The sequence below is a fragment of the Mycobacterium sp. genome, from assembly GCF_965229105.1.
Lineage (GTDB): Bacteria > Actinomycetota > Actinomycetes > Mycobacteriales > Mycobacteriaceae > Mycobacterium.
Map to the genome: position 1 here is coordinate 5,999,292 of NZ_OZ245858.1, position 54,977 is coordinate 6,054,268.

General features: G+C 64.8%; 64 protein-coding genes and 1 tRNA gene (2 of these 65 cut by a window edge). 33 read left to right on the top strand and 32 right to left on the bottom strand.

The window, feature by feature from the left end:
• Window positions 1–381, top strand: partial view of a MarR family winged helix-turn-helix transcriptional regulator gene (locus ADBZ9O_RS28240; RefSeq protein WP_526526549.1) — the 3' portion only. It extends 51 nt beyond the left edge of the window; 381 of the gene's 432 nt are visible here — the last part of the coding sequence; the start codon falls outside the window, past its left edge; the stop codon is at window positions 379–381.
• On the opposite strand, the gene ADBZ9O_RS28245 is transcribed toward ADBZ9O_RS28240, so the two are convergent.
• The 7 genes from ADBZ9O_RS28245 to ADBZ9O_RS28275 all read right to left on the bottom strand — a co-directional run bounded on the left by ADBZ9O_RS28245 (window position 374) and on the right by ADBZ9O_RS28275 (window position 3,511).
• A complete protein-coding gene (locus ADBZ9O_RS28245) occupies window positions 374–604 on the bottom strand; it encodes a hypothetical protein (protein ID WP_526526550.1) in 231 nt (76 codons plus the stop codon). The genes ADBZ9O_RS28240 and ADBZ9O_RS28245 overlap by 8 nt on opposite strands.
• Window positions 605–761: 157 nt before the next feature.
• Entirely contained in the window at window positions 762–1,613 is an 852-nt protein-coding gene (locus tag ADBZ9O_RS28250; RefSeq protein WP_526526552.1) for a glycoside hydrolase family 16 protein, read from the bottom strand.
• A 55-nt stretch (window positions 1,614–1,668) separates the two neighbouring features.
• Window positions 1,669–1,881, bottom strand: coding sequence for a hypothetical protein (locus tag ADBZ9O_RS28255; protein WP_526526553.1), 213 nt, complete (start codon window positions 1,879–1,881; stop codon window positions 1,669–1,671).
• 154 nt (window positions 1,882–2,035) lie between these two features.
• Window positions 2,036–2,260, bottom strand: a complete 225-nt coding sequence (locus ADBZ9O_RS28260; RefSeq protein ID WP_526526555.1) for a hypothetical protein — start codon at window positions 2,258–2,260, stop codon at window positions 2,036–2,038.
• 87 nt (window positions 2,261–2,347) lie between these two features.
• On the bottom strand, window positions 2,348–2,803 hold the full coding sequence (locus ADBZ9O_RS28265; protein WP_526526557.1) for a carboxymuconolactone decarboxylase family protein: 456 nt from the start codon (window positions 2,801–2,803) through the stop codon (window positions 2,348–2,350).
• 50 nt (window positions 2,804–2,853) lie between these two features.
• Window positions 2,854–3,165, bottom strand: a complete 312-nt coding sequence (gene usfY, locus ADBZ9O_RS28270) for a protein UsfY (protein WP_526526558.1) — start codon at window positions 3,163–3,165, stop codon at window positions 2,854–2,856.
• Between the two features lie 139 nt (window positions 3,166–3,304).
• On the bottom strand, window positions 3,305–3,511 hold the full coding sequence (locus ADBZ9O_RS28275; protein ID WP_526526559.1) for a hypothetical protein: 207 nt from the start codon (window positions 3,509–3,511) through the stop codon (window positions 3,305–3,307).
• 192 nt (window positions 3,512–3,703) lie between these two features.
• Between ADBZ9O_RS28275 and ADBZ9O_RS28280 the strand changes: the two genes are divergently transcribed.
• Window positions 3,704–4,216, top strand: coding sequence for a protein-tyrosine phosphatase family protein (locus ADBZ9O_RS28280; protein ID WP_526526561.1), 513 nt, complete (start codon window positions 3,704–3,706; stop codon window positions 4,214–4,216).
• 31 nt (window positions 4,217–4,247) lie between these two features.
• Window positions 4,248–4,919, top strand: a complete 672-nt coding sequence (locus ADBZ9O_RS28285; RefSeq protein ID WP_526526563.1) for an SIMPL domain-containing protein — start codon at window positions 4,248–4,250, stop codon at window positions 4,917–4,919.
• A gap of 76 nt (window positions 4,920–4,995) precedes the next feature.
• Here ADBZ9O_RS28285 and ADBZ9O_RS28290 read toward each other — a convergent pair whose 3' ends face one another.
• The gene (locus ADBZ9O_RS28290; protein WP_526526564.1) at window positions 4,996–5,202 is read right to left on the bottom strand and encodes a hypothetical protein; all 207 of its coding nucleotides are present in this window, start codon (window positions 5,200–5,202) and stop codon (window positions 4,996–4,998) included.
• Window positions 5,203–5,398: 196 nt separating this feature from the next.
• On the opposite strand from ADBZ9O_RS28290, the gene ADBZ9O_RS28295 reads away from it, so the two are divergent.
• Window positions 5,399–6,037, top strand: coding sequence for a response regulator transcription factor (locus ADBZ9O_RS28295; protein WP_526526566.1), 639 nt, complete (start codon window positions 5,399–5,401; stop codon window positions 6,035–6,037).
• Window positions 6,038–6,041: 4 nt separating this feature from the next.
• The gene (locus ADBZ9O_RS28300; protein ID WP_526526568.1) at window positions 6,042–7,226 is read left to right on the top strand and encodes a sensor histidine kinase; all 1,185 of its coding nucleotides are present in this window, start codon (window positions 6,042–6,044) and stop codon (window positions 7,224–7,226) included.
• A 2-nt stretch (window positions 7,227–7,228) separates the two neighbouring features.
• On the opposite strand, the gene ADBZ9O_RS28305 is transcribed toward ADBZ9O_RS28300, so the two are convergent.
• Window positions 7,229–7,549 carry a hypothetical protein gene (locus tag ADBZ9O_RS28305; protein ID WP_526526569.1) on the bottom strand — a complete coding sequence of 107 codons (321 nt, stop codon included), beginning with the start codon at window positions 7,547–7,549 and terminating at the stop codon, window positions 7,229–7,231.
• Between ADBZ9O_RS28305 and ADBZ9O_RS28310 the strand changes: the two genes are divergently transcribed.
• From ADBZ9O_RS28310 to ADBZ9O_RS28335, 6 genes are all read left to right on the top strand, one after another.
• Window positions 7,539–7,760, top strand: a complete 222-nt coding sequence (locus tag ADBZ9O_RS28310; protein ID WP_526526570.1) for a hypothetical protein — start codon at window positions 7,539–7,541, stop codon at window positions 7,758–7,760. The genes ADBZ9O_RS28305 and ADBZ9O_RS28310 overlap by 11 nt on opposite strands.
• A gap of 373 nt (window positions 7,761–8,133) precedes the next feature.
• On the top strand, window positions 8,134–9,474 hold the full coding sequence (locus ADBZ9O_RS28315; RefSeq protein WP_526533592.1) for a sensor histidine kinase: 1,341 nt from the start codon (window positions 8,134–8,136) through the stop codon (window positions 9,472–9,474).
• 113 nt (window positions 9,475–9,587) lie between these two features.
• Window positions 9,588–9,830 (top strand): hypothetical protein, encoded by a 243-nt coding sequence (locus ADBZ9O_RS28320; RefSeq protein WP_526526571.1) that lies wholly within the window; start codon window positions 9,588–9,590, stop codon window positions 9,828–9,830.
• A complete protein-coding gene (locus tag ADBZ9O_RS28325) occupies window positions 9,824–10,360 on the top strand; it encodes a hypothetical protein (RefSeq protein WP_526526572.1) in 537 nt (178 codons plus the stop codon). Before ADBZ9O_RS28320 ends, ADBZ9O_RS28325 begins: the two co-directional genes overlap by 7 nt.
• Window positions 10,361–10,580: 220 nt before the next feature.
• The gene (locus ADBZ9O_RS28330; protein WP_526526573.1) at window positions 10,581–13,076 is read left to right on the top strand and encodes a CocE/NonD family hydrolase; all 2,496 of its coding nucleotides are present in this window, start codon (window positions 10,581–10,583) and stop codon (window positions 13,074–13,076) included.
• 223 nt (window positions 13,077–13,299) lie between these two features.
• Window positions 13,300–13,491, top strand: a complete 192-nt coding sequence (locus ADBZ9O_RS28335; RefSeq protein ID WP_526526575.1) for a hypothetical protein — start codon at window positions 13,300–13,302, stop codon at window positions 13,489–13,491.
• Window positions 13,492–13,501: 10 nt separating this feature from the next.
• Here the strand turns inward: ADBZ9O_RS28335 and ADBZ9O_RS28340 are convergent, their stop codons facing one another.
• Window positions 13,502–14,083, bottom strand: a complete 582-nt coding sequence (locus ADBZ9O_RS28340) for a TetR/AcrR family transcriptional regulator (protein WP_526526577.1) — start codon at window positions 14,081–14,083, stop codon at window positions 13,502–13,504.
• Window positions 14,084–14,283: 200 nt separating this feature from the next.
• Between ADBZ9O_RS28340 and ADBZ9O_RS28345 the strand changes: the two genes are divergently transcribed.
• The 8 genes from ADBZ9O_RS28345 to ADBZ9O_RS28380 all read left to right on the top strand — a co-directional run bounded on the left by ADBZ9O_RS28345 (window position 14,284) and on the right by ADBZ9O_RS28380 (window position 24,007).
• Entirely contained in the window at window positions 14,284–14,709 is a 426-nt protein-coding gene (locus ADBZ9O_RS28345) for an MmpS family transport accessory protein (RefSeq protein WP_526526579.1), read from the top strand.
• Window positions 14,706–17,621, top strand: a complete 2,916-nt coding sequence (locus tag ADBZ9O_RS28350) for an MMPL/RND family transporter (protein WP_526526581.1) — start codon at window positions 14,706–14,708, stop codon at window positions 17,619–17,621. The genes ADBZ9O_RS28345 and ADBZ9O_RS28350 overlap by 4 nt, the downstream gene beginning before the upstream one ends.
• A complete protein-coding gene (locus ADBZ9O_RS28355; protein WP_526526583.1) occupies window positions 17,618–17,965 on the top strand; it encodes a DUF732 domain-containing protein in 348 nt (115 codons plus the stop codon). The genes ADBZ9O_RS28350 and ADBZ9O_RS28355 overlap by 4 nt, the downstream gene beginning before the upstream one ends.
• A 71-nt stretch (window positions 17,966–18,036) precedes the next feature.
• Window positions 18,037–18,444 (top strand): DUF5078 domain-containing protein, encoded by a 408-nt coding sequence (locus tag ADBZ9O_RS28360; protein WP_526533274.1) that lies wholly within the window; start codon window positions 18,037–18,039, stop codon window positions 18,442–18,444.
• A 418-nt stretch (window positions 18,445–18,862) separates the two neighbouring features.
• Window positions 18,863–20,044, top strand: coding sequence for a hypothetical protein (locus tag ADBZ9O_RS28365; protein WP_526526585.1), 1,182 nt, complete (start codon window positions 18,863–18,865; stop codon window positions 20,042–20,044).
• Window positions 20,045–20,344: 300 nt separating this feature from the next.
• Window positions 20,345–21,478, top strand: a complete 1,134-nt coding sequence (locus ADBZ9O_RS28370; RefSeq protein WP_526526587.1) for a glycosyltransferase — start codon at window positions 20,345–20,347, stop codon at window positions 21,476–21,478.
• Window positions 21,479–21,483: 5 nt separating this feature from the next.
• The gene (locus tag ADBZ9O_RS28375) at window positions 21,484–22,506 is read left to right on the top strand and encodes a glycosyltransferase (protein WP_526533594.1); all 1,023 of its coding nucleotides are present in this window, start codon (window positions 21,484–21,486) and stop codon (window positions 22,504–22,506) included.
• Between the two features lie 10 nt (window positions 22,507–22,516).
• Entirely contained in the window at window positions 22,517–24,007 is a 1,491-nt protein-coding gene (locus tag ADBZ9O_RS28380; protein ID WP_526526589.1) for a glycoside hydrolase family 130 protein, read from the top strand.
• 54 nt (window positions 24,008–24,061) lie between these two features.
• Here ADBZ9O_RS28380 and ADBZ9O_RS28385 read toward each other — a convergent pair.
• Window positions 24,062–24,144 (bottom strand) — tRNA-Tyr (locus tag ADBZ9O_RS28385).
• A 100-nt stretch (window positions 24,145–24,244) separates the two neighbouring features.
• On the opposite strand from ADBZ9O_RS28385, the gene ADBZ9O_RS28390 reads away from it, so the two are divergent.
• Window positions 24,245–24,736: a YajQ family cyclic di-GMP-binding protein gene (locus ADBZ9O_RS28390; protein WP_163796843.1), complete on the top strand. Its 492-nt coding sequence runs from the start codon at window positions 24,245–24,247 to the stop codon at window positions 24,734–24,736.
• A gap of 75 nt (window positions 24,737–24,811) precedes the next feature.
• Entirely contained in the window at window positions 24,812–26,353 is a 1,542-nt protein-coding gene (locus ADBZ9O_RS28395) for a flavin-containing monooxygenase (protein ID WP_526526591.1), read from the top strand.
• Window positions 26,354–26,702: 349 nt separating this feature from the next.
• On the opposite strand, the gene ADBZ9O_RS28400 is transcribed toward ADBZ9O_RS28395, so the two are convergent.
• Genes ADBZ9O_RS28400 through ADBZ9O_RS28415 form a run of 4 tightly spaced genes read right to left on the bottom strand, consistent with a single transcriptional unit; the run spans window position 26,703 to window position 28,897 of the window.
• The gene (locus ADBZ9O_RS28400; RefSeq protein WP_526526592.1) at window positions 26,703–27,038 is read right to left on the bottom strand and encodes a hypothetical protein; all 336 of its coding nucleotides are present in this window, start codon (window positions 27,036–27,038) and stop codon (window positions 26,703–26,705) included.
• 22 nt (window positions 27,039–27,060) lie between these two features.
• Window positions 27,061–27,282, bottom strand: coding sequence for a hypothetical protein (locus tag ADBZ9O_RS28405; RefSeq protein WP_526526594.1), 222 nt, complete (start codon window positions 27,280–27,282; stop codon window positions 27,061–27,063).
• The gene (locus ADBZ9O_RS28410; RefSeq protein WP_526526596.1) at window positions 27,279–27,554 is read right to left on the bottom strand and encodes a hypothetical protein; all 276 of its coding nucleotides are present in this window, start codon (window positions 27,552–27,554) and stop codon (window positions 27,279–27,281) included. The genes ADBZ9O_RS28405 and ADBZ9O_RS28410 overlap by 4 nt, the downstream gene beginning before the upstream one ends.
• Entirely contained in the window at window positions 27,551–28,897 is a 1,347-nt protein-coding gene (locus ADBZ9O_RS28415) for an Rv0964c family protein (RefSeq protein ID WP_526526598.1), read from the bottom strand. Before ADBZ9O_RS28415 ends, ADBZ9O_RS28410 begins: the two co-directional genes overlap by 4 nt.
• Window positions 28,898–29,063: 166 nt before the next feature.
• Here ADBZ9O_RS28415 and ADBZ9O_RS28420 point away from each other — a divergent pair, with 166 nt between their 5' ends.
• Window positions 29,064–29,369, top strand: coding sequence for a hypothetical protein (locus ADBZ9O_RS28420; RefSeq protein WP_526526600.1), 306 nt, complete (start codon window positions 29,064–29,066; stop codon window positions 29,367–29,369).
• 99 nt (window positions 29,370–29,468) lie between these two features.
• Here the strand turns inward: ADBZ9O_RS28420 and ADBZ9O_RS28425 are convergent, their stop codons facing one another.
• Window positions 29,469–29,801: an ArsR/SmtB family transcription factor gene (locus tag ADBZ9O_RS28425; RefSeq protein WP_526526601.1), complete on the bottom strand. Its 333-nt coding sequence runs from the start codon at window positions 29,799–29,801 to the stop codon at window positions 29,469–29,471.
• A 103-nt stretch (window positions 29,802–29,904) separates the two neighbouring features.
• On the opposite strand from ADBZ9O_RS28425, the gene ADBZ9O_RS28430 reads away from it, so the two are divergent.
• Complete coding sequence (locus ADBZ9O_RS28430; protein ID WP_526526603.1) at window positions 29,905–31,119, top strand: MFS transporter; 1,215 nt, start codon at window positions 29,905–29,907, stop codon at window positions 31,117–31,119.
• 68 nt (window positions 31,120–31,187) lie between these two features.
• Window positions 31,188–32,213: an NAD(P)H-dependent glycerol-3-phosphate dehydrogenase gene (locus tag ADBZ9O_RS28435; protein WP_526526604.1), complete on the top strand. Its 1,026-nt coding sequence runs from the start codon at window positions 31,188–31,190 to the stop codon at window positions 32,211–32,213.
• A 105-nt stretch (window positions 32,214–32,318) separates the two neighbouring features.
• Here ADBZ9O_RS28435 and ADBZ9O_RS28440 read toward each other — a convergent pair whose 3' ends face one another.
• The 3 genes from ADBZ9O_RS28440 to grcC1 all read right to left on the bottom strand — a co-directional run bounded on the left by ADBZ9O_RS28440 (window position 32,319) and on the right by grcC1 (window position 34,915).
• Window positions 32,319–32,861, bottom strand: coding sequence for a hypothetical protein (locus ADBZ9O_RS28440; RefSeq protein ID WP_526526606.1), 543 nt, complete (start codon window positions 32,859–32,861; stop codon window positions 32,319–32,321).
• Window positions 32,862–32,910: 49 nt separating this feature from the next.
• Entirely contained in the window at window positions 32,911–33,810 is a 900-nt protein-coding gene (gene htpX, locus ADBZ9O_RS28445; RefSeq protein ID WP_526526607.1) for a zinc metalloprotease HtpX, read from the bottom strand.
• Window positions 33,811–33,907: 97 nt separating this feature from the next.
• Window positions 33,908–34,915 (bottom strand): nonaprenyl/(2E,6E)-farnesyl/geranylgeranyl diphosphat synthase, encoded by a 1,008-nt coding sequence (gene grcC1, locus ADBZ9O_RS28450; RefSeq protein WP_526526608.1) that lies wholly within the window; start codon window positions 34,913–34,915, stop codon window positions 33,908–33,910.
• Window positions 34,916–34,978: 63 nt separating this feature from the next.
• On the opposite strand from grcC1, the gene menJ reads away from it, so the two are divergent.
• Together menJ and ADBZ9O_RS28460 are read left to right on the top strand one after the other, a co-directional pair.
• On the top strand, window positions 34,979–36,205 hold the full coding sequence (gene menJ, locus ADBZ9O_RS28455) for a menaquinone reductase MenJ (protein WP_526533596.1): 1,227 nt from the start codon (window positions 34,979–34,981) through the stop codon (window positions 36,203–36,205).
• Window positions 36,206–36,281: 76 nt separating this feature from the next.
• Window positions 36,282–36,887, top strand: a complete 606-nt coding sequence (locus tag ADBZ9O_RS28460) for a hypothetical protein (RefSeq protein ID WP_526526609.1) — start codon at window positions 36,282–36,284, stop codon at window positions 36,885–36,887.
• 86 nt (window positions 36,888–36,973) lie between these two features.
• Here ADBZ9O_RS28460 and ADBZ9O_RS28465 read toward each other — a convergent pair whose 3' ends face one another.
• Entirely contained in the window at window positions 36,974–37,666 is a 693-nt protein-coding gene (locus ADBZ9O_RS28465) for a demethylmenaquinone methyltransferase (protein ID WP_526526610.1), read from the bottom strand.
• Window positions 37,667–37,735: 69 nt separating this feature from the next.
• On the opposite strand from ADBZ9O_RS28465, the gene ADBZ9O_RS28470 reads away from it, so the two are divergent.
• Both ADBZ9O_RS28470 and ADBZ9O_RS28475 read left to right on the top strand, forming a co-directional pair.
• Window positions 37,736–38,560: an SDR family oxidoreductase gene (locus tag ADBZ9O_RS28470; RefSeq protein WP_526526612.1), complete on the top strand. Its 825-nt coding sequence runs from the start codon at window positions 37,736–37,738 to the stop codon at window positions 38,558–38,560.
• 170 nt (window positions 38,561–38,730) lie between these two features.
• On the top strand, window positions 38,731–39,543 hold the full coding sequence (locus tag ADBZ9O_RS28475; protein WP_526533598.1) for an endonuclease domain-containing protein: 813 nt from the start codon (window positions 38,731–38,733) through the stop codon (window positions 39,541–39,543).
• 76 nt (window positions 39,544–39,619) lie between these two features.
• Here the strand turns inward: ADBZ9O_RS28475 and ADBZ9O_RS28480 are convergent, their stop codons facing one another.
• A complete protein-coding gene (locus ADBZ9O_RS28480) occupies window positions 39,620–40,750 on the bottom strand; it encodes a glycosyltransferase family 4 protein (protein WP_526526614.1) in 1,131 nt (376 codons plus the stop codon).
• A 130-nt stretch (window positions 40,751–40,880) separates the two neighbouring features.
• Here ADBZ9O_RS28480 and ADBZ9O_RS28485 point away from each other — a divergent pair, with 130 nt between their 5' ends.
• Window positions 40,881–41,555: a DsbA family protein gene (locus ADBZ9O_RS28485; protein ID WP_526526616.1), complete on the top strand. Its 675-nt coding sequence runs from the start codon at window positions 40,881–40,883 to the stop codon at window positions 41,553–41,555.
• Here ADBZ9O_RS28485 and ADBZ9O_RS28490 read toward each other — a convergent pair whose 3' ends face one another.
• The 6 genes from ADBZ9O_RS28490 to ADBZ9O_RS28515 are packed head-to-tail and all read right to left on the bottom strand — an operon-like array spanning window position 41,556 to window position 47,286.
• A complete protein-coding gene (locus ADBZ9O_RS28490; protein WP_526526617.1) occupies window positions 41,556–42,080 on the bottom strand; it encodes a DUF3592 domain-containing protein in 525 nt (174 codons plus the stop codon). It lies immediately after the preceding gene.
• Between the two features lie 5 nt (window positions 42,081–42,085).
• The gene (gene menD, locus ADBZ9O_RS28495; RefSeq protein WP_526526618.1) at window positions 42,086–43,726 is read right to left on the bottom strand and encodes a 2-succinyl-5-enolpyruvyl-6-hydroxy-3-cyclohexene-1-carboxylic-acid synthase; all 1,641 of its coding nucleotides are present in this window, start codon (window positions 43,724–43,726) and stop codon (window positions 42,086–42,088) included.
• A 12-nt stretch (window positions 43,727–43,738) separates the two neighbouring features.
• Window positions 43,739–44,527: an alpha/beta fold hydrolase gene (locus ADBZ9O_RS28500; RefSeq protein WP_526526619.1), complete on the bottom strand. Its 789-nt coding sequence runs from the start codon at window positions 44,525–44,527 to the stop codon at window positions 43,739–43,741.
• Between the two features lie 34 nt (window positions 44,528–44,561).
• Window positions 44,562–45,287 (bottom strand): DJ-1/PfpI family protein, encoded by a 726-nt coding sequence (locus ADBZ9O_RS28505; RefSeq protein WP_526526621.1) that lies wholly within the window; start codon window positions 45,285–45,287, stop codon window positions 44,562–44,564.
• 13 nt (window positions 45,288–45,300) lie between these two features.
• Window positions 45,301–46,269: a GlxA family transcriptional regulator gene (locus tag ADBZ9O_RS28510; protein WP_526526623.1), complete on the bottom strand. Its 969-nt coding sequence runs from the start codon at window positions 46,267–46,269 to the stop codon at window positions 45,301–45,303.
• 54 nt (window positions 46,270–46,323) lie between these two features.
• Window positions 46,324–47,286, bottom strand: a complete 963-nt coding sequence (locus tag ADBZ9O_RS28515) for an o-succinylbenzoate synthase (protein WP_526526624.1) — start codon at window positions 47,284–47,286, stop codon at window positions 46,324–46,326.
• A gap of 81 nt (window positions 47,287–47,367) precedes the next feature.
• On the opposite strand from ADBZ9O_RS28515, the gene ADBZ9O_RS28520 reads away from it, so the two are divergent.
• Together ADBZ9O_RS28520 and fadD8 are read left to right on the top strand one after the other, a co-directional pair.
• Window positions 47,368–47,793, top strand: coding sequence for a YciI family protein (locus tag ADBZ9O_RS28520; RefSeq protein WP_526526626.1), 426 nt, complete (start codon window positions 47,368–47,370; stop codon window positions 47,791–47,793).
• A gap of 65 nt (window positions 47,794–47,858) precedes the next feature.
• Window positions 47,859–49,481, top strand: coding sequence for a fatty-acid--CoA ligase FadD8 (gene fadD8, locus ADBZ9O_RS28525; protein WP_526526627.1), 1,623 nt, complete (start codon window positions 47,859–47,861; stop codon window positions 49,479–49,481).
• Here fadD8 and ADBZ9O_RS28530 read toward each other — a convergent pair.
• The 5 genes from ADBZ9O_RS28530 to ADBZ9O_RS28550 all read right to left on the bottom strand — a co-directional run bounded on the left by ADBZ9O_RS28530 (window position 49,471) and on the right by ADBZ9O_RS28550 (window position 54,135).
• Complete coding sequence (locus ADBZ9O_RS28530) at window positions 49,471–50,880, bottom strand: FAD-dependent oxidoreductase (RefSeq protein ID WP_526526629.1); 1,410 nt, start codon at window positions 50,878–50,880, stop codon at window positions 49,471–49,473. The genes fadD8 and ADBZ9O_RS28530 overlap by 11 nt on opposite strands.
• 198 nt (window positions 50,881–51,078) lie before the next feature.
• Entirely contained in the window at window positions 51,079–51,699 is a 621-nt protein-coding gene (locus ADBZ9O_RS28535) for an SAM-dependent methyltransferase (RefSeq protein WP_526526631.1), read from the bottom strand.
• Complete coding sequence (locus tag ADBZ9O_RS28540; protein ID WP_526526633.1) at window positions 51,696–52,457, bottom strand: PIG-L deacetylase family protein; 762 nt, start codon at window positions 52,455–52,457, stop codon at window positions 51,696–51,698. The genes ADBZ9O_RS28535 and ADBZ9O_RS28540 overlap by 4 nt, the downstream gene beginning before the upstream one ends.
• Window positions 52,454–53,395, bottom strand: a complete 942-nt coding sequence (locus ADBZ9O_RS28545) for an acyl-CoA dehydrogenase family protein (RefSeq protein WP_526526635.1) — start codon at window positions 53,393–53,395, stop codon at window positions 52,454–52,456. The genes ADBZ9O_RS28540 and ADBZ9O_RS28545 overlap by 4 nt, the downstream gene beginning before the upstream one ends.
• Entirely contained in the window at window positions 53,392–54,135 is a 744-nt protein-coding gene (locus tag ADBZ9O_RS28550) for a glycosyltransferase family 2 protein (RefSeq protein WP_526526636.1), read from the bottom strand. Before ADBZ9O_RS28550 ends, ADBZ9O_RS28545 begins: the two co-directional genes overlap by 4 nt.
• A 69-nt stretch (window positions 54,136–54,204) precedes the next feature.
• On the opposite strand from ADBZ9O_RS28550, the gene ADBZ9O_RS28555 reads away from it, so the two are divergent.
• Together ADBZ9O_RS28555 and ADBZ9O_RS28560 are read left to right on the top strand one after the other, a co-directional pair.
• On the top strand, window positions 54,205–54,906 hold the full coding sequence (locus ADBZ9O_RS28555) for an HAD family hydrolase (protein WP_526526638.1): 702 nt from the start codon (window positions 54,205–54,207) through the stop codon (window positions 54,904–54,906).
• Window positions 54,907–54,930: 24 nt separating this feature from the next.
• On the top strand, window positions 54,931–54,977 hold the start of the coding sequence (locus ADBZ9O_RS28560; protein ID WP_526526640.1) for a 1,4-dihydroxy-2-naphthoyl-CoA synthase. It continues 871 nt past the right edge of the window; the window shows 47 of its 918 coding nt (coding positions 1–47); its start codon is at window positions 54,931–54,933; its stop codon lies off the right edge, out of view.

Genomic DNA, 54,977 nt, shown 5'->3' on the forward strand with positions numbered 1-54,977 from the left:
CTGCTCCGGCGTACCGGTGAGGCGATAGCCGCCAGGGAAGGCCAAACGCAGGCTCGGTGGCAGCTGCTCAGCGTGATCTCCGACGAGGCGCTGACGGTGCCCCAGGCCGCTCGTCGCCTGGGGGTCACGCGACAGGGTGTGCAGCGGTTGGCCAACGATCTGCTCGACGCGGACCTGGCTGAATTTGTCCCGAATCCCGATCACCGCACCTCACCGCTGCTGGCGCTGACCGATAGTGGTCGCAGGGCGCTGCGGGCAATCGGTAAGCGGGCGGCGGTGGTCCACAGTCAACTCTCCAAGGAACTCGGATCCACCACGGTGGCGACCACTCGCGAGGGCGTGGCGCAACTGATCGCCGCACTCAAGGCCCGACCTATTTGATGCCCTGCATGCGCTGCCAGTGGTGATGCTCGCGGGAACCGGGCTTGATGTTGGTGCCGTTCACGCCGCCGCCGTAGTTCTGACCGGCGTGGATCTGGGGTCCTGGGTTGGGGACGACGATGCTGTTGCCGGCATGGCTGGTGGCTGCAACCCCGACCGCGAGCAGCGCCGGGGCGATCGCCAGGGTGGCTCCTGCGAAGATACGGCGTACGGTGGCGTTCATGTCAAACCCCTTGCGTGAGTGGACTTTTAAGTTTCTCTGCCGGTGTGTTCCGGCCTTGAGATAACTATGTCGCACTCACCGGCGCCCGCCTGTCAGCCGACCGGCCCCCGCAACGGATGAACCCGCTGTCCCCCGATCGGTGGACAGCGACCGCCTGCTACCAGACGCGGACCCAGTCGATCAGCATGTCGGCGGGGTAGGTACCCGCGCTGGGATCGCCGCCGCCGGAACCAGCCACAGCCAGATCCATCACCGGGAACAGCTGGTAGCCGGGCTCGTTGAACTGCCAGTCGGGCAGAGATTGTGCCGCGACGTTGAAGTAGGGCTGGGCTCCGTCGGAGTAGTCCTTCCAGAACCGCATGCCCGCGTCGTCCCACTGGACTCGCCAGTTGTGCCAGGCGCTGTCCGGTGCGATGGTCTGGCTGACGTGCTCGCCACCGTTGAGCTTCGCATGCACAGCGGTGCCGGCGGCCCACTTGCCGTTGCCGTACCACTCCATGATGTCGACTTCGCCGCCGTTGACCGGGCTGTTGTTGGCCAAGTACCAGGCCGGCCAGGCACCGGGGGTGAGGCAATTGAGCTTGATGCGCGCTTCCCAGGTGGTGCCGATGCCACCACGCCACTTACCGAAGACTTTGCCGCTGTAGTACGTGTTGCCGTCTTTGGCAGCATGGAAGACGAGGTTGGACTTGCCGTCCTGATAGACGTTTCGGCGGTCGTCGCGGTACTGGCCGACGTTCTCCGGTAGCTCCCAGAACGTCGGGTCTTCCATGGTCTCGCGGGCCAGTGCCACCTCCCACTTCGACGGGTCAGGCGCGGAACCAGCCGGACCGTTGAAATCGTCCTGGAAAAGGTAGGTCTGACCAGCTGGAGCGACGGGTAACGGCATCCGGCCGGTCGGGACATTCGGACGCGGCTGGTCAGCTCGGGCTTCGGCGACGGGGATCGCTGCGGCCAGCAGGCCAAGCCCCGTCATCATCATTGCGCGGCGGCGATCCAGTTCAGGCATGACCTCCATACAAGCCCGAAGGTCAGGCCGGGAGCAAGTTGACCGGGTTCGCTGACTACTTCTGGTGGTGGTGATGCTCGGGGGTGCCGGGCTTGATGTTGGTGCCGTTCACGCCGCTGGGGGCGGCCGGGCCTGCGAAGACGGTCGGGCCCGGGTTGGGCACCACGCTGCTGGCGGCCTGGCTGGAGGCAGCGACACCGACGGCGAGCAGTGCAGGGGCGATGGCCAGGGTGACACCGGCAGCCATGCGGCGGAAAGTAACGTTCATGATGAATCTCCTTGCGTGAGTGGTCTTTTGAGTTTCTCTGCCGGTGTTGTTCCGGCGATGAGATAACTATGTCGCACTCAGGCGCCCTGACCTGTCAGCCGACCGGCCCTGCCCAGGGGTGAATCCACCGTCCCCCGATCGGTGGACGCGGACGCTAGTGGACGACGGTGTCCGTGCTGGTCAGCGCAGGTATGTGCTCGACCATGCGGTGCGCCACGTCAGGAAACGCCAGGTAGACGACCACCGCGACGACAACGCAGGTGATGACGGTGCGGAGCACGCGACGCCAGAGCCGCCACGTCAGCCACGCCGCGATCAGTGCACCAGCGCCGGTGGCCGGCATGACGGCGGACTGCGCCGTCAGATCCAAGATGCCCATCGATGACCATCTTGCCGTCCGCACGCTCGAACTCCGTCGGGCCACGGAAGTATTCTCGAAATCGTTATGGCAGGTATTGCCGCCGGATCAGGGTTTGACCGGATGCCTGCTGAGAATCGACACCCGGTTGAACGCGTTGATGGCGATCGCGACCCACACCACCGCCGAGACCTCCTCTTCGGTGAGCACGGCACGAGCGCGGGCATATTCGCGCTCGGCAATATCGTGCTCGGGCAAGGTTGTGGTGATCTCAGCCAGCCGCAGTGCCGCCTGCTCGCGGGCGTCGAAAAGCTCGGTCTCGCGCCACTGTGACACTGTCGCAAGCTGTTTCGGTGTCACCCCAGCCTCGGCCGCTTTGCGGAAGTGCACTTCCAGGCAGGTCGCACACCCGTTGAGTAAGGACACCCGGACGTTCACAAGCTCCACCAGGGTGCGTGAGAGCCCGGCATCCTTGGCGGCCACCATGACGGCAGTCGAGACTCCGACCGCTGCGCGGTAGGCCTCAGGGGCCTTTTTGTCGATCCAGACATGCTCGGTGTCCATCGCGCGCTCCCGGTTCTCGGCTCCTGCCTGAGAGCGTAGCGACGTGCCCTTTAGCCGGCGTGCAGGTGCGGCCGCCTCTCCGGATGCTCAGCGAACCACTTTTCCTCGACTCGCTTGACGCGGTGATGCTCGAGGGCAATCAGCAGTCCGCCGGCGGTCACCAATGCACCCGATACGAGGCATAACGGCAGCAGCCATTCATCGGCTTGATAGGCGATTGACGCCAACATGCCGGCAATCGTCAACACTCCGAGCCCGATCAACCACAGCCCCGGCAGCCACAAGGTGTCGATGAACGATTCACCGGCATGGGGCATCGTCGTGCGGGAGTGATCTATGGGGTCGCGATGCGCGCCTTTCATTCGCATCTCCCTTCGTTGCAGCAACCTCCTCAGGGTACGCCGATTGTGAGGTGGGTCACAGAAAAGCCCAGGGCCCGGATGCGTGAGCATCCGGGCCCTGACCCCACTTCCGCGACAGTGGTGGCTTTATCTTTGTGAACTACTTGTGGTTCTGGTGGTGGTGATGGACCGCGGTACCGGGCTGCGGGGTGTTGGTTTGGTGCGGGAAGGCCGGGTGGCTGATCGAGGGCCCCGTGTTCGATACCGAGGTCTCGGCGTGGCTGATGGTGGCGGTGCCCAGGGCGATCATCACCGGGGCGGCGAGCAGAGCGGTGGCAGCTGCGATGCGGCGAGTAACGGCGTTCATGTGAATCTCCCTGTGCGAGTGGCTTTTTAAGTTTCTTGGCCGGTATGTTCCGGCGTTGAGATAACTATGTCGCACCTCCGAGGCCCGGCCTGTCAGCCGACCGGCCCCCACACCGGATGAACCACGTGTCCCCCGATAGGGGGACCATGGGAGCCGGACCATGTGTCGCCCTCGTCGTGGAATCATGCAGTCATGTCGTCGAGGTGGCAGCACGATGACCTGCTCCATGCCTGGTGGGTGGAGCAGGGCCGTCTGCTCGCCGGCGAATACCCGGGCACCTCCACCCCGGAAAGGACGATCGCCAAACTGGGTGTGCTGGTTGAATCCGGCATCGACTCCATCGTCGATCTGACTGCCGACCAGGACGGACTCATTCCGTACCGAGACCGGCTCCAGGGGATCCGGTATGCCAATCACCCGATCCCGGACATGGGTGTCATCGACCACGCCGGTTATGACGGGATCCTGGCCCGCATCGGCGAAGAGATGGATAACCGACACACGGTCTACGTCCACTGCTGGGGCGGAAAAGGCCGGACCAGCACGGTGATTGGCTGTCTACTCATCGACGGCGGACTGGACTACGACGCGACCATCGCCCGGATAGCCGAGCTGCGCGAAGGCACCCGCAAAGCCGGCTCCCCGTGCCCGGAATCGGCTGCCCAACACCAGCTGCTGAAAGCCCGCGCCGACCGAAAGCGCTAAGACCGAATCCACCCGACGCTACGGTTCGACCATGTCAACGGAAATCACAGTGCGCGGAACGTTCTCGGCCTTTCAGGCGCCCGAACGCGCAACGGTGCACGCGAGCATCTCCTACGAAGGACCGTCGATGCAGCCGGTTTATGACCGGGTGGCCCGCGACCTGGACGCCGTGAAGCGCTCGGTCGAGCCGCTGAAATCCAGCGACGCCGTCACGTGGTGGTCGGCGGAACAACTGCGGACCTGGTCGAACCGGCCGTGGCACAAAGACGGTAAACAACTCCCCCTCGTCCACCACGCGAGCGTCGATGTCGAGGCCAAGTTCAAAGACTTCGCCGCGCTATCGCGCTGGGTCGGCGAACACACCGCCAACACCGAAGGCTTCCGCGTCGGCCGAGTCGAGTGGGCGCTCACCGAGCGCCGCAAGGAGGAACTGACCAAAGACGTCCGCACCAAGGCCGTTCGCGATGCTGTCACCCGCGCCCAGCAGTACGCCGACGCACTGAACCTCGGCACGATCACTCCGCTCGCGATCGCCGATGCGGGCATGCTCAGTGCGAATCTCAGTCCCGCAACGAGCCCGAGCGGAAACTACTTCCGCGCCCAAGCGGTCCAGGGTGGCGGAGCGCCCGACGTCGAGTTCGCCCCCCAACACATCGAAATCACCGCCCAGGTCGATGCCCGCTTCGAAGTAACCCAGGCCTGAAATGCTCAGGGCCCGGATGCGTGAGCATCCGGGCCCTGACCCCACTTCCGCGACAGTGGTGGCTTTTCTTTGTGAACTACTTGTGGTTCTGGTGGTGGTGATGGACCGCGGTACCGGGCTGCGGGGTGTTGGTTTGGTGCGGGAAGGCCGGGTGACTGATCGAGGGCCCCGTATTCGCAACCGAGGTCTCGGCGTGGCTGATGGTGGCGGTGCCCAGGGCGATCATCACCGGGGCGGCGAGCAGGACCAGACCCGAAGCAATGCGGCGAGTTACGGCGTTCATGTGAATCTCCTTGTGCGAGTGGCTTTTTAAGTTTCTGGTCCGGTATGTTCCGGCGTTGAGATAACTATGTCGCACTACCGAGGCCCGACCTGTCAGCCGACCGGCCCCCACACCGGATGAACCACGTGTCCCCCGATAGGGGGACCATGGGAGCTGGGCTATGGGAAGCTCACACCGTGCGAATGGCGGAGTGCTGATGATTCAGAAGATTCGCGTCGTGGTGGGGGACGATCACCCGCTCTTCCGTGACGGCGTGGTGCGTGCGCTGCAGAACAGCGGCGAGATCGAAATCGTGGCCGAGGCGGACGACGGAACCTCCGCGTTGGAGGCGATCAGAACCCACAAACCCCAGGTCGCACTGCTGGATTACCGCATGCCGGGAATGGACGGCGCGGAGGTGGCCGCGGCCGTCACCCGCGACGAGTTGCCGACCAGAGTGCTGCTGATCTCCGCACACGATGACGCCGCGATCGTGTATCACGCCCTCGAACAAGGCGCCGCGGGTTTCCTGCCGAAGGAATCCAGCCGCAGCGAGATCGTCTCGGCCGTACTGAGCTGCGCCAAAGGCCGCGACGTCCTACCGGCCTCGATGGCGGCGGGGTTGGCCAGCGAGATTCGCAAGCGGTCCGAACCGTCGGGGCCGACGCTCAGCGGGCGCGAGCGCGAGGTACTCGTGATGATCGCCGACGGTAAGACCATCCCGGCCATCGCCGCCGAGCTGTACCTGGCGCCGTCGACGGTCAAAACCCATGTACAGCGGTTGTACGAAAAACTCGGCGTCAACGATCGGGCCGCAGCAGTAGCCGAGGCCATGCGGCGCCGACTGCTGGAATAGCGGAGTGCGCTCGCTCAACCGCATCATCGATTACCTGGCCGCCGAACCGGTGCGCGTGGCGGCGGTGCTGCGGCCGCCGATGATCGGCCTGATCGTGCTGATCTCCGATGTCGGTGGCGTGACGAATTGGCTTCCGGTGGTCTACGACTCTGCCCTGGTCATCTACCTCACCATCGCGGCCCTGTGGCTGTTCTTTGCCCTGCGCGGGCCACTACCGTCGTGGGCCGGCTGGATGTCGACGACGATCGACGTGGTCGCCGTCGTCACCCTGTGCCTGTCCTCGGGCGGCGCCACCGCGTGGCTGCTACCGGTGTTTTTCCTGCTGCCGATTTCGATCGCCTTCCAGGATCGGCCATGGCTGACCGGGGTGCTCGGAATCAGCACGGCGGTGGCCTATCTCGGTGTGTGGATCGTCTACTCCAAACGTGATGACACCGTGGGATTGCCGAATATCGTCTACGTGCACTTCGGCTTTCTGTTCTGGTTCGCTCTGGCCACCACCGCCCTATGTCTGGTGCTCTCCCGCCGCTCGGCCCGGGTGAACGCGCTGCTCGAAATGCGCCGCCAATTGGTGTCGGAATCGATGCGCGCCGATGAGATCTCCAGCCGTGAACTGGCCGAAACTCTGCACGACGGCCCGCTGCAGAATCTCCTTGCGGCGCGCCTGGACTTGGAAGAGCTCGCCGAGCGCTACAACGATCCCGATCTGGAAGCGGTTCGGCTGGCTGTGACGCGAACCGCCGCACAGTTGCGCTCGACCCTGACCACGCTTCATCCGGCGGTGCTGGCCGAGCTCGGGTTGGCACCCGCGCTGCGAGAATTGGTGCGCCAGTACAGCGATCGCGACCACTTCGAGATCGAGACCGAACTGACCGAGGTCGGCAAACCGCCCGTGCAGGATCTGCTCTACCGGGCGGCCCGCGAGCTGCTGACCAACGTCGTCAAACACGCCGATGCCACCCACGTGCTGGTCCGCCTGGTTCGCGAGGACCGGTGGATCACCCTGTCGGTCATCGACAACGGCCGCGGGTTCGACCCGGCGCTTGTCGACGAGCGCATCACCGAAGGACATATCGGGTTGGCCTCGCTGGTCGCCCGGGCCGAGGCAATGGGCGGGACGATGGAGTTTGCGCCCGCCGATGGCGGCGGCACCCGCGCTACGATGACCACCCCCGCCACCGCCGACTGACGCTAGTCGTGTTGGCCGCAATCGGTACTCGTCGGCTTCGACGGCCATGCGCAGGCTTCGACATCGCTGATGCTGCCGTAGCCGCCGCCGGTGAATACCCCGTAGGCGTCGCCATTGGTGCCCGTATAGGTGGCACCGCCGCCTCCGCCACCACCACCTGAATTGGTGGCGGTGACCGTCCAGCCGTTGCCTTCGAGCGCGGTCTTGTATGCGTTCATCACGTCGACGGGTGACCCGTTGACGACGAAATGCTGATGGATACCGTTTTCGGCGATGGCGTCGGGGCCGTCGGTCCGCTGATTGCCAGCCGGCGTGGGGATCAACGACGGCAGGTCGGTGCTGGCGCTGGCCGCCGTGCTGGTCGCCGTGCTGGGCGCCGCGCTGGTCGCCGACGCAACAGTCGCCGGCGATGCGCTTGATGGCGAAGTCGCGGCGCTGCTGGCGGCGGCCTGGGTGGTCGCGGCCGGCGACGGCGAAGAGCTGCTGCAACCCGCGAGGGCGCAGCCGGCAATCGCCGCGACGGTCAGAACATAGATGGCGCGGTTCGTGCTTTCTCCGTGGTGTTGTGCGCGCGCGGTGAACAACGAGCCCCGCTGGCGCCGGTCGATGGGTGAATCTGATGTCGCGGAAGCGAGGTCCTTCACGTGAATCTCCTTGTGCAAGTTGGTCTTTAGGCTCACTAGCCGGCATATTCCGGCGATAGCTCAACTATGTCTCACCCACGGTTCCCGGCCTGTCCGCCGACCGGCCCCTACCCGGGTGGAACACCTCGTCCACCGATCGGAGGACACACCTGCCCGGTTTGGCGGGGTGGATCAGGCAAGATCAGTGAGGTGAGCTGCTGCGCGAGGCCTGTAGAGCGATGAGTGACATCGGTAAAGGCATGCGCTGGCTGTTGCGGTTACCGCTGCGGATGCTCTCGCTGCGCACCATCGTCATCGTCGCCGCGCTGGGAGTGGTGACCACGGTCATCATCATCGGCACGTGGGTGTGGGTCGGTATCACCAATGACCAGTACAGCCAGCTCGACCGGCGACTGGACTCGCTGAGCAGCCTCGGCGATTTCAGCACCCTGCTGGGCAGTGCGCTCAACTCGGAGTCCTACCAGCCCACACAGGAAGGCAGCCTGGTGCGCACCGCCCGGATAGGTGGCGCCACCGTCTCGGTGCCGAGCGATATCGTGCTGCCGGAATTCCCGAACGGTTACGCCAACACCACCATCGACGGGGTGGATTACCGCGTCCGCACTTTCGTCGCGGGCCCGGCCACCATCGCCATCGGCGCACCCGTCGCCGAAACCCAGAAACGGATCAACGAACTACACCTGCGGGTGCTGATCATCTGCGGCAGCATCATCGCCGGCGCGATCCTGGTCGGCTGGGTGTTCTCCCTGATCATGATCAACCCGTTCCGACTGCTGGCCCAGCAGGCCCGCGTCATCAACGCGCAATCCAAACCCGACGAAGTCCAGGTGCGCGGGGTCTGGGAAGCCGTGGAAATCGCCGAGGCCGTGGAAGGAATGCTGGCCCGTATCCAGACCGAACAGGAACGCACCAAAGCTGCCCTGGAATCGGCGCGCGATTTCGCCGCCGTCGCCTCCCACGAGTTGCGCACCCCTTTGACCGCGATGCGCACCAACTTAGAGGTGCTGTCCACCCTTGACCTGCCGGACGAACAACGCGACGAAGTCATCGGCGACGTCATCCGCACCCAGGGCCGCATCGAGGTGACGCTGACCGCACTGGAACGTCTGGCCCAGGGTGAACTGACCACCACCGACGATTTCGTTCCCGTCGATATCACCGAGCTACTCGACCGGGCCGCACACGACGCGATGCGCACCTATCCCGAGTTGTCGGTATCGCTGGGGCCGTCGACCACAGTGCTGATGCTCGGCCTGCCGGCCGGCCTGCGGTTGGTCATCGACAATGCCATCACCAACGCCGTCAAACACGGCGGGGCCACCGAAATCCGGCTCAACGCAATCAGTTCCGCCGACGGGGTGGAGATCACCGTCGACGATAACGGCAGTGGCGTCCCCGAAGAGGAACGCAGCGCGGTCTTCGAGCGGTTCGCCCGTGGGTCGACAGCGTCACGGACCGGTTCGGGACTGGGTCTGGCGTTGGTGGCTCAACAGGCCGAGTTGCACGGCGGCACCGCGTCGCTGGAAGTGAGCCCGATGGGTGGTACGCGATTGATGCTGCGACTGCCCGCCCCCGGATCGCGCCCGGAAGACACGTCATTTTGACCCCGCCCGTTTAACCGTGACGCGCCATTTATTCGCCAACAAATAAGGCGTTCCCGACGGTATTGCGGCGTAATGTTCTTTCATCTCACGCTGTTAGAACATTGGGGAAAAACTTGAAGCAAAAAATTGCTTTGGCGGTCGCCGCCGCGGCATTGATCATCGGCCCGATCGCAGGTGCCCAAACGGCACAGGCCGCGCAGGCCACCACGCCCGATACGACGGTCACCACTCCCGCCCCCGTGCAGGGACCGAAGACACTCATGCTCGACTGCCAAGGCAGCACCGGCAACATGGGCTGCGGACCCGGCTGGTTCTGGCGCGACGGCTGGCGCGGCTTCGCGTGCTACCCATGCTGACCGCTGTGCGGCGCGTGACGGCGGGCGCGCTGATGATCGCCGGCGCCACCGTCACGGGTATGGGTGTTGCGGTGGCCGATCCCGGTGACTACACCGGACTTTTGGTTCATCCCAACGACGTCACCGATTCCAACGCCTATTCGTCCGGGCCGCCGATCCTTGATCCCAACGGTCAGCCCGGCGCGCAGGCGGTCTACACCCACCGCGACGGCACCCGCGCCATCACCGATACCGTGCTGGTGCTCGCCGACCCGGTGGCGGCCACCGCCGCGTTGGAAGCGGCGCAAGCCAACAGCGGCATCGCCAACCCGAAGTCCTCACCGGCGCCGGTCGGAGTCGGCGGAACGTTGCTCACCGGAACCGGAGAGAACGGACAGTCGGTCAGCGTGTTGTTGTTCACCCAGGGCAACACGGCAACGACAGTGGAATTCGATGGCCCCGGAAACGATCCGGTACCGCAGGATCTGGTGGTCGAGTTCGGCCAGCAACAGGACAACACCATCAAAGGTTGGCAAGCCGCCGCAGGCTGAGCCACCTGCGGTGGAACAACCAGAAGGACCGGATGCGCGCATCCGGTCCTTCTAGTTTTTGCGCGGCAGGCGCTGGAGCTTTTACTCCTGGCAGACCAGCTGCGTGGCAAATTCGTCGAACATTAGAGATTTACTTAAGAGTCAAATCTTGCCCTCATTTATTGACTCGCGGAATAGAGTTTGCCGAGGCGTCGGTTACCCTCTCCACCAGGAGCAAATCATGTGGGCTGCAAAGCATTTGGATCTCGTTTCTGGATTCGCTGTCGCGGTGGGGGTGAGCGCGGCGATGCTCACCGGATACGGTGTGGCATCTGCCGACACCGGCTCCACCGGCACATCAGCGAATTCTGGTAGTGCCGCACACAGCAGCCCTGCCAAAGCGTCTGCGGGACCGGCGAAATCATCGGCATCACGACAATCGCCGGGGTCGGCGGCCTCGGCAAAGAAGACCAACACCCAGGTCGTCGCGACCACCACCACCGGTAGCACCGCTGTCGATGACAACGCGAAGGCTTCAGCCACCGAGGCCACGGTCTCGGATACCGCCACTGCGTTGCCGGCGATCACCAAACGCTTCGCGCCCATCCGCACTCCGAAGGCGACGGCGACTGTATCGACCCTGACGACCACACCCAGCGGACTCCTCGTACCGTCCGCGGCAGCAACGGCGTCGGGACCGACCGGGCTCGCCGGACTGATCCACGACCTCTTCGACCCACCGGCCGGCAACTCCCCCACCACGCCGTCGGCACCGACCGATGTCCTACTGGCTGCCGCCACCCGCCGTGAACAGGCCGCCGCGGCAGTACAAGTGCAGCCGACGTTCAACCTCACCAACGGCGTCATCTACGGCAGTGTCAATGGAACGGGCACCAGTCCGTTGACCTACACCGTGATCGGCGATCCCAGCGCCGGCGGGAAGATCACGCTCGACCAGACCACCGGCACCTTCAGCTTCCTGCCGGATCTCTCGGTGGTGCAGAACCACACTTCAGAGACCTTCACGGTGTTGGTGAACGAGACAACGCCACTGGTCACCATCTTGACCGGCATCCCGGTGGTGGGATCGCTCATCGTCGAGCCGATCGTGATGGCGCTCTACCAGGTGCCCGTCCTCAACGACCTGCTGGCACCGCTCATCGGCGCCTCGACGATGACAAATGTGGTGGTCCCGGTCGGCACCCTCGTCGGCGATAACCCGGTGGCGTTCACCACCAAGATCGCGTCGTTCGACGGCACGCTGATCAGCGTCAACTATTTCCCCGCCACGGGGCTGACCACCGGTGACGATGCGCCCACCATTCTGAATGGTCCGGGTCTGGGCACGGCAGGCAATATCGACCCGACGTCGACGTCGATTGTCGGCGGCCTGGTTCCGGGTCTGGTCCCGCTGCGCGACGGTGGCTACAACGTCATCACCTGGGACCCGCGCGGCGAATTCGCTTCCGGCGGGGTGCTGCAATTGGACTCCCCGGCATATGAGGGCCGGGATGTTTCGGCCATCATCAGCTGGGCCGAAGGCATGAGCGCGGTCGAGAAGGATGGCACCGGCGATCCACTGATCGGTATGGTCGGCGGCTCCTACGGCGGTGGTATTCAGTTGGTCGCCGCAGGCATCGATAGCCGTATCGACGCGATCGTCCCCGGCATCGCCTGGAACAACCTCAGCGCCTCGCTCTACCCCAGCGACACCTTCAAAACGTCCTACGCATCGCTGCTGCTGCTGTCGCTGGTGACCACCGGCGCCCGGATCAACTCACAGATCTACGCGGGCATCCTCACCGGCGATCTGCTGGGCGTGCTCACCGAAAGCCAGCAGGCGTTGCTCAACAGCAGTGGCCCAGATTTCTTGATCGGCAACATCACCGCCCCAACGCTGTTCATCCAGGGCACGGTCGACGTGTTGTTCCCGCTGGCCCAGTCCATCGCCAACGCCGACGCGTTGAACCCGGCCGTCCCGACCAAGATGATCTGGTTCTGCGGCGGCCACGGCGCGTGCCTGACCCTCACCGATGAGCAGCAGCAGGCCCAGACGGACTTCCTGGTCAGCCAACAATTGGATTGGCTGGATCATTACGTCAAGGGCGAGGACATCGAAGACGGACCCGCTTTCCAGTGGATCGACCAGAACGGCAATGAGTTCGCGTCCGACCTGACTCCATCCGCGGACGGGTTCAATCTGCCGGCTGCCGACAACCTGGTCACGACGGGCTCCGGTCACATCCTGCCCATCGTCCCGCTGATCGGCGGCTCGGGACCGCAGACGGCAATCTCGCTGCCGTACTCGCTCGGTCTTGGCGCCCCGGCAAGCAATGCCGTCAACATCCCGTTGAACCTCGGCACCGAAGAGGCACAAATCGTGGCGGCACCCACGCTGACCATGACGTACTCCGGCATCGGTACCAGTCGTAGCGTCTACGCCCAGATCGTCGATGAGGACACCGGGCAGGTGGTCGGCAACATCGTCACCCCGATTCCGGTCACGCTCAACGGGCAGGAGCAGACGGTCGAGATCCCAATGGAATACATCGCCTACACCGTCAACCCGGACGGCCAGGCCAGTCACCTGACCCTGCAGATTGTCACGACGGCGACACCGTTCCTGAACTTCACGCAGTACGGCGTCATCAACATCTCCGACGTCAGCGTCTCACTGCCCGTCTACAACCAGGCGAACAACGCGGTCGACGCCGCCGACCTGGTCAGCGTGGCGTAGCTCGCCCAAGGGCCCAAAAAAAAACTTTGCCAACCCACTGACTCCCTCTCGTCTTCGGACGAGGGGGAGTTTTTTCTGCCCCCTCACAGTTCGCCCAATGCGCACAGCGCGGTCGATGATCCGCACGCCGGGATTCGCACAGGCATGACAGCTACCATCGGACCCACAACGGCGTGTTGTTCTTGACCTAATCAGGCACATCTATGACCGCGAGGAATTCAAAGTGACAACTGTTCTGGCTGATCTACGCCGAAAAACGCGGGTTGTCCGCAGGCGCATCCGCCATAAAGTTCTTGATATCGATTCGCGCTACCCAACTCTCGGGCGGTGGACCCAGTATGTGGTCATCGCCGCGTTGGTCCTGGTGACCATCGGCTTGGTCATCTACGCCCTTCAGGCTGCCGGCGGCCGCTGAGCAGAGCGCTCTATTCCCTGGCCCCGAGACGGGCATCGCTGTGATGTAACCGCTGCACGCACTCGAGCAGTGCGCGGTGCAGATCGGCATCGGCCACATCGCGCAGGCGCGGATCGGTTGCGCTGCCGTAGACACCCGCGGCAATCATCGATGTGGTCACGCGAGAAGCGATAGTGGGATCTGGCCCGGTCAGCAGGGCGCTGAGCCGGACGGTGGCATCCTCGAATTCCACGTGTGAGTGCACCACGGATTCGATGGCGGGATCCCCGTAGAAGGCGGCGGTCAGCCGGCGATGGCGGACGGCGAATTCAACCAGGCCGCCGAGGACCGCCTCCTGCTGCGCTTCCGGTGACGTCATCGATTCGGCGATGCGCAACAACCGCAGGATATCGTCGAAGACCGGCTGGATCACCGCGATGACGATGTCTTCCTTCGACTGAAACTGGTAGTAGACAGACGCTTTGGTGACCCCGAGACGGTCGGCAATCATCTGCAGCGACGTGCCGTTGACGCCGTGCTCGGCGAACAACTGCAGTGCTGCCTCCAGAAGCCGCTCGCGGGCGAAGCCACGAGCTGATACCGACTTCGCCACCACCGCCCCTTCCCACTAGCAATTTGTCCGTGAGCTTAACGCCGTTCCTGCGTGATGGAGCCAATATGCCGTACGACTTGCCTCAAGTCAGCTCGTTGGATAGTTTTACTCTGCCGATCGACTGATTACCGACATCAGCGGTGGTGCGGTCCTCGGCCGCGCAGGGCATTGCCCACGGGCGTGGCGAGTAGGGAGAAGTGATGAAGTTTCTTCAGCGAGTGTGGATTCCGATACTCATCGTCATCATCGTCGGGGTCGGGACCTTTGCCGTCATGCGAGTGAAGACGTTTTTCGGTGCTCCGGATCCGGCCAGCCAATCCAGTAAGCCCGCCGAGGACACCAAGCCGTTCAACCCCAAAGTGGTCACATACGAGGTCTGGGGTAACGGCAGCTCAGCCGATATCAACTATCTGGATCTCGATGCCCAGCCGCAGCGGATCGACGGTGCCGCCCTGCCCTTCACGCTGACACTGAGCACCACCGACCCGTCGGTCTTCCCGAATATCGTCGCCCAAGGTGACAGCACCGATATCACCTGCCGCATCACCGTCGATGACGAAGTGAAAGACGAACGAACCTCCACCGGCGTCACCGCCCAGACCTTCTGCTTGGTGAAATCTGCATGAGTTCCCCCCATAACGACGAGCCCACGGACGCCATCCCGACCGGACGGCACGCCACGACGACGACCACCGAACACCAGAATCGCGGCGGTATCGCCTTGTGGATTCGCCGGCTGGCAGTGCCAATCGTCCTGATCTGGATCGCCGTCATCGCCGTCCTGAACGTCATCGTTCCCCAGCTGGAAGTGGTCGGACAGCTGCGTTCGGTATCGATGACGCCTGACGAGGCACCGTCGATGATCGCGATGAAGCAGGTCGGTCACGTCTTCGACGAATTCAACTCCAACAGTTCGGCGATGATCGTGCTCGAAGCCGATCAGCCGCTCGATGACACCGCGCACAAGTACTACGACGAGATCGTGTCCAAGCTCGAAGCGGACACCAAACACGTTGAGCACGTGCAGGATTTCTGGGGCGACCCGCTGACCGCCTCCGGTGCGCAGAGCCCGGACGGTAAGGCCGCCTACGTCCAGGCGTACCTCGCGGGCAACCAGGGCGAAGCCTTGGCCAACGAATCGATCGAAGCAGTCCAACACATCGTCGACGGCATCCCGGCGCCGAACGGGGTCAAGGCCTACGTCACCGGCGCGGCAGCCATCGCGGCGGATCAGCAGATCGCCGGCGATCGCAGCATGCGGATGATCGAGGCGCTGACGTTCACGGTGATCATCGTGATGTTGCTGCTGGTGTACCGGTCCATCATCACAGTGCTCATCGTGCTCGGCATGGTGGTGCTGGAGTTGGCCGCCGCCCGCGGATTCGTCGCCTTCCTTGGGTTCCACGAGATCATCGGGCTCTCGACGTTCGCCACCAACCTCCTGGTGACGCTGGCCATTGCCGCCGCAACGGACTATGCCATCTTCCTGATCGGGCGATATCAGGAGGCCCGAGGGGCGGGCGAAGACCGAGAAACCGCTTATTACAGCATGTTCCACGGCACCGCACACGTGATCCTCGGCTCAGGCTTGACCATCGCGGGGGCCACCCTGTGCCTGCACTTCACCAACCTGCCGTACTTCCAGTCATTGGGGATCCCGTTGGCGGTTGGCATGTTGATCGTGGTGCTCGCCGCACTCACACTGGGTCCCGCTTTGATCACCATCGTGGGGCGATTCGGCCTGCTCGAACCCAAGCGGGCGCTGCAGACCCGGGGTTGGCGCAAAGTCGGTGCCGCCGTGGTGCGTTGGCCCGGGCCCATCCTGATCGCGACGATCGCGCTGTCGCTGGTCGGTCTGCTCACGCTGCCCGGCTATCGGACCAACTACAACGACCGCAACTACCTCCCGACGGATCTGCCTTCACAGCTGGGGTATCAGGCTGCTGACCGGCATTTCTCGCCGGCGCGGATGAACCCCGAATTGCTGCTGATCGAGTCCGACCATGATCTGCGGAACTCGGCGGACTTCCTGGTGATCGACAAAATCGCCAAGGCCATCTTCAAGGTGCCGGGAATCTCACGTGTGCAAGCGATTACGCGGCCACAAGGCACGCCGATCGAACACACGTCGATTCCGTTCCAGATCAGCATGCAAAGCACCACGCAGAAGATGAACGAGAAGTACAACCAGGACATGACGGCCAATATGCTCAAACAGGCCGACGATATGCAGAGCACCATCGATTCGATGACGAAGATGTCGAGCATCACGGTGCAGATGGCCGACACCATGCACATCATGGTGGCGCAGATGAAGAACATGACCGTCGACATCCAACAACTGCGCGACAACATCGCCAACTTCGACGACTTCTTCCGGCCGCTGCGGAACTACTTCTATTGGGAGCCGCACTGTTTCGATATCCCGGTGTGCTGGTCTATCCGCTCGATCTTCGACACTCTTGACGGTATCGACACCATGACCGATGACATCCAGGCGCTGATGCCGCAGATGGAAAAGCTCGACACCCTGATGCCGCAGATGGTCGCCTTGATGCCGTCAATGATCGAGACCATGAAGAGCATGAAGACCATGATGCTGACGATGTATGCCACCCAGAAGGGTATGCAGGATCAGCAGACGGCCGGCTCGGAGAACGCCACCGCGATGGGCCAGGCCTTCGACGCCGCACAGAACGACGATTCGTTCTATCTACCCCCGGAGACGTTTGACAACCCCGATTTCAAACGCGGTATCAAACAGTTCATCTCGCCGGACGGCAAGGCGGTCCGCTTCATCATCAGCCATGACGGTGATCCGATGACGCCCGAGGGCATCAAGCACATCGATGCCATCAAGCAGGCCGCCAAAGAAGCACTCAAGGGCACCCCGTTGGAGGGGTCCAAGATCTTCCTGGGCGGAAGCGCCGCGATGTTCAAGGATATGCAGGAGGGCGCCAACTACGACCTGCTGATTGCCGGAATCGCCGCTCTCTGTTTGATTTTCATCATCATGCTGATCATCACCCGCAGCGTCGTAGCCTCGGCGGTGATCGTCGGCACCGTCGCATTGTCGTTGGGCGCGTCCTTCGGCCTGTCGGTGCTGATCTGGCAGCACATCATCGGGATCGAACTGCACTGGATGGTGCTACCGATGTCAGTCATCATCCTGCTGGCCGTGGGTGCCGACTACAACCTGCTACTGGTCTCCCGGTTCAAAGAGGAAATCCATGCCGGGCTGAACACCGGAATCATCCGCTCGATGGGTAGCACCGGATCGGTGGTCACCTCCGCGGGCCTGGTCTTCGCGTTCACCATGATGTCGATGGCGGTCAGCGAGTTGACGGTCATCGGCCAGGTCGGCACGACGATCGGCCTGGGACTGCTGTTCGACACCCTGGTGGTCCGCTCGTTTATGACACCTGCCATCGCCGCGCTGATGGGCAAGTGGTTCTGGTGGCCGCAGCGCGTCCGGCAACGGCCGCTGCCCGAATCATGGCCCACTGCCCCGCCTAAAGAAGAGGTCAACGCAACATGACCGGAAATGTTGGTCGACCGATGCTCGCCGCTGCGTTACTCGTCTGTGCGGCAACGGTTCTGGCTCCGGCGGCACACGCCGATCCTGATACCGATTTCGCGAACGAGCTGCACAGTTACGGGATCTACGGTCCGCGGGACTACAACGCCTGGATCGGCAAGATCGCCTGTAACCGCATGTACGACGGACTCGACGGCGACGCCTACAAGTCCGCCCACTTCGTCTCCATGCAACTCCCCAAGGGCAGCACCACCGCCCAAGCCTGGCAATTCCTGGGCTCGGCCATCAACTTCTACTGCCCCGACAAACTGCCCGTCCTCCAGGCAGCAGCGGTGCCCCAATGAAAGGTCAGGTGACCGCGATGCGCCGGTCTCACACACGTCGTTTGCTCCGCACCACCGCCGCCGCACTGGTCATGACCGCCGCCGTCACCGCCGTGCCAGGCATCGCCTCGGCCGACGCCTCCGACGACTACCCGATCCCCAACCGGATCATCAAAACCACCTGCACCGTCGACCAATACATGGCCGCCGCCCGCGACGTCGAACCCATCTACTACTCCCGGTACATGATCGACTACAACAACCGCGGCCCCGCCATCGAACAAATGGCCCGCGACCGCATCTACTGGTTCTTCTCCCTCGACGCCGCAGGCCGCCGCCAATACTCCGAAGACACCGCCACCAACGTCTACTACGAACAAGTCGCCACCCACTGGGGCAACTGGGCCAAACTCTTCTTCAACAACAAAGGCGTCGCCGCCAACTCCACCGACATCTGCATGAACTACCCACCCAGTGACCCCTCAGTCTGGGTTTACTGACGTTCGCAAACATCTGACAGCAACTGCACTTATCGGCACTTGCGATCGACGTAGACCGCCGTGCGCGCTGCGCAACCGCGAGCCCGGGGAATCGCGGCGCAACTCCTGCGACACTCCGGTTTACCTAAACGTGATCTGACCTCGCGTTTCGGGCTGTACCTCATTACCGCCAAGTAAGTTAGCCGCCGATGTCATTAGTTAGCGTACGTAACGTTGCCTCCGACAGTGGCAGCCCCTTTGCCCAACCCGACTCTATTAGCCAGCAACATTAGTGCCTTGGCCAGCACCGGAGCACTCACTACCCTTCTGGATAGGTCGTTAAATTCATCCTTGAATTCCGCTCTTACTCGGGAGTAAGTTGCGTTAGCGTCAACTTCGTTCGGAAGGTTAGAGCCCCTATAGGAAGACTGGGAGAATCATGCAGATAGCAGTTCGGTCGTACCTCACCGCCGGTATCGCGGTCGTCGGCGCAACCGCGATCGTCGCCGCACCGATAGCCGTAGCACCGCCAGAGGTGCACATCCCTGCAACGCTTGGATCCTCCGCCGCGGTCGATCTCACGGCGCTGGCAAACCCCATCACCGAATGGGTGCAGGTCATCCAGACCAGCCTCAACAATGTCGCCGCACTGGGCGCCCAGGTGCAGTCCGACCCAGCTCCTATCCTCCAGCAGCTCATCACCAACCAGCTGGGCTACGCAGCTATCGCCGCCCCGGCGATCGAGCAGGCGGTAGGCAGTCTCGTGGCACAGGTGGCCGCGTTCCCCGCCGCCCTGGCCACCGCCGCCAGCCAACTCGCGGCAGGCCAATTCGCCGATGCGGTTACGACGGTGTTCCAAGCCGGGTTGGCCGTGGTTCTCGGGCCGGTCATCAGCCTGCTATCGCTCCCGGTGATCTTCACCGATATGGCGCAGAATTTCGCGAACGTCGTCGCTGCCATCCCGAATGTGCTCCTCCCCATCGGCCTGTCCGCGATCTCCCCGATCGCCGGTGTGGTCGGCACCTTCGGCAGCACCGGACAGGCGGTCATCGACGCGGTAGCCGCCGGGCACTTCGATGACGCCATCAGCGCGATCGTCAACGCCCCCGCCGCGTTCACCAACGCCTTCCTCAACGGGGTGCCCTCACAGGGCACCGTCGGACTGCTCACCCCGTTCGATACACCGTTCACCTCCGGCCTGTTCGCCACGCTGTTGAATGCTCGGGACACCATCGCCCAGGCGTTGGGCGCCCCCGCACCGACGGCATTGGCCGCCACGAGCAAGGTTTCCGAGCTCCCCACGGCCGCCCCGACGGTCACCCTGTCAACCGCAACGCCGAAGCCGGCGTCGTCCGGACGGCAGGCGCCCGCCGAAAACGCAACAGCTGCAACGGCATCTGCCGCCCCGGCCAGCACCGAATCGACATCCACCGACTCGTCGAGTGCTACCGACACCTCGTCGACGTCTACCGCAGTGACCACAGCGACCGCAGGCGGTAAACACCGGGCCCAGTCCGACAAGCCGGCCAGTGCGGCTTCCGACAAGAGCAGTGGTTCGGGAAAGACCGGCTCCGGAACGGGTGCACGCAGTAAGCGGGCCGCTTCGTCAAACAACGGTTAACGGTCAGCCGGGCTGGCTACCTTATCGCCGAGGACCCCTCCTTCCATCGGGAAGGAGGGGTCCTTTTTTTGCCCCAAGAAGGCTTGCGTCGGTGACAGGGCAATGCGCTTCGACCACGACTTACAGGTCACGAGGGTGTAGCCTCAGAGGTGCTGGCACTCCCAGCCCATCCGGAATGGCTCAGCATTCTGACGCTGATCTGTCGAGCATCCGCTCACGCCGGAGACACCGCTTGACCGCTTAGTCGGGATAATCTTGAATGCTCCATCGTTGGTTCAGTCGTTAATCACCCCTATTGGGATGCAACACTTTTCGTACCTGCCAAGCGTTGCCATCCTCAGCACGTATCCGCCGACTCTGTGTGGCATCGCGACGTTCACCGCGGCCTTGTCCGACGGATTGGCTGCCAAGGGTGTCGCGGTCAGCGTGGTACGCATTGCTGACGACCAGGTCTGTGCGCGCGACAACCTCGTCGGTGAGCTCGTCAACGGCTCGCCAAGGTCGATAGCGGAAACCTCGGAGCTGCTGAACCAAAGCGATATCGCTGTCATCCAGCACGAGTACGGCATCTACGGCGGACCCGATGGCGACGAAGTCATCCAGATCATGGAGAACCTGCGCGTCCCATCGATGGTCGTCGCCCACACAGTGCTCAAAGACCCGACAGCTGAACAACATTGGGTACTCGGGCGGGTAGTGACGCTGGCCGATCAGGTCGTGGTCATGTCCGAGACCGCCCGCCGCCGGCTGTGCGAGGCGTACCCTGACGCGCGCCACAAGGTCACCACGATCCCCCACGGCGCCGCACTCCCCCAGACCGCCGCCCTGAAGCGTTGCGCGCGACCGATCATCTTGACCTGGGGACTCATCGGCCCGGGCAAGGGTATCGAGCGCGTCATCGACTCGATGGCAGTACTCAAATCGTTGCCCGGCCAGCCGCGTTACGTCATAGCCGGTCGCACCCACCCCAAGGTGCTCGCCACCGAGGGTGAGGCCTACCGCGATGCCTGCATCGCACGAGCGCAGCGCCTCGGGGTCTCCGACTCGGTGTCCTTTGACCCCATGTACCGCAGCCCCGCCGCGTTGACCACCCTGATATTGCAGGCCAGCGTCGTCGTGCTGCCCTACGACTCAAAGGAGCAGGTCACTTCCGGCGTGCTGGTTGACTCCGTCGCGACCGGTCGGCCCGTGGTCGCGACCGCCTTCCCCCACGCCGTCGAGTTGCTCGGCACCGGGGCGGGCGTCGTCGTCCCGCACGACAACCCCGATGCAATGACCGAGGCGTTGAAGCGGATTCTGGTCGACCCCCGGACCGCAGGCTCGATGGCCTCCGCAGCCCGCGGGCTCGCGCCAACCTTGGCGTGGCCCGTCGTCGCCGACGCGTATCTGACCGTGGCCCAACGCCTCGTCGCGGCGCGCTCGGCCAGGGCGTGACCGCCGTGACCGGCGCCGCGCCCGCCCCGCTGTTCGCGCACCTGCTCCGGATGACAGACCACCGGGCAACCTACGAGCACGCGACGTTCGCCGAACGCCGACCCGAGCACGGTTACTGCACCGACGACATGGCCAGGGTGCTCGTCGTCGCCACCAGGGAGCCCGAAACGCCAGGTGTGTTGAACGGGCTCGCAGGCAAAGCGCTGACCTTCCTCAACGATGCCCAGTCCTATAACGGGGCCTGCCGCAACCGGATGGACAAAGCCGGGAACTGGACCGATCAGCCCAGCACCGACGACCACTGGGGTCGCTGCATCTGGGCGCTGGGCACCGCCGCCGCGTACAGCGACGTCAGCATGGTTCGCCGGCTGGCCGCGATTCAGTTCGAACGCGCCGCCAAGGTCAGGTCACCGCACCCGCGGGCGATGGCCTTCGCCGCGATCGGCGCCGCCGAACTCCTCAGCATCGAGCCCGGCCAGACGACCGCGCTACGACTGCTCACCGATTACGCAGCCGGCCTCGCCGTGCCCAGCGATGACCTCGCCTGGCCATGGCCCGAGCCGCGCCTCACCTACGCCAACGCAGTGCTTACCGAGGCGATGATCGCCGCAGGCGTTGCGCTCGTCGACCCTGCGCTGACTCAACGTGGCCTGGCACTGTTGGAGTGGCTGCTGGCCTACGAGACAGCAGACGGTCATCTGTCGCCCACCCCAGTCGGGGGCCGCGGACCACAGGACGACAGGCCCGCATTCGACCAGCAGCCGATCGAAATCGCTTCGCTCGCCGACGCATGTGCGCGCGCCGCCACCGTCGATCCGCGACCGCTCTGGCCTGAGGCCATCCGCTCCTGCGCTGACTGGTTCCTTGGCGATAACGACGCCAGCCAGATCATGTGGGATCCGGAGACCGGGGGCGGCTTCGACGGTCTGCTCGCCGACACGGTGAACCTCAACCAGGGTGCGGAGTCGACGCTCGCGGTGATCTCCACCTTGCAGCAGGCGCGCCGCTTCGCCGTCGTCCCACAGTGACTGTCCCACAGTGACTTCGGTGCGGGCAGAGCTCGTCACCCGCAGCCCACAGCGGCTCGCCGCCAACCCCGCACGAGTGATCACCCGGCTCTTCGTGCCTGGCCAGGAGGGCTTCGAACTCCAGGAGTCCCGAGCGGGTTTGGTGCTCAAGCGCATCCTCGCCCTCAGTGACGAGGACGTGCAATCGGCCCTGGACGACGTGGTCGTTCGTTTCGACGGACGCCACCGTGACCTCGCGGGCATTTTTCGTCACCACGCCCAGGAGCTAGCCGACCGGCTTGATCCCGAACGTCGCCTCTCCGAGGCCCGAACGTTGTTGCTGGGCGCCACCTTCACCAGCGAGTACGCCATCGAGGGTGCCGCCTTGTGCAACCCCAGCATCGTCGCCCACCCCGATCAGAGCGATACGGCGCCGGGCAGCCTGCGTTTCGTAATGAGCACCAGGGGAATCGGAGAGGGCCACCTGTCGTCCATCGGGTTCCGCACCGGCGTCGTCGACGCTGCGGGCCGGGCCACGATCGACGAACCCACGCCCTACACCCAGACCGGAGGTGTCAGTGACGCGCTGCTGGACACCGCGGTGTTCCGCAGCGAACTCGGCCGCATCGGCAATGTCGGCGAGGCGGCCAATTACGTCCTGCACTCGCTCGATGACAGGTTCACCCGATCCGACCTCGAGGAGCGCCTGGACCACCTTCGCGCCAACCTGCGCACCCGCGGACACGGCGAACGCGCGGCCGATCTGATCCGCACGATCGCCGACCGTTTCTACGCCGTCGAATTCCCCAGTGAGACAACTCTTTCCGAGCGGGTGCTGTGGCCGGCGATGGAGGCCGAGCAGGCCGGCGCGGAGGACGCACGCTTCGTTCGCTTCGTCCACGACGACAACTCGGTCACCTACTACGCCACCTACACCGCCTACAGCGGGTCCGTCATCAGCCAACAGCTGCTCGAGACCAAGGACTTCCGGTCCTTCACGTCCGGGCCGCTCGTCGGCAAGGCCGCGGCCAACAAGGGTTTGGCGCTGTTCCCCCGGCGCATCGGCGGCCGGTACGCCGCCATGTCACGATCGGACCGCGAAACCAACACTGTCGCCTTCGCCGACCATCTTTCCGTGTGGCCGAGCGCGTCGCCCTGCCAGCAGCCGACCGAGACGTGGGAAGTGCTTCAACTCGGAAACTGTGGCCCGCCAATCGAAACCGATGCGGGCTGGCTGGTACTCACCCACGGCGTCGGGCCGATGCGCACCTACAGCATCGGTGCGATTCTGCTCGACATCGATGACCCGACCCGCGTGCTCGGCCGACTCCGACGCCCCCTGCTGAGCCCCGCCCGCGACGAACAGGACGGCTATGTGCCCAACGTCGTCTACTCGTGTGGCGCGCTGGTACACGCCGACACCCTGGTGATCCCCTACGGGATCTCCGACGGTGCGATCGGCCTGGCCACCGCACCGCTGGCGGAACTCATTGCCGAGCTGCTGGCAGGCACGCTGAGCTGACCTACGTGCCCGTGAACGCAGTCAGGCCCCCTCGAAAGGGGGCCTGACGTCGTGTGGCAGGTACAGGATTCGAACCTGTGTAGGCGTTAGCCGACGGATTTACAGTCCGCTCCCATTGGCCGCTCGGGCAACCTGCCGGATTCGCCCCATTCCGGAACCCCGGTTTGGTGCGACTAGCACGGTACTACGAGGATGGTCCCAAGACGAAAACGCACCAACCCAGAAGGGAGCGAGTCAATGGCGGATTCCAGCTTCGACGTCGTCAGCAAGGCCGATCGCCAGGAGGTCGACAACGCTCTGAACCAGGCCGCCAAGGAGTTGTCGACCCGTTTCGACTTCCGTGGCACCGACACCACCATCGAATGGCAGGGCGAGGAGGGCATCATTCTCGTGTCGTCCACCGAGGAGCGGGTGAAGGCCGCGGTCGACGTGTTCAAGGAGAAGCTCATTCGGCGCGACATCTCCATGAAGGCCTTTGACGCCGGCGACCCGCAGCCGTCGGGCAAGACCTACAAGGTCATCGGCAGTATCAAGCAGGGCATCGACAGCGAGAACGCCAAGAAGATCACCAAGCTCATCCGCGACGAGGGCCCCAAGGGCGTCAAGGCGCAGATCCAGGGCGAGGAGATCCGCGTCAGCTCCAAGAAGCGCGACGATCTGCAGGCCGTGCAGTCACTGCTGCGGGGTGCCGACCTCGAGGTGGCGCTGCAGTTCGTCAATTACCGGTAGCGGCTATCTCGCTGGCTGGGCGGTTGCCTACTCTGGGACGTGACGAGTACCACACCCGCGAGCGAGCGAGGTTGCATGACCGCGACACCCCAGACAGAGCCGCAGCCGGCCGCACCCGATGATGCCGACGTCCTGGACGTCGTCATCGTCGGGGCGGGCATCTCGGGTATCGACGCGGCGTACCGCATCGCCGAACTCAACCCGCGTTTTTCCTACGCAGTCCTCGAGCGACGGGCGCGCATCGGCGGCACCTGGGACCTGTTCCGCTATCCGGGGGTGCGCTCCGACAGCGATATCTTCAGCCTCAGTTTTCCGTTCGAGCCGTGGACGCGTGATGAGACCATCGCCGAGGGCGCGCACATCCGCGAGTACGTCACCGCAACCGCGCACAAGTACGGCATCGACAGCCACATCCGGTTCAACACCCAGGTGGACTCTGCGGACTGGAACTCGCTGACCAACCATTGGACGCTCTCGGTCACCGAGAACGGCGCGGCCCGCACGATCCGCGCGCGGTACGTCTTTTTCGCTTCCGGCTATTACAGCTACGACGAGCCCTACAACGCCGAGATTCCCGGTCTCGACCAGTTCGGCGGAACCATCGTTCATCCGCAGTTCTGGCCAGAGGATCTCGACTACACCGGCAAGAAGATCATCGTCATCGGCAGTGGCGCCACGGCGATCAGCCTGATCCCGGCGCTCGCGCGCGACGCCGCCAAAGTCACCATGCTGCAACGCTCCCCCACCTACATCGGATCGGTTTCGCGCGAAGAGGGCAGCACCAAACTGCTACGACGACTCCTGCCGCTTTCCACCGCGCACTCGGTGGCCCGCTGGTATCACGCCCTGTACACCGCCGCGGCGGTGCATCTGGCCCGTAAAGCGCCCGGACTGTTCAAGCGGATACTGCGGAAGATGGCCGAAGACAACTTGCCTGCGGGTTACGACATCGACACCCACTTCACCCCCACCTACAACCCGTGGGACCAGCGGATGTGCGCCATCCCAGAGGCCGACCTGTATGTGGCGATCAGCGAAGACCGGGCCGAGGTCGTCACCGACCACATCGACCACGTCGACGCCACCGGTATCGCGCTGGCGTCCGGGACGCATCTCGATGCCGACATCATCGTCACCGCGACCGGGTTGCAGCTCCAGGCGCTCGGTGGTGTGGCGATCAGCCTTGACGGCGTGGAAATCAAACCGCAGGACCGCTTCGTCTACAAAGCTCATCTGCTCGAGGACGTACCGAATCTGGCGTGGTGCGTGGGCTATACGAACGCATCCTGGACGTTGCGGGCCGATATGACTGCGCGCTCGGTGGCAAAAATGCTGCAGTACATGGACTCTCGGGGATATACCTACAGCTATCCGCACCGCGGTGACGAACCGATGACCGAAAAGCCGACCTGGGATCTACAAGCCGGGTACGTGCTGCGCGCACCGCACGCGCTACCCCGGTCGGGGACCAAGCGACCGTGGAACGTCCGGCAGAATTTCGTCGTCGACGCCATCGATCACCGCTTCGACCGGATCGACGAGTGCATGATCTTCGGGCGGGTCGCTGACCGCGTTCCGGTCGGCGAAGCGGCACTGAAAGGCATTGCCGCGCAGTAGCACTGGGCGCTCTGCCACACCAGCAACACCTGCCTCAGATTCCGGCGGGTGTGCTCTTTGCCCGCCTCGTAGCGACAAGTGGTCCTGGCTTCACGCCGACAACGGCTACCGAAATGCTCCGTAGGTCACCAGGCATATCACGCCCGCTACCGCCGCTGCCGCGGAACCGAGCGCGAAGCCGCGCGTCCGAGGGCTGAATGCGAATGCACCCGCTAGAAGCAGTGGTAGCACTGGAACAAAAAAGCCGAGAAGAGGGTAAGCGATCAATAGATTCGAACCCACCGCCAGCCCGAGAACCGTGCTGAACCCGCTGGTCCGCGCCTGCCTGACACCTAGTGCGTCTCGCCTGTCAGCCATACTGATTCACCAACCATCCGACAAAAATCTCCAACACGATTGGGCCGCCTGCCAACGGAGCGATCGCCAGAGAAGCTGCTGCGGTCCGCAACTCGGTCGTTTTGCCCAACACGGTAAGGGGAACACCGACCAACAGCATCGTCATTATGACGATTCCCATTGGGAGCCAACCGATTAGACCGTCCCCCATGGACTCGCCACTTCCAAAACTGCTCGCCAACAAGCCGTAGGCGATACCACCCACTACAGCGGCAACAAATACCGCGACCGTCCAGTTGATCTGCCCCGCGGCCGATCCCGGCGACTGCACAACTTTGGTTTGCTCCATAACAGCTCTCCCCCATCAGTTCTCACGCCGACCACCACAGCGCCAAGCCGAGCCCGGGCAGCGTCAGTAGCGAGCACACTGCGCCGTAGGCGAAAGATCTGGATCGAGGGTGAACAAAGCCGATACAGATCATTGCGTAGACGGCGATCCCGATTGGGAGCGCGAACACCAACAGGATGGCGGGAACGAACCCGACGATCAGGCCGAGCACCTGAAAAGCCCAGTCTTTGTGTGTGCGACTCACAGCCCGGCACCGCCTGTAATGCCCCACGCAGCGGCGACAACACCTGTTAGCGCGAGACTGGTGGCGATTACCGTTGTCCAGAAGTGTTTTTCGCTCTGCTTCCGTCGCACGATGGTGGCGAGCAGAGAGAGGCCAATGACCGCGAGAAGTCCAATCGCCGGCCAGGCAAATCGCCACCCGTCCCGTGCCACGATGACGAGGAAACCGCCGATCAATCCGGACAGCACAGCAACGGCGGGCGCGTAGCGAAGGTCGACATCCCCGATTTTCATGGTGCCGCCATCTTAGTTCCGCGCGAACTGACCATCGGCCTTTCGAGCGGCTCCTCGACCTGAATGCTGCCTCCCGGACCGTGGAACGTGGTGTGGGTCGGCGAGAAGCCAACCTCTTGTTGAACGTGTTCGTCTGGGAGATCACCGACAAAGTGGTAAGACCCCAGTTCTAGGATCGGACCGAAAGATGTGCGGTTGTCCTGCTCATCTTGGAGCAGGACGCTAGTCGCCCCGCCAGGTCGATCCGCGTAGATTTCGGCCGATGGATAGTCGCCAATGAGTCCCGAGGCGGTGGGGCCGGCGATTCCAGGCGATACGAGAATGGTTCCTGCTACCGGCTTTCCAGAGAGTTCGGCAGTGTTGACCGGCCCTAACATCGCCGCCGGGTTGGGCAGGTTGTAATCCATTCGAACGGTCCCATCGCCAGCCTGGGTAATGCGGACATCGGGAGAACCAACTTTTACCTGCCCGGCGGTGTCGTGAGTTGGGTTTTGCCGGAAGATCACCACACCGCTTTCGTAGTCGATAAGGAACGCGCCCTTGGCATTTCGAGGATCAAAATTCGCGGAGAATCCGCGGTTGTTCCCGTAGTCATATAGCGAAGAAAACGATGACGGATCGTATCCATCAGGCGCGAACGGATCGACAACCTTGTCATCCATGATGAACAGTGACCCACGGACGACCCCTTGCCCAGGGACTGGTTTGATTCGAGTGACGACGACCGACGAGTCCACGCCCTTAAGCGCTGGATCAACATTGTCTGGGTCGAGCCAGCTTGCCTTCATCCAGTCGTCCGATGACGTCGGGTCACGCCCGTATACCTGATTGAAGGCGTCGATCTGATTTTGAAACTGGACAACCGGGCTGGCCGAGGACCCCGGAATCTGCGCAATGGAAGCGTCGCCGTCGGCAATGTTGACCGCGTTGGCCAGGGTGTCGTCGACCTCGTCGGCCTCGGCGAGGATCGCATCGAGCTCCTGCTGCAGATCGATGGCGTTGATCAGTCCGACCGCAGGCCCGCCGTCTGCATTAGGAGTCAGTTCGACACGACTGGTGGCCGGATCCACCTCCAGCCCCAGCCCTTCGGCCTTGGAGATCAACGCCCCGAGCTTGGCTTGGACGTTGTCGATAGCGTCGGCCGCGGTCCGGGCCGCATAGGCAACGGCCAACAGTTCCGCGCCATGCGAATCCAGATCTTGGCGGGTGACTGCGATCGCGGACTTTGCGGCCTCTGCGGTATCGCCGCCCCAGCTGTCGAACGATGCGAGTTCGCCCAGCCCGCTCGACACACCCGAGGTCGTCGTCGCGAGACTCTGTCCGATCTGAAAGACGTCGCGCACCGAACCAGCGCTCCACCGCTGGATATCCCCTACCGACAGCCCGAGCCCGCTCACCCGCCAGAGTCTGGCAAAGACACGTCGCTTCGTCACTTCACCCTCCAACGGTGAAGTGACGCAGCCAAACACGCTTGGTATTGATGGACCATCCACACCGAGGAGGTCACTGATGGCGGCAGAGTTCAAAGTCGACCTAGCCGACCTGACCCAATGGGCCTTGGCGATAACAGGTCACGGTGAGCATCTTGCCGCCGCCCACGTGACCGCCGACGGCCGGATCGCCACCGCCGAGCTGGGGTGGAAGGGTAGATCCGGGGCGGCACTGAGTGGTCGCGCACCGGTATGGAGCGCACGGTCAACCGCGCTCGTCACCAGGATCGGTGAGCACGCCACCGCCATGCACTCCAGCGCGCACGGCTTCGCCGCCGATGAAATCGACGCCAGCGCGGACATGGATGAGCTCAACCCGGGCTGATGCTGACCATCACCAGCCGCGGACGGCGCGCGCATATTGCGCGATTGTCGCTGCGAGGCGGACAAACATTACTCACTCCGGTCGCACGGCCCACCGACTCTAGGCCAGCTCGGCTTCCCGGTTGGCGCTGCTGACCACCGAATCCAACAGGCCGGGCACCGCAGCCTCCACCTCGTCGGCGCGCAACCGCTGCCACGTCACGCCCTCTGACACCGTGCGCTCGGTCAGACCCGCCTCGCGCAGAATCTTGAAGTGGTGCGTGGCGGTCGATTTGTTTATCCCGTCATAGAGCGCGGAACACTTCAGGGGTCCGCCGTTGTTCTTGAGTCGACGAATCATTTCCAGCCGGACCGGATCCTGCAGCGCAGCCAGCACCTGCTGCACCGGGCCAACGGGATGGCTCAGCGGTTCAGTAATTTGCACTTCGCTCATGCTGTGCCCTTCGTCACCACGACACTCGGTTTGATGATCATCAAACCTAGCGTAAGCTCGGCCCGGTTCGATGCACATCAAACTTACCTGATGGGGAGATGCCTTGACGCTCGCCGCGGCCGACACCTCGATCGGTCATGACACCCAGCGTTGGGCCTATCCGCTGCTGCTCGTCCTCAGCGGCGTTGCACTCGGCGTCTCCGGCCTACCTGCACCGCTCTACGGCATCTACGAAAAGACGTGGCACCTCTCGCCGCTGTCGACGACCATCGTGTTCGCCGTCTATGCCGTCGCCGCGTTGGCCGCAGTCCTGGTCTCGGGCCGCATCTCCGATGTCGTTGGCCGCAAGCCGGTGCTGATCGGCGCACTGATCGCCTTGCTGGTTGGGCTCGGCGTCTTCTTGATCGCTGACAGTATGGCCATGCTGCTGCTCGCCCGCACCATCCACGGTGCGGCCGTCGGCTCGATCGTGGTCGCCAGTGCGGCAGCACTTCTGGACCTGCGTCCACTTCACGGCACCCGCTCCGGGCAGCACAGCGGCGTCGCCTTCAACATGGGCATGACGGTCGCGATCGTCGGCTCCGCGGTGCTCGCCCAATATGCACCCCACCCCCTGCGCACCCCGTACGCCGTGGTCGCAGTGGTATGCGCGATCGTCGGCATCGGCGTGCTCGCACTGCGGGAACCGCATACCGCACGATCGCCTGGCCCGATCCGAATCTCCAAACCCTCTGTACCACAAGAGATTCGTTCCGATTTCTGGTTCGCCGCCCTCGGCGCGATGGCGTCCTGGTCGGTGCTCGGGGTTCTGCTTTCGCTGTATCCGTCGCTGGCCGCACATGAAACCCACATCGACAACCTCGTCTTCGCCGGTGGCGTCGTCGGTGTCACCGCCTTCGCCGCGGCCATGGCCCAGCTGGCCGCGACCCGCGTGCCCGCCCGCACCGCAGCCATCGTCGGTGATATCGGCATGGCCGTCGCGCTTGGCGCGACGGTGCCGATTCTGCTGACGCATTCCTGGCCGCTGGTGTTCGTCGCCGCCGCGCTGCTTGGCGCGACCTTCGGCCTCGGATTTGGTGGCTCACTGCGACATCTGGCGACCATCGTGCCTGCGGGCCGTCGCGGGGAAACCATGTCGGCCTTTTATCTGCTCGCCTACTCCGCGATGGCAGTCCCGACGATCGCGGCCGGCTGGGCCGCGACCCGCTGGTCGTTGGACGTCGTCTTCCCGTGGTTCGCCGCCTTCGTGGCATTGGCCTGCCTGGGCGCCGCCACCGTCGGCCTGATCACGACGCGGAGCTCGCGGGTTCCCGCCTGAGCCGGGCGCACCAGCCAGTTCGCCGAGTTCGGTGAAATCGAGCCGCTCCCAGCAATACGCTAACCGGCATGGCACCTGCTCAACGCGAACCGCACGTCGTCGTCCTGGGAGGCGGCTCCTGGGGCACCACCGTCGCATCGATCTGCGCACGGACAAGTCCCACCCTGCAGTGGGTGCGCTCGGAGGACACCGCCGCGGATATCAACGACAACCATCGCAACAGCCGCTATCTCGGCGACGATGTCAGCCTCCCCGAGAAACTCCGTGCCACCACCGATTTCTCCGAAGCCGCCAACTGCGCTGACGTCATCGTCATGGGCGTGCCATCGCACGGATTTCGCGGGGTACTGACCGAACTCGCCAAAGAACTCCGCCCGTGGGTTCCGGTGGTATCGCTGGTGAAAGGCCTTGAGCAGGGCACCAATTACCGGATGTCACAGATCGTCGATGAGGTACTCCCGGGCCACCCGGCCGGAATCCTGGCCGGGCCGAACATCGCGCGGGAAGTGGCCGACGGTTACGCCGCCGCCGCCGTCCTGGCGATGCCGGACCAGCATCTGGCCGCAAACCTCGGACAACTGTTCCGCACCAAGCGATTCCGCACGTACACCACCGACGATGTCTGCGGGGTCGAGATGGCCGGCGCCCTGAAGAACGTGTACGCGATCGCCGTCGGCATGGGCTACTCATTGGGCATCGGCGAGAACACCCGCGCGATGGTGATGGCCAGGGCGGTACGCGAAATGTCCAAGATGGGTGAGGCGATGGGCGGACACCGCGACACCTTCGCGGGCCTGGCAGGCATGGGTGACCTGATCGTCACCTGCACCAGCCAGCGCAGCCGCAACCGGCACGTCGGCGAACAACTCGGCGCAGGCAAACCGATCAACGAGATCATCGAGTCGATGAACCAGGTCGCCGAGGGCGTCAAGGCCGCCAGCGTGATCATGGAATTCGCCGACAAATACAACCTGACTATGCCGATCGCACGTGAAGTCGACGGCGTGATCAACCACGGGGCGACCGTCGAGGATGCCTACCGCGGACTGGCCGCCGAGAAGCCCGGCCACGAAGTGTACGGCTCGGGTTTCTAGAGCCGCGCCCTTCTTTTCTCCGCCGAGCAGACACAAACGGGTACTAAATCGGCGGATTTTGTACCCGTTTACGTCTGCTCGCGGGGAAAAGGTGCGGGAGGAAGATCAGTTGGCGAACGGGTTGGTGCCCTGCGGGCGATCCACCAACGGATTGACGCCACCAAAGGTGAAGCTGCCCGCTGGGGTCAGCACGAAACCGGACTGATCCGACGAATTGGAGCAGGTGGTCGTGCCTGAGCCGTCGACGCCACAGCTGACGCTGCGGAAGCTGAGCCGGGTGTTCGCCGGCAGCGGCTTGACCGGTCCGAGCGATCCGAAGATCGGCGTAGCGGCGCTGGCGAACCCAGGTTCGCCCCAGGGTCCACCGCTGACGACGTTGGCGCCGCCCGGCGCTGCGGGAATGGGCCCGCTGCAGCCGTAACCGCCGTTGCCGCGCTCGAACGCGCACGTCAGACCGTCGGGGGTACTGAAGGCGTAGTAGCGATCGCCCATCACCGCATAATCCACCGGACTGACCGGCGGCAGGGCATTGACGTTCGGGGGCGGGGGTGGCGGCGCCGGTTCAGGATCGGCCCAGGCTGTCCCCGGCAAACCGACTATCGCTGCCCCCGCAACGCTGACCGCGCCGATCAGAATTCTGCTCAGCACGGGACCAGACTAGGGGGTGTTGTCGATTTGCGCATCAAGTACCCGGGGCTCAGTAGTGGCCGGGACCCCGGCCGGCCATATCTTCCAGCCGCGCGATCCGGTCGGCTATCGGCGGATGCGTCGAGAACAGCTTGCCGATTTTCTCCCCGGCGCGGAACGGGCTGGCGATCATCAGGTGCGCCTGGTCGGCGAGCTTGGGTTCCGGCGGTAACGGGGCCACCTCGACACCACCGGAAATCTTGCGCAGTGCCGACGCCAAACCCAACGGGTCACCGGACAATTCGGCCCCGGACTGGTCCGCCTGGTACTCCCGCGACCGTGACACCGCCAATCGCACCACCGTCGCCGCAATAGGACCCAGCAGCTGAACGAGCAGCAGCACCAAGAAATTGCTGCCACCGCCCTGGCGGTTATTTCCGCCAAACATGCTCGCGAAGAACGCAATATTGGCCAGCGCCGTGATCACCGACGCCATCGCACCGGCGACACACGAGATCAGGATGTCGCGGTTGTACACATGCGAAAGCTCGTGCGCCAGAACGGCACGCAACTCGCGCTCGCTGAGGATGTTGAGAATCCCGGTGGTGCAGCACACGGCTGCATTGCGCGGATTTCGGCCGGTGGCAAAGGCATTGGGGTTTGCGGTATCGGAGATATACAACCGCGGCATGGGCTGGTGTGCGGTAGTGGCCAATTCGCGCACGATCTTGTACATCACCGGCGCCTGCACCTCGGTGACGGGCTGCGCATGCATGGCCCGCAGCGCGAGCTTGTCGCTGTTGAAATAGGTGTAGAAGTTCATCCCGATCGCGAAGACCAGTGCACCCCAGATCCAGACGGTGTTACCAGTCGCCGAGGCGAACAGCGCGCCGATGAACGCGATGAGCGCCGTGAAGCCGATCAGCAGCACGAAAGTCTTGATCCGGTTACCCGCGGGGTGCCAGGTCATCAGCGTCCTCCTACAACAATTCAAGTGTCAGCTGATTAAACGACAGAGCACCGCCATTGGGTTCCGCGACTCGTGCCTGGTGGCATATGTCTCGTCACTAGCCGTGGCGGTTCACCGTGTAATCCACCAGCGAAGCCATCGCCCGTCGCCCAGCCACGTCGGGCAGTTGGTCCAGCTCCAGGCGCGCCTGCTCGGCATAACCCCGCACCGTCTCCTTGGCCTTGACCATGCCCGCCGACGCACGGAGCAGGCCCAACGCCTCGGCGACCAGCGCGTCGTCCTCGACCGGACCGGCCAGCAGCTCGCGTAGACGGTCCGCGTCGGGCCCGGTATCGCGCAGGGCATACAGCACCGGCAGGGTGTGCACACCCTCACGCAGGTCGGTGCCCGGCAATTTTCCTGACTCGTCGGGATCGCTGTCGATATCGATGATGTCGTCGGAAATCTGGAACGCCGTCCCGACGATGCCCCCAAGGCGCGATAACCGCTCGATCTGCTGGTCGTCCGCACCGGAGAACGTCGCACCGAACCGGCCCGAGGCCGCGATCAGGCACGCGGTCTTCTCGTAGACAACCTTGAGGTAATGCTCGACGGAATCGACACCCTCGGCACCGCCGCGGGTCTCCCGCATTTGGCCCGTCACCAGCTGCGCGAACGTATCGGCGATGATCAGCACCGCTTCGGGGCCCAGGCGAGACACCAGTCGCGACGCTGTCGCGAACAGATAGTCACCGGCCAGGATGGCAATGTTGTTGCTCCAGCGCGCATTCGCACTGGCCGCACCGCGGCGCACCTGCGCTTCGTCCATCACATCGTCGTGGTACAGCGTCGCCAGGTGCACCATCTCGATGACGGCGCCGGCAACAGAAACCTGCCAGGCATCCGGCTCGGGGCCCATCGACGCCGAGAGCACCGTGAACAGCGGCCGGAACCGCTTACCGCCGGCGCGGAACAGATGCTGCACCGCCTCGGCCATCAGCTCGTCGGCTTTGCCCAGCTCGTCTTCCATCAGCGCCTCGATACGCGCCACCCCGTCGCGAACGTTCTGGGCCAATTCGGCATCGCCGAAATCCACCCCCGCGACCACGCTCGCCGGTGTCCTCATTGGTCCAACATACTGGGAGCTGTGAACAGCGACGCCGCGACCACTGACGGTCGACCGGAGGGCCTGACCACCGACGTGGTGGTCGTCGGGGCCGGACCGGCCGGGTCGGCGGCCGCCGCATGGGCCGCCCGCTCCGGCCATCAGGTACTGGTCATCGATTCGGCGACCTTTCCGCGGGATAAGGCCTGCGGCGACGGCCTGACCCCGCGCGCGATCGCCGAACTGCAATTGCTGGGCCTCGGCCCATGGCTCGATGGTCATATCCGGCACCACGGGTTGCGGATGACGGGGTTCGGCGCGGCAGTTGAGGTGCCATGGCCGGGACCGTCATTTCCCCCCACCAGTTCAGCGGTGCCGCGCACCGAACTCGACGAACGGATCCGTCAGGTCGCGGAAACCGCCGGTGCCACCATGCGGCTGGGCGTCAAAGCGGTTGCCGTCGAACGTGATTCACAAGCCCGGGTGACGGCCGTCATGCTCGCCGACGGGACCCGGGTGACGTGCCGGTCGCTGATCGTCGCCGACGGCGCCCGCTCCCCGCTGGGTCGCGAGCTCGGCAGGCAGTGGCACCAGCAGACCGTGTACGGCGTGGCAGCCAGGGCTTATATCGGCTCACCCCGCACCGACGAGCCGTGGATCAGCTCGGATCTGGAATTGCGTTCGGCGGACGGCGCGGTATTGCCTGGCTATGGCTGGATCTTCCCGCTGGGCAACGGCGAGGTGAATATCGGGGTCGGCGCACTCGCGACGGCCAAACGTCCGGCCGATGCCGCCCTACGCCCGTTGATCAGGCATTACACCGACCTGCGGCGGGCGGACTGGGAATTCGACGGCGAACTGCGCGCGGTGGCGTCGGCCCTGCTGCCGATGGGCGGTGCGGTCTCGGGGGTGGCGGGGCCCAACTGGATGCTGATCGGCGACGCCGCAGCGTGTGTGAACCCGCTCAACGGCGAGGGCATCGACTACGGGTTGGAGACGGGCCGCTTGGCCGCGGAATTGCTGGATTCGGGCTCTGCTTTCGCCGACCTGTCCCAAGCCTGGCCCGCGCTGCTGCAATCGCATTACGCCCGAGGCTTTTCGGTGGCCCGACGGTTGGCGTTGTTGTTGACCATCCCGCGGTTCCTGCCCATGACGGGCCCGCTGGCGATGCGCTCTCACGTGTTGATGGGGATCGCAGTTCGGGTGATGGGCAATCTGGTCACCGACGATGACGCCGACTGGATCGCCAGGGTCTGGCGCACAGCCGGAGCCGGATCGCGATTAATTGACCGCCGAAAACCCTTCGAGTGACGTACGCTGCTTCCGCGCGCGGGCAGTGGGTATGCAGGATGCGGCCAAATTCGTGGTGCGGGCATACCATCGAAGGATGACCTCGACGGAAATAAAGACCGAAACGAAGACTGCCGCTCCTGCTAAACCCGCCGCATGGACGGCGGATGGAACGGAAGTCTCGTTCGCGGACGCCAGGGTCGAATGGGCGAAAGTGGCCTATGACGTGCTTCGCGAGACAGCCGGCCGCTATGGCGACTACATCACCTACAGCGCTCTGGCAGAGAAGGTGCAGGCGCAGTCCGGCATCTCGACGCGCCTCCTCACCCGTAACTGGGTCGGCAAGGTTCTCGATACGGTCGCCGAGCGCTGCCAGGCCGACGATGAGCGTCAGCTGACCTCGTTGGCCGTCAAAACCGCTGACGAGACGGTCGGCGACGGATACGGCTACGTCCTGGAGTTGGCGGGCACTCCGTTGCCCGACGATCTTCAGCTGCACGCCGCGCAGGCCCGGCTCGAGTGCTACGAGTTCTACGGCGCCACCATTCCGCGCGGCGGCGGCCGGCCGGCCCTGACCAAGAAGGTCGCCCGGGTACGCGATGTCGCCGCGGCCAAGCGTCGCGAAGAGATCCCGCCGGTGTTGTGTGCCATCTGCAACGTCCAGGTGCCCAAGAGCGGGCGCTGCGACGAGTGCGAGAACTAACCCGCTCCATCTGATTGCCTGCCGCGGCGGGCCATCGACGCTGGACCGTCATCAATTGATGACGGTCCAGATCAGTATGTGGGGCCTTAGCGGGCTTTTTTCGTCGCCGCGTGCAACGCCACGATGCCGCCGGTCAGGTTGCGCCAGCGCACTGCTGACCAGCCGGCGGCGGCGATCTGGCGGGCCAACGTCGGCTGGTCCGGCCAGGCCCGGATGGACTCGGCCAGATAGACGTAGGCCTCGGGGTTACTGGACACGGCGCGTGCCACGGTCGGCAGCGCCCGCATCAGGTACTCCTTGTAGACCGTGCTGAACACCGGCACCGTCGGGGTGGAGAATTCGCACACCACCAACCGCCCGCCGGGTTTGGTCACCCGCGCCATCTCGCGCAGGCCTTCGCTGTGGTCGACTACGTTGCGCAGCCCTAGGCTGATCGTGACCGCATCGAAGACCTCGTCGTCGAACGGCAGTTTGGTGGCGTCCCCGGCCACCTTGGGCACCGGGCGCTCGGCGCCGGCCGACAACATGCCGACCGAGAAGTCACAGGCCACACACCAGGCTCCCGACCGGCCCAGCTCGACGGTCGACACCGCCGTTCCCGCCGCCAGGTCGAGCACGGCGTCACCGGGTTCGATCTGCAGGGCGGCCCGGGTGGCGCGGCGCCAGTAGCGATCCTGGCCCAGCGACAGCACCGTATTGGTCAGGTCATAGCGGCGGGCGACGGCGTCGAACATCGATGCCACCTCGTGCGGGTCTTTGTCCAGGGTCGCGCGGCTCACGGAAGCGACGGTACCTGTGAAGTTCGGCAATACGGGAATGGCCAGCCCGTGACGACGTTGCAAAGGCCCATGACTGAAAAAGTGTGGTTCATCACCGGCGCTTCCCGCGGTTTCGGGCGCGAATGGGCGATCGCGGCTCTGGACCGCGGCGATAAGGTCGCCGCCACCGCGCGGGACACCTCGACACTGGACGACCTGGCGCAGAAATACGGGGACGCCCTGCTGCCACTGGCTCTCGACGTCAACGACCGCGCCGCAGACTTCGCCGCCGTCAAGGCCGCCCACGATAAATTCGGGCGTCTCGACATCGTCGTGAACAATGCCGGTTACGGCCAGTTCGGCTTCATCGAGGAGCTCTCCGAGGCGGACGCTCGCGGGCAGATCGAAACCAACGTGTTCGGGGCGCTCTGGGTCACTCAGGCCGTCCTGCCGTACCTCCGCGAGCAGCGCAGCGGGCACGTCATCCAGGTGTCGTCGATCGGCGGTATCAGCGCGTTCGCGAACGTCGGCATCTACAACGCGTCCAAGTGGGCACTTGAGGGCTTTTCGCAGGCACTCGCTGCTGAGGTCGAATCGTTCGGTATTCACGTCACGCTGGTCGAACCCGGCGGCTTCTCCACCGACTGGAGCGGCTCGTCAGCCAAGCGCGCCACCGAACTGCCCGCCTACGAGGAAGCGAAGGCCGTAGCGGCCAAGGCCCGCGATCAGCGTTTCTCGAAGCCCGGTGACCCGCAGGCCTCGGCGGCCGCCCTGCTGAAGGTCGTCGACGCCGAAAAGCCGCCGCTGCGAGTGTTCTTCGGCGAGTTGCCGCTGAAGATCGCGAAGGCCGACTACGAGAGTCGACTCAAAACGTGGGAAGAGTGGCAGCCGGTCGCGTTGGAAGCGCAGGGCTGAGTTCTTCGCGCCGACTGTGCAGGATTCCGTCGAAGGATCGCCGCATCCTCGACGGCTACCCGCACAGTCGGCGTAGCTGTGGATGACGGTATGAGCCTTTCCGTCGCAACCGGCACAGTTCGGCCGTGGACAACCACATTTTTCGCGGCGGCCAGGCGGTCCGCGCGGGCATGCTCACCGACTATCAGCTGCGGAAGCGCTACCGCGCGGTCTACCGGGACGTCTATGTCGCCAATGAAGTGACGCTCACTGCCACTGACCGAGCGCGTGCCGCATGGCTGTGGGCGGGCGGGGACTGTGTACTGACCGGCATGTCTGCGGCCGCGGTGTTGGGCACGAAATGGCTCGATGACGATCGTTCCGCCGAACTCGTGCGAGATAACCGCCACAGTCCGCGAGGTATCGTCGTGCGCTCCTACCACCTCGCGCCGGACGACACGTGCCGAAGGCGGGGTATGCACGTGACCACACCGTCGCGCACCGCGTTCGATATCGGCAGGACACTGCCTGCGCCCGCGGCCGTTCCGGTCTTGGATGCGCTGGTCAGAGCGACCAGAATCAAAACTGAGGACGTTATCGCGCTGGCTGAGGCCAAATCGGGTGTCCGCGGGGTACGACGGCTGCGCGCAACGATGGAGTTGGTGGACGGTGGCGCGGAATCGCCGCAGGAGAGTCGGCTACGTCTGATCCTGATCGACGGGGGGTTGCCGAAACCACAGACCCAGATCGAGTTTTTCGACGACTTCGGCGAGGCGTTCATCCGGGTCGACATCGGCTGGCGAGAGTGGAAGGTGGCGGTCGAATACGACGGCGTACAGCATTGGACCGACCCCAAGCGTCGAGCATGGGATATCGAGCGGATCGCGATACTCGAGTCGTTGGGTTGGGTCGTAATCCGCGTCAGCGCGCAGATGATGTCCCGACCGCACGTCATCCTCGACCGGGTCCGGGCCAAACTGCTCATGGCAGGTTGCCCACTCTGACGCCGAATGTGTAGGTTTCCGTGGCTATTTCGCCATATTCTCGACGACTTCCTGCACAGTCGGCGGCTGGGCCGATCTACGCCGCCTGGGTGCGGGCGGCCGCGGGCAGCACAGCCTCGTAATGCGTCAGCAGTTGATCGCAGATCGACGGCCAGGTCCTACTCAACACGCTGCGGCGAGCGAACTGGGAGTACCGGGGCCGCTCGGCGAGTAGGTGGTCGATACCCTCGCCCAGTCGGGCCTCGAATTCGGGCACATCGAGTAACAGCCCGGTGCGCCACGGCACCACCAGATCGCGTGGGCCGCCGGCATTGGGGGCGATGACGGGAACACCCGAAGCCATCGCCTCCTGGACGGTCTGGCAGAACGTCTCGTGCTCACCGGGGTGAACGAAAACATCCATGCTGGCGTACGCGGTGGCCAGCTCGGCACCATAGAGCGCGCCGGTGAAAACTGCTGAGGGTAAGGTTTTTTGGAGCTTGTGACGATCGACGCCGTCGCCGACGATGACCAGTTGCAGATCATCACGGTCGGCCAATGCGGCAAACCGTTCGACATGCTTCTCCGGAGCCAACCGCCCGACGAACCCGATGATCGGCTTACCCTGCGGTGACCACTGCGCGCGCAATTCGGTATTGCGCGCCGACGGCACGAAGCCCGCGATATCGACACCCCGGGCCCACTTATGTACCCGGGGAATGCGATGGGCCGCAAGGTCTTCCATCGCCGCGGTGGACGGCGCCAGGGTGCGGTCGGCGCGGGTGTGCAGATGCCTGGTCCAGGCCCAGGCCGCGCGCGAGGCCATCCCCATTCCATAGCTGGCCGCGAAACCCGCGACATCGGTTTGAAATACCGCCACCGTCGGAATATCGAGATAGCGCGCCGCTTGCAATCCCCCATAGCCCAACAGTGCCGGCGACGCCAAATGCACTACGTCCGGGTCGAATCCGCGCAGCACGCCCACAATACGGGGCAGCGGCACTCCCAGTGGCAGCGACGTCACTTTAGGGAAGATATGTGACGGCACCCGGTGTACCCGGATACCGTCGTAGATCCGCTCGGCTGCTGGCTCGCCGCGCGGCGTATCCGGTGCGATCACCAATGCCTCATGGCCGGTGCTGCGAAGATGCTCCAGCACCCGCAGCACCGAGTTGGTGACGCCGTTGACGTTCGGGAGAAAACTCTCGGCGACAATTGCAACGCGCACGCCATGAGCGTGACAGTTGCGTGTTTCCTAGAGGTTGCGTCGAGGCAGACGACACGCGAAGACCACCCCATCTCACGGGTTTGGAATTACTGTTGCTAACGGATAGTTCCGCTGGAACGAAGGGGTTGACGTGCGCAGGGCCTGGAGCACACTGACAGTCGCGGTGATACTGCTCGCGCCCACCGCCTGCAGTCGCCAGATCGACGGCGTCGCCCAACCGGACCCGCACAAGGCCGGCGTCGCGCTCAGCTCCGACGGGTTCGGCATCGTCGCGGGTTTCGCCGATGCTCCGGTGCAATTGGAGATCTTCACCGAACCGCAATGCACGCACTGCGCCCACCTGCAGGCCACCGCCGGCGAAGATATCAAGCGTCACATCGAATCCGGCCAGATCGCGGTCACCTACCGGCCCATGACATTCCTCGACGACGAATACGAAATCGACTACTCCGCCGTCGTCAGCAACGCCCTGTTCCTGGCGGTCGAGCCGTCGACCCCGGCGGCGACGTTCCAGAACTTCGTCGAAGAGTTGTGGGCCAATCAGGAGTTGTCCTTCCTCGATTACACCGACGAGGACTTCGCCGATATCGCCCGCGACAGCGGTTTGTCCGAAGAGATCACCACGCGCATCGCAGACGGTGACTCGGCAGTCGACACCGACGATTTGGCGTCGGAGAACGCAAACCTGCTCAGCGAGCAGAGTCCCACGAGCCCGGGCACACCGGTGGTGTACAACCTGACCGCCAAGGAAACTGTCGATATCAGCGATGACGCCTGGCTGGAAAAGCTGTTGAAGACCAGCTGATCAGCTCGGGCGCTCCGACCGTTTCTCCAGTAGCGCCAGCCCGATCAGCGCCGCCGCCGCGATCAACCAACCGACAACGGCGATCGACCCCGCGGGCACGATCGCCAATGCGGCATTGCGGTGCGCAACCCGGACCAGGTCGGGGTTGGTCGTGTCGTATTCGACGTAAATCCGCATCCCCGTAGCTAATTCGGATGGATACAGCACACCCAGTTCGGGCCGGTAGGTCACCCGGTCCGGGGTGACGAACTCGACGGTGGACCGACGCGGTCCGGCACTGAGCACTTCGGCCGGGGCCACCCCCATATTGCTCCCGATAGCCAGATCGTTGCGCACGGCGCCGGCGACCAACAGAAGCGACTGCAGCGTCACCAGTGTCACCAGGATCAGCACCCCGATCCTGGCAAACCGGATCAACCGGCCCGCCTTGGTATGCGAGGTTTCACCACCCGGTCCGTGAATCAGTGTGCGCCACAACGCTTTCACCGCTCCCAACGCGGGAATTCTGTCCGTCGCCGATGCCATGACGTTTACAGCGAGGCCTTGATCGAGGCGTGCAGCTGCCGCAACGAGGACCGGTCCGCCTTCACCTCGAGGACCCGCATACCGGTGAACGGTTCGTCGAGCGCGGCGCGCAGATCGACGGCTTCGATCTGGCGGCTCTCGACGTGATACGCGCGGCACAACGCACCGACGTCCACGTCATGCGGGGTGCCGAACACCCGCGCGGACACGTCGGAGAACCGCGGATCGCCCTGTTCCAGCAGCTCGAAGATGCCGCCGCCGTTGTCATTGGAGACCACGATCGTCAGTTGCTTCGGGATCGGCTCCGTCGGGCCGATCAGCAGACCCGAGCTGTCGTGCACGAAGGTCATATCCCCGATCAGGGCCACCGTCCGGCCACCGGTTCGGTCATGGGCGAGCGCCGCCCCGATGATCGTGGAGACCGTGCCGTCGATTCCGGCAACACCGCGGTTGGAGCGCACTTTCACCCCCGAGGCAGCCAACCCGACCAGCGCGATATCGCGAACCGGGTTGGACGCGCCGAGCACCAGCTGATCACCCTCGCGCAGTGCGTCGGCCACCACGGCGGCCACGTGCAGGCCGGTGGTCAGCGCATGGGTATCGAGCTGGCCGTGCACCGCACGCAGGGCAGCACCGTTGACTTCCGCGCAGCGGCGGAGCCAGGCGGCGTCGGGCGCACCCGTTGTCACCGCTCTGGTGCCGGTGGCCTGGGAATTGCCCGACACATCGGGCCAGCGCGGTCCGGTGGTCAGCGCGATGACCGGCACCGACGGGTCGGCCAGCAGCGTGGACACCGGGCGGTGCAATGTGGGCCTGCCGACCATGATCACCTGCTGTGGCCGCAATAGCGGCAGGGCCAGCGGGTGCAGCGGATTGGCGGCTACCGGCGCGGTTGGTTCGGCGACCGTGGGCAGCGCGGCCAGGTTGGGATGCACACCGGCACCGTGCCCGGCAACGACGACGGTGTCCGGCGTCAAGTCGATATCCACCGGCTGGTCGAATGTCACCGGCGGCGTATACGTCCACGGCCTGCCGTCGGGGCGGCCAGGTGGCAACAGCGCGTCGTGGCTTTGATCGCGGTCCGGTACCAGCGGCTCACGCAGCGGGATGTCGAACTGCACCGGGCCGGCGTTGGCGGTGCGGGCTCCCGTCGCGGCGACGAGCACCCGGCACGTCGCCGAACGCCACTGCGCGGCGAGTGCGTCCATCCGTTCCGGTGAGCCTTCGGCAAGCCCGAGGCTGATGGTTTCGCGGACCTGATTGCCGAAGAATCCGAGCTGTTCCATGGTCTGGTTGGCGCCGGTGCCGAGCAGCTCGTAGGGACGGTTGGCGCTGAGCACGATCAACGGCACCCGCGCGTAGTTGGCCTCCACGACGGCAGGTCCGAGGTTCGCCACAGCGGTGCCTGAGGTCATGGCGATACATACCGGGCGCATCTCGGCACCGGTGGCCAGCCCGATCGCCAGATAACCGGCGGTGCGCTCGTCGATGCGGACGTGCAGGCGCAGCCGGCCGGCCCGGTCGGCGTCAGCCAGCGCGAACGCCAACGGCGCATTCCGCGAACCGGGGCATAACACCACGTCGCGGACGCCGCCGCGGATCAGTTCGTCGACGACGATGCGCGCCTGTGCCGTCGATGGGTTCATGTTTACAGGGTGTCATATAGCGGTGTTGCCGAAGAATCCCAGGATCTCGGCATTGACGATCTCCGGCCGCTCGATGAAACCGAGGTGTCCGGTGTCCGGAATCTCCACGTAGCGGGCGTTTGGCAGGGCATCGGCGACCTCCGCACCCAGGTAGGGCGGGGTGACGACGTCGTCGGCGAATCCGACCACCAGAGTCTCGTTGGTAATACTCCGGTAAGCAGACAGCCGGTTGGTGGTCGGCGCGACGCTGAGCTGCGTCCTGGTGCCAGGGGTGGGTTTGTTCGGCCACAGGGTGAACATCTCGATCCACTCCCCGGCCGCCCGGTCGTCGTTGAGGGTCTTCGGCGAGAAGCTCTCCATCATCCGGATCTTGGCCTGGTACTCGGGTGTGAGCTGGGTGCGGGAATCAAGCCGGGTGGCCTCGGCGAAATTGAAGAATGCGCGGGTACGGTCGAGGCGGCCGCGGGTCGCCAACAACACCGCCTGGCTGACCAGCTCCGGGCGGGCGAGCATCAGCTCCTGCGCGATAAATGAGCCCATCGACACTGAGACCAGGCGCACCGGCCCGCCGACCAACTCCTCGATCAGTGCCGCGGTGTCGGCGACCATCGTCGCGGTGTTGAAACCGACTTCCTTCTCGGTGGCACCGATCCCGCGGTTGTCGAACGTGATCACCCGGTATCCGGCCTTCTGGAAAATCGGGGCCTGATGCAGGTGCCAGGTACGTCCGGCTCCCCCGAGGCCGGCGATGAACAGCACCGGGTCGCCGCTACCGCGGTCGTCGTAGGCCAGATCCGTCACCCGGACAACCTACCTAAGCGCGACTTCGGCGCGGTCAGCGGCGATTCACCCGCCGACGCCGCACGGTTTTGATGGCCTGATCCCATAACAGCAGGGTGCTGGTCTTGAGCCCGGCCGGCGTCAGCAGTTCTTTCGACAGCAGGGCGGTGGCGGCCGCCTTCGTCGCCAACGAGGCCTTCGACAGATGCCCGGAATCGAAGGGCGGTTGGGGGTCGTACTCGATGGCGAGCTGGACTGCCCTGGCGCGGGCTTCACCGCCCAACTGACCGGCGAGCCACAATCCGAGGTCGATACCCGCCGACACTCCTGCGGCGGTGACGGTATTGCCCTGCTGAACGATCCGCTCGTCACCGACCGGGATGACTCCGAACGCCTTCAGGGTCGGCACCGCCATCCAGTGGGAGGTGGCGCGCTTGCCCGTGAGCAGGCCCGCGGCCGCCAGGATCACCGATCCTGAACACACCGACGCCGTCCAGGTGGCACTCTCGTGCGCTTGGCGCACCCAGTCCAACAAGACCTCGTCGCGCGCATGCTCGAAGGTGGTCATCCCACCGGGGACCAGCAGCACATCCGGGGCAGGCGTCTCGTCGAACGAGTGCGTCGCACCGATGACGAGCACCCCCGAATCGGCTGTGATAGGACCGGATTCGTGCCAGACAAACCGGATATCGGTGTCAGGCAGGTTGTGCAGCACCTCATACGGTCCAATGAAGTCCAGGGCGGTGAATCCCGGATAGATGACGATGGCGATCTGGGTCATGTCGATTCCCTACTCAGGCAAAAGCGTTGCGGTAACGGTCGGGCGATACCCCGACTCGACGAATGAAGTTGCGGCGCATGGTTTCTGCAGTACCAAATCCACAACGGCTGGCGATGACGGCGACGGTGTCATCGGTTTCTTCGAGCTGTCGGCGGGCGGCTTCGGTGCGGATCCGCTCGACGTAGGCGCCGGGCGCCTCGCCGACCTCGTCGGTGAACACCCGGGTGAAATGCCGCGGACTCATCGCCGCACGGCGGGCCATATCCGAAATATAATGCGCTGCACCAGGTTGCGCTTCGATAGCTTCCTGCACCTCGCGGATCGGTGCCCGTTTGGCCCGCGGCATCCACACCGGCGCAGCGAATTGTGTCTGACCGCCCGGCCTACGCAAGTAGAGCACCAGCCAGCGGGCGACCGACTGCGCGACGTCGTGACCGTGGTCGTCCTCGACCAGCGCGAGCGCCACGTCGATACCGGAGGTGACCCCGGCGGCGGTCCACACCGACTCCGAACTGCGCAGGAAGATCGGGTCCGGATCGACCTCGATGGTGGGGAATTCGGCGGCGAGGCGATCGGCGTACGCCCAGTGTGTGGTGGCGCGGCACCCGTCGAGCAGACCGGCTTCGGCGGCGAGGAAGGCACCGGTGCAGACGCTGACCACCCGTCGCGCGTTGCCGCTGATGGTCCGGATCCAACCCATCAGCTCGGGGTCGGCACGCACCGCGTCGGTACCGCGCCCGCCGGGCAGCACGAGGGTGTCGAGCGGCACCGTCGGATCGGGCAGCGGAGCCGCCCCGAACGCAAGACCGGTCCCGGTCGAGAACTGCGCGCCACCCGCCGAGACCACGGTCACGTCGTATCCGGCGTCAGCCCGCCCAGAGGCGGCCAGCTTGAGCGTGGCCGCGGTGAACACTTCGAACGGACCCACCAGGTCGAGTGCCTGGATGCCCGCGAAGCCCAGTAGCACCACCGATCGCGTCATGCCTGCCATCGTCACCCCTGGACGCGATGGCGTCTACGCCGGATACCCCACAGATCAGGACATGCCCGCGGCGTAACAGGCGCGGATCCGGTGAATCCACCAGTCGCGGCGGGCACCGGTTACCTGCAGCGCCGCCAGTCGCGCCGGGTCCGGCGTGACGGGTCCGACCGGGAGGTGACCGTCGACGGGTGCGGCGATCTCCGCGACGTCTTCGACGAACAGCCGGCCGGTACCGAGCCCGCAGGCATACCGCAACGTCGGCAGCGCGCCCGCGGCCGTCAGCCCGACCCCGATGCCGACCGCCGAATCGAGCGCGCTGGACACCACGATGGGCAGGTTGATCTGCTCGGCGATTGCCAGCATCTTCGAAATACCGCCCAGCGGAGCAACTTTGAGTACCGCGACATCAGCGGCCCCGGCGTGGGCGACGCGCAGCGGATCGTCAGCCTTGCGGATGCTCTCATCGGCGGCCACCGGCGTATCGATGCGGCGCCGCACCTCGGCGAGTTCGGGGACCGTCGCGCAGGGTTGTTCCAGATACTCCAGCGGGCCGTCGGCGGTCAGCGCATGAGCCGCCGTCACCGCCTCCTCCACGTTCCAGCCTCCGTTGGCGTCGACCCGCACCGTCGGGATCAACGCCCGCACCGCGCTCACCCTGGCGACATCGTCGGCCAGCGACTGTCCGGGCTCGGCGACCTTCACTTTCGCGGTCCGGGCACCGGGAAAGCGGGCCAGCACATCGGGCACCTGGTCGGCAGTGACGGCGGGCACCGTCGCGTTGATCGGGATGGTGGCGCGCACGGTCGGCGGAGGTTCGCGGTAGGCCGATTCAATCGCCGACGCCAGCCAGTGCGCGGCCTCGACGTGGTCGTATTCCAGGAACGCGCCGAACTCACCCCAGCCTGCCGGCCCGTCGATCAGGGCCACCTCGCGGACGGTGATACCGCGGAACCGCACCCGCATGGGCAGGGCGACGACGTGGCTTCGGTCCAGGATGTCGTCCAGCGCCGGCCGCATAGGCCGATGTTAGTTCGCCACGGTGTCGATGAGTTCCGCGGCCATTCGAGGTCTATAGGACGAAACGACAAGGAGAGCTCAATGCGCTACATGCTGATCATGCGAACCACGCCCGAAGCCGAGGAAGCATCGAAGGACATCCCGTTCGACGAGATCATCGACGCGATGGGCCGCTATAACGAGGAACTGATGAATGCGGGGGTGATCCTCTCCGGCGAGGGACTGGCCCCGCCCGAGGACGGCGGCTTCGTCGTCGACTTCAGCACCGACCCGCCGGTGGTGACCGACGGACCGTACGCCGAGGCCAAGGAACTCTTCACCGGGTTCTGGATGCTGGAGGTGTCCTCGAAGGAGGAGGCCGCCGAATGGGCCAAGAAATGTCCGCTGGGGCCGGGAGTGAAGCTGGAGGTCCGGCGCGTCCCGACGCTCGACGAGTTCCCGGCGGACAACGAGTACGTCCAAAAAGAAAAAGTGTGGCGCGAGCAGCTCGAGGGCGCCAAAAAGTAAGGGACCGACGCCGGAATCGACCCACCTGGCTGACGGAAACTGCAACACGTTCTAGTCTGGCGGTTATGAGTGATGACCTGTTGCGCCATCCCGTCCACTCCGGCCACCTGCTGATCGGGGCCCTCAAAAGGCACAAGGACAAGCCCGTTCTGCATCTCGGTGACACGACGCTGACCGGCGGTCAGCTGGCCGCCAAGATCAGCCAGTACATCCAGGCGTTCGAAGGGCTGGGCGCGGGCTCCGGTGAAACCTCAGGGCTGCTGTCGCTGAACCGCCCCGAGGTGCTGATGATCACCAGCGCCGGGCAAACCCAGGGGTACCGCAGGTTGGCACTGCACCCGCTGGGGTCACTCGACGACCATGCCTACGTGCTGTCGGATTCCGGTGCGACCACGCTGATCATCGACCCCAATCCGATGTTCACCGAACGGGCCATCGGGCTGCTGGGCAAGGTGGGCACCCTCAAGCAGGTCCTGACGATCGGTCCGGTGCCGCCAGAGTTGGCAAGCGCCGCGGCCGCGGCCGAAAGCACAGTCGTCGACCTGACCGCCGAGGCGGAAAAGTACGAACCGGGACCGCTGACCGCCGCGAATCTGGCACCCGATCACGTCAACGGCCTGTCCTATACCGGCGGCACCACCGGCAAACCCAAGGGCGTCATGATGACGTCGCAGGCCACCACCACGATGACCACCATTCAGCTCGCCGAGTGGGAGTGGCCTGAGCGCCCGAAATTCCTGATGCTCACGCCGCTGTCGCATGCCGGTGCCGCCTACTTCCTGCCGACCCTGATCAAGGGTGGCGAGATGCATGTGATGGCGAAATTCGACCCGGGCGCGGCTCTGCAGTACATCGAGGAGCACAAGATCACCGCCACATTCGTGGTGCCTGCGATGCTGTACGCCCTGATGGATCATCCCGATTCACGCACCCGCGATCTGTCATCGCTGGAAACGGTCTACTACGGCGCATCGGCGATCAACCCGGTCCGCCTGGCCGAGGCCATCGACCGGTTCGGACAGATCTTCGCGCAGAACTACGGACAGTCCGAGGCACCGATGGCCATCTCATACCTCGGCAAGAAGGACCATGACGAAAAGCGGTTGACCTCGTGTGGTCGGCCCACCCTGTTCGCGCGCTGCGAACTGCTCGACGCCGAGGGCAATGCGGTGCCCCAGGGCGAGGTCGGCGAGGTCTGCGTCTCCGGGCCGCTGCTTTCGGGCGGCTACTGGCAGTTGCCGGAGCAGACCGCCGAAACCTTCAAGGACGGCTGGTTGCGCACCGGCGATATGGCCCGCGAGGACGAAGACGGCTACTGGTTCATCGTCGACCGCGTCAAGGACATGATCGTCACCGGTGGCTTCAACGTGTACCCGCGTGAGGTGGAAGATGTTGTCGCCGAGCATCCTTCGGTGGCACAGGTATGCGTCGTCGGCAGTCCCGACGACAAGTGGGGCGAAACCGTGACAGCGGTGGTGGTGCTGCGCTCCGATGCCGCCAGCGATGAGACCGCCGTCGCAACATTGACTGCCGAGATCCAGGCGGCGGTCAAGGAACGCAAGGGTTCGGTCCAGGTGCCCAAGCAGGTGTTCATCGTCGACGCGCTGCCGGTGACCGGGCTCGGTAAGCCGGATAAGAAGGCGGTGCGGGCGCGGTTCTGGGAAGGTGCGGGCCGGGCTATCGGCTGATTTTTCCCTCGCGAGCAGACGCAAATGTCCCATTCGCCGCGGCGTGTCGAGGGATGTTTGCGTCTGCTCGGCGGAAAAAGATGCGCCGCAACACCGACGGATGGACCAGGGCGCTGGGCGGATCGATGAATCCCGCTGTTCGCAGAAACTTCTCGGCGACAACGGTATCGGTTTCCGCGGCGGCCAACACCTGATCGGTGAACCAGTTGGTCAACCGGATGGCCGTCGTTCGCTCCCCCTCCACGCCGGGAAGCGCGAGATCCGATCCGGCGGCCATCTGCCAGGCGACCGCCACCACCTTGGCCGCGGCCTTCGAGAATCGCCGCGGAAGCTGCGTCGTGCCGCGCAGCAGGCAGTAGCGCAGGGCGATCGCTTCCATCGCGGCCACCGTCATGCCCTGGCCGTAGATCGGGTCAAAACTGCAGACGGCATCTCCGAAGACCAGTAGTCCCTTCGGCATTCGTCGCAACGTGTCGTAGCGCCGCCACCGACTCGACGGCACCCGGTAACGAGCCACCTCAGAGATCGGTTCGGCAGTTCGCAGTGCGTCCATCGCATACGCCGGCATGAAATCTTCGATGAAGTCCAGCATTCCGGGGAAATCGCCTGGCGGGTCGAGTCCGAGCATCCCACCCACGGTGAGCATTCTGGTGTCGTCCTCGTAGGCCGCACATGCTGCCAGTCGCGGCCGATCGGGCACCGGGAAGACATTGACCAGATGCTCGGTCAGGGCCCCTTGCTCCATCTTGAGCAGCTGGCTTGAATAGGCCACTCGCATAACGACTTCCTGTTCCACCGGTCGGGCGAAGCCGAGCTGTTCCAGGAACGCCGGAGCGCGCGAGCCCCGTCCCGTCGCATCGACCACCAGATCGGCCGTCAGCGTCACCGCCTCGCCGCCACCCCTGGGCATCACCACTGCGCCGTCGATGCGGTCAGGTTGTGCCCGCGAGGTGAGCCGCGCGACGTCATGGCCGTCGCACACCGTGACATTGGGAATGGCCCGAAGCCGTCGTCGCACATGGCATTCGAGCAGTGGTCGGCTCGGCGAGTACACCGCGAACGTCGTATCCCGAAACGTCCCGAACCTGACGATCCGGTGCCCACGAATCGACAGGTCGATACCGGAAAAATCACCCTGATCCAACACGGGGGCACCCGCTGCGACCAGCTCATCGAGCAGGCCGGGAAACAGCTCACCGACGATCCGGCCACCGCCGGCAGTCAGCGCGTGGGCATGCCTGCCCTGCGGCACCCCGCGGCGCGGCCCGCTGGCGTCGGGCGGCAGCACATCACGATCCACCACCGTGACCGTCCGGTAGAAATCGCTGAGCACCCGAGCCGCCAGCATCCCGGCCATGCTTGCCCCGAGTACGACGGCGTGGTCGCCAATGTGTGCCATTCTCATCCCCCAATGTCGGCTGCGAACAGCGTCGCCGACATCGGGGGGCAGCACGTGAGTAGTGCACTACTGCACTTGGGGGGAGGACGGGATGGGCACGGGCCCCATTTCCCATCGCGAGCAGTCGCAAAGTGCCTACTCGTCGCGGCGTGTCGGGGGCATTTTGCGTCTGCTCGGCGGAAGAAGGTGCGCCCCGAGTCACCGCGCGCCGGGTACACCTTCGCGGACTGCGACGGAGGGGCCGTCGGCTCCGAATACTTCGATGACGACATCGTCGTCGCGATAGCGGCCCACCGACACCAGGCCGGGTGTGGCGGCAATGACATCGTGGGCGGCGTCACCGGACAGCGGGTAATCGGCCACCTCGTGGCGCCAGTGCGCGGCAACAACGGTCGCCCCGGGCAACCGCGCACACTCCCGGCTCAACACCTGCGCCAGCAGTTCGGCGTCGAGGTAGTAGGCAACCTCGCTGAGCATGACCAGGTCGAATGACTCAGCAGGCCATGGCACATCCAGTGCCGACCTGCTCAGTGTCACCTGGTCGCGGCAGCCCGCGGAACGCAGCCGGTGATCGGCTGTGGCCAACGCGGCCTCGGCGACATCGACGGCGGTGACGTGATCGCATCGCTGGGTGAGCAATTCGGTCACGGTGCCGATGGAACAACCGGGTTCGAAGGCGTGCCGATAACGTGCCTGCGGCAGCAGCGCCATGGTGATCGCATACTTGCGTTGCTCATACCAGCGGGTCGCCAGCTGCCACGGATCCTCAGCATCGGCGTAGATCTGATCGAAGTAGGTATCGGGCAGGCGGCCGCTCACCGGAACACCACCTCCCCCACCGCCAGCAACCGGCGCAGCACGAACGGTGGCAGCAGGGCCGGTTGGGTGGGTGTGGACTCGAACTGGCTGTGAAAGCACTGCGCCGCATGCTGTTTGCGTCCCAGTGCACTGCGATCCAACGGCACCGAGAACGCGTGATCCCACGGCACGTCGGGGTCACCCGGGGTGGCCCAGTGCCACATCCACACCGGGTATTCCACCAGCGTCGCGCCGCAGCGGGCGACGGCCGCTGCGGCGGCCCGGCCGACGGCTTCGTGGTCGGGATGGCCGTCGCCGCGCCAGGTGGCCGCCACCCAGGTGTTACTGGCCGCGCCGTCGAGGATCTCCACCAGAAGATCGGTCAAGGTGCCCTCGTGCTCGCTGACGGCACCATCGGGTAACCCGAAGAAGATCGGCGCCCGGACACCGAGACTGCTTGTCGCCTTGATCAATTCGACCCGACGGACGCGTTCCAACTGGATGCGGTCGAAGACCGACATGTCGGGGTAGGCCGCGCCGCCGTCGGTGACAGAAACCACCTGCACATCGACACCCGCGGCCGCGAGCCGCGCCGATGTGCCGCCAAAGCCCAGGGTTTCGTCGTCGGGATGGGCGCCGACGACGAAGAGCCTCTCGCAGCCAGTGACATCCAGCGCGGGCAGGCGGTCACCGGCCAGCCACTCCTTGACACTCGTACCACCGCCGTCGAGGGGAACGGCCGCAAAGCGCGCGCCATTGCCATCCCGCGTGCTTGTCACTGACGGGCTCCCGCAAGACGACCCAGCGCTTCCAAATCCCGTTCGGCGTGACTCTGCCGGACATACACCGTCAGGTCCGCCACCCGGCGGGCGTGCGCGGCGTCCTGGACCAACGGACCGGGCCCCAGGGCCCGACCGGTCCGGGTGATGGCTTCGTCGACGGCATGCTCGACAACCGCGCGGGCCCGGCGCGCCAGCAGTTCGGCGCCACCGGACTGGTTGACCGGGTCGGCGTCGATCTGCGTCGCCGCAGCAGCCAGGGTCGCCTCCGCGGCGACCAGGGCGGCGTCGACCGCACCCAAGTGCGCAAGTGCGTGCGGGTCGGCAGATTCGCTAGCCGCCCGCGCATACAACGGCGCTGCTACGACGCGGGCGCCGCCAAGCCAGCAAGCGGCGACACCGATGGCACCGTGCCAGAATCCCGGCCGGTTCAGATAGTCGCCTGGGTCACCGATCGCAACCGCCGGAGCGTTGGTGAATTGTACTGAGCGCGTGTCACTTCCGGCCATTCCCGGGTTCCACCAGGTGCTCGGCAGCGGCCGCACCGCCGGGTCGGTGATGGGGACGGCGAACAGTCCCCGTTTACCGTCCTCCAGGCGCGCCGTGACCAACGCGTTGGTGCAGAAGCCCGCGCCCGAGCACCACGGTTTGGTGCCGCTGAGGCTCACGCTGCCACCGCGGATGGTGGCAGTCAGCACGGCATCCGAGGATTCAGCTGCCCACACCGCCCACAACTCACCAGAACGAGGCGGGACACCACCGAGCTCGGCCAGGATGGCCACCGCGTCGACGTGTGCCTCGGCCAAACGGCCGGCGACGATATCGTTTTTGGTCAGCTCGGCCAGGCGTTGCCAGCGCGTCACTGTCTGGCCTGCGGCGGGCAGGGGCAGATTGAGCCGGCCGGACTCCAACCAGTGCCGGACCAGCCCGGCCGTCACACCGAATCCTTTGCCGTTGAGGGTCTTACCGACTTCGACATGTCACGAAGATGTTGTGCGAAGCCCTCAGGGGCGCGGCCCTGGGCTCGTGCTGACGTCGTCACCGAGATACCTGCGTCCCGGTGGATCCGATAACCGGCGGTCTCGAACCTCTCGACCAGTTCGACATCCTCGCCGGTGGCAAGGGCCCGAAATCCGCCCACCTTCCAATACGCGTCGGCCCGGAAGCCCATATTGGCGCCGTGGACGTGATCGTGGCTGCCGGCATGAACGCGGGCGTAGTACGCCTTCACATATCGCGCGATCGCCGCGGGAGACAGCTTGCGCCAGTTGGCCACCCGCACCACACCCAGCACCATGTCGGTGTTCCCGGCCAGTTGGCGCAGCAACCAGTCCGGGTCGACCCTGCTGTCGGCATCGGTCGTGGCGTACCACGTCTTGTCAGCCCCCGACGGTTCGGTCAAGGTTTGCGCGTAGCAGAAGCCTGCGGCGCGAGCTGCACCGACATTGCCCGCTTCGACAGTGACAAAGTGCACGTCGGGCCCGTATTGGCCGGCGAGCTGTGCACTTGTATCGGAGCAGTTGTCGAGGACGACGACGACAGAAACCGGTACCGGCACGCACGTTGCGGCGGTGAGCACGGCACGCAGCGTCCGCGGCAGGTTTTCCGCCTCATCGTGGGCGGGGATGACGACGGCTACCTGCTGGAAGGACGCCGAGACGGGGGCTGGGCCTGGCACCCGGTGTGGATAGCCGTTTTCTGCGTTTTCAATCCGTCAGGAGCCAAGCGCGCATCATGGCACGATCAGATGGTGTCGCCATCCCGATCTCCTCGTGGAGCCGCCCTTTTCGACTTCTCCGGCACGTTGTTCCGGTTGGAAGAAGACGACAGCTGGTTCGCGGGCATGTCGGTCGATGACAAAGAGGTAGACGGCCACCTACAGGCCGAGCTGATGCGTCGGCTGACCGCGCCGACCGGACGCTCGGTGGAGATGGGGCCCGCGGAGTACCACGCCTGGGTCAACCGCGACCTCGCACCGCACCTGCACCGCGAGGCCTACCTGCATGTGTTGCGCGAATCCGGCGTGGCCGATCATCACGCCGAATCGCTCTATCAGCGGGTGATCACCCCGGCCAGTTGGGCGCCGTACCCCGATACCGTCGCCGCCCTTCGGGGGCTGTCCGAGCAGGGCGTCCGCACCGGTGTGGTGTCGAATATCGCGTTCGATGTCCGGCCGGCGTTCGCGGCGATCGGCGCGGACCGCTACGTCGACGACTTCGTGCTCTCATTCGAGGTGGGGGCGGTCAAGCCCAACCCGAAGATCTTCACCACCGCACTGGAGCGGCTCGGTGTCGCCGCCGCCGATGCCGTCATGGTCGGTGACAGTGAAGAGGCCGACGGCGGGGCTCGCGCGGTCGGCTGCGATTTCATCCTGGTCGATCCGCTACCGACATCAGAACGCCCCGACGGGCTGCTCACGGCGCTGCGTGACTACGGCTTCGATCTCTGATCAGGTACCCCCTACAGTCGACGAGTGAGCGATACCAACCCGTTCGATCCCAGCGCCTGGCAGACGGTGGC

What these genes read in the sequence shown, in the direction of transcription:
- ADBZ9O_RS28245 (WP_526526550.1), bottom strand. Translation starts at nt 604, where the DNA reads ATGAACGCCACCGTACGCCGTATCTTCGCAGGAGCCACCCTGGCGATC.
- ADBZ9O_RS28250 (WP_526526552.1), bottom strand. Translation starts at nt 1,613, where the DNA reads ATGCCTGAACTGGATCGCCGCCGCGCAATGATGATGACGGGGCTTGGC.
- ADBZ9O_RS28255 (WP_526526553.1), bottom strand. Translation starts at nt 1,881, where the DNA reads ATGAACGTTACTTTCCGCCGCATGGCTGCCGGTGTCACCCTGGCCATC.
- ADBZ9O_RS28260 (WP_526526555.1), bottom strand. Translation starts at nt 2,260, where the DNA reads ATGGGCATCTTGGATCTGACGGCGCAGTCCGCCGTCATGCCGGCCACC.
- ADBZ9O_RS28265 (WP_526526557.1), bottom strand. Translation starts at nt 2,803, where the DNA reads ATGGACACCGAGCATGTCTGGATCGACAAAAAGGCCCCTGAGGCCTAC.
- usfY (WP_526526558.1), bottom strand. Translation starts at nt 3,165, where the DNA reads ATGAAAGGCGCGCATCGCGACCCCATAGATCACTCCCGCACGACGATG.
- ADBZ9O_RS28275 (WP_526526559.1), bottom strand. Translation starts at nt 3,511, where the DNA reads ATGAACGCCGTTACTCGCCGCATCGCAGCTGCCACCGCTCTGCTCGCC.
- ADBZ9O_RS28280 (WP_526526561.1), top strand. Translation starts at nt 3,704, where the DNA reads ATGTCGTCGAGGTGGCAGCACGATGACCTGCTCCATGCCTGGTGGGTG.
- ADBZ9O_RS28285 (WP_526526563.1), top strand. Translation starts at nt 4,248, where the DNA reads ATGTCAACGGAAATCACAGTGCGCGGAACGTTCTCGGCCTTTCAGGCG.
- ADBZ9O_RS28290 (WP_526526564.1), bottom strand. Translation starts at nt 5,202, where the DNA reads ATGAACGCCGTAACTCGCCGCATTGCTTCGGGTCTGGTCCTGCTCGCC.
- ADBZ9O_RS28295 (WP_526526566.1), top strand. Translation starts at nt 5,399, where the DNA reads ATGATTCAGAAGATTCGCGTCGTGGTGGGGGACGATCACCCGCTCTTC.
- ADBZ9O_RS28325 (WP_526526572.1), top strand. Translation starts at nt 9,824, where the DNA reads ATGCTGACCGCTGTGCGGCGCGTGACGGCGGGCGCGCTGATGATCGCC.
- ADBZ9O_RS28330 (WP_526526573.1), top strand. Translation starts at nt 10,581, where the DNA reads ATGTGGGCTGCAAAGCATTTGGATCTCGTTTCTGGATTCGCTGTCGCG.
- ADBZ9O_RS28345 (WP_526526579.1), top strand. Translation starts at nt 14,284, where the DNA reads ATGAAGTTTCTTCAGCGAGTGTGGATTCCGATACTCATCGTCATCATC.
- ADBZ9O_RS28350 (WP_526526581.1), top strand. Translation starts at nt 14,706, where the DNA reads ATGAGTTCCCCCCATAACGACGAGCCCACGGACGCCATCCCGACCGGA.
- ADBZ9O_RS28355 (WP_526526583.1), top strand. Translation starts at nt 17,618, where the DNA reads ATGACCGGAAATGTTGGTCGACCGATGCTCGCCGCTGCGTTACTCGTC.
- ADBZ9O_RS28360 (WP_526533274.1), top strand. Translation starts at nt 18,037, where the DNA reads ATGACCGCCGCCGTCACCGCCGTGCCAGGCATCGCCTCGGCCGACGCC.
- ADBZ9O_RS28365 (WP_526526585.1), top strand. Translation starts at nt 18,863, where the DNA reads ATGCAGATAGCAGTTCGGTCGTACCTCACCGCCGGTATCGCGGTCGTC.
- ADBZ9O_RS28370 (WP_526526587.1), top strand. Translation starts at nt 20,345, where the DNA reads ATGCAACACTTTTCGTACCTGCCAAGCGTTGCCATCCTCAGCACGTAT.
- ADBZ9O_RS28390 (WP_163796843.1), top strand. Translation starts at nt 24,245, where the DNA reads ATGGCGGATTCCAGCTTCGACGTCGTCAGCAAGGCCGATCGCCAGGAG.
- ADBZ9O_RS28395 (WP_526526591.1), top strand. Translation starts at nt 24,812, where the DNA reads ATGACCGCGACACCCCAGACAGAGCCGCAGCCGGCCGCACCCGATGAT.
- ADBZ9O_RS28400 (WP_526526592.1), bottom strand. Translation starts at nt 27,038, where the DNA reads ATGGAGCAAACCAAAGTTGTGCAGTCGCCGGGATCGGCCGCGGGGCAG.
- ADBZ9O_RS28410 (WP_526526596.1), bottom strand. Translation starts at nt 27,554, where the DNA reads ATGAAAATCGGGGATGTCGACCTTCGCTACGCGCCCGCCGTTGCTGTG.
- ADBZ9O_RS28420 (WP_526526600.1), top strand. Translation starts at nt 29,064, where the DNA reads ATGGCGGCAGAGTTCAAAGTCGACCTAGCCGACCTGACCCAATGGGCC.
- ADBZ9O_RS28425 (WP_526526601.1), bottom strand. Translation starts at nt 29,801, where the DNA reads ATGAGCGAAGTGCAAATTACTGAACCGCTGAGCCATCCCGTTGGCCCG.
- ADBZ9O_RS28435 (WP_526526604.1), top strand. Translation starts at nt 31,188, where the DNA reads ATGGCACCTGCTCAACGCGAACCGCACGTCGTCGTCCTGGGAGGCGGC.
- htpX (WP_526526607.1), bottom strand. Translation starts at nt 33,810, where the DNA reads ATGACCTGGCACCCCGCGGGTAACCGGATCAAGACTTTCGTGCTGCTG.
- grcC1 (WP_526526608.1), bottom strand. Translation starts at nt 34,915, where the DNA reads ATGAGGACACCGGCGAGCGTGGTCGCGGGGGTGGATTTCGGCGATGCC.
- ADBZ9O_RS28460 (WP_526526609.1), top strand. Translation starts at nt 36,282, where the DNA reads ATGACCTCGACGGAAATAAAGACCGAAACGAAGACTGCCGCTCCTGCT.
- ADBZ9O_RS28470 (WP_526526612.1), top strand. Translation starts at nt 37,736, where the DNA reads ATGACTGAAAAAGTGTGGTTCATCACCGGCGCTTCCCGCGGTTTCGGG.
- ADBZ9O_RS28475 (WP_526533598.1), top strand. Translation starts at nt 38,731, where the DNA reads ATGCTCACCGACTATCAGCTGCGGAAGCGCTACCGCGCGGTCTACCGG.
- ADBZ9O_RS28490 (WP_526526617.1), bottom strand. Translation starts at nt 42,080, where the DNA reads ATGGCATCGGCGACGGACAGAATTCCCGCGTTGGGAGCGGTGAAAGCG.
- menD (WP_526526618.1), bottom strand. Translation starts at nt 43,726, where the DNA reads ATGAACCCATCGACGGCACAGGCGCGCATCGTCGTCGACGAACTGATC.
- ADBZ9O_RS28505 (WP_526526621.1), bottom strand. Translation starts at nt 45,287, where the DNA reads ATGACCCAGATCGCCATCGTCATCTATCCGGGATTCACCGCCCTGGAC.
- ADBZ9O_RS28510 (WP_526526623.1), bottom strand. Translation starts at nt 46,269, where the DNA reads ATGACGCGATCGGTGGTGCTACTGGGCTTCGCGGGCATCCAGGCACTC.
- ADBZ9O_RS28515 (WP_526526624.1), bottom strand. Translation starts at nt 47,286, where the DNA reads ATGCGGCCGGCGCTGGACGACATCCTGGACCGAAGCCACGTCGTCGCC.
- ADBZ9O_RS28520 (WP_526526626.1), top strand. Translation starts at nt 47,368, where the DNA reads ATGCGCTACATGCTGATCATGCGAACCACGCCCGAAGCCGAGGAAGCA.
- fadD8 (WP_526526627.1), top strand. Translation starts at nt 47,859, where the DNA reads ATGAGTGATGACCTGTTGCGCCATCCCGTCCACTCCGGCCACCTGCTG.
- ADBZ9O_RS28530 (WP_526526629.1), bottom strand. Translation starts at nt 50,880, where the DNA reads ATGGCACACATTGGCGACCACGCCGTCGTACTCGGGGCAAGCATGGCC.
- ADBZ9O_RS28555 (WP_526526638.1), top strand. Translation starts at nt 54,205, where the DNA reads ATGGTGTCGCCATCCCGATCTCCTCGTGGAGCCGCCCTTTTCGACTTC.